This window comes from Nocardia blacklockiae (assembly GCF_015477355.1).
In the GTDB taxonomy this organism is placed as follows: domain Bacteria; phylum Actinomycetota; class Actinomycetes; order Mycobacteriales; family Mycobacteriaceae; genus Nocardia; species Nocardia blacklockiae.
In genome coordinates this window covers 1146855-1203532 of record NZ_JADLRJ010000001.1, presented here as the reverse complement: position 1 = coordinate 1203532, position 56678 = coordinate 1146855, and the positions used below count along the sequence as shown (strand labels likewise).

General features: G+C 71.1%; 53 protein-coding genes and 1 pseudogene (2 of these 54 cut by a window edge). 25 read left to right on the top strand and 29 right to left on the bottom strand.

The features are described from left to right. The 4 genes in view from IU476_RS05295 to IU476_RS05280 are tightly spaced (at most 51 nt apart) and all read left to right on the top strand, a layout consistent with a single transcriptional unit that may run on beyond the window. Positions 1-452, top strand: the final stretch of a protein-coding gene (locus tag IU476_RS05295; protein WP_195097041.1) for a methylmalonyl-CoA mutase family protein. The gene continues 1423 nt to the left of window position 1, outside the view; only the last 452 of its 1875 coding nucleotides appear in the window; its start codon lies beyond the left edge, outside the window; the stop codon is at positions 450-452. After that, positions 453-2732 (top strand): methylmalonyl-CoA mutase, encoded by a 2280-nt coding sequence (gene scpA / locus IU476_RS05290; protein WP_195097039.1) that lies wholly within the window; start codon positions 453-455, stop codon positions 2730-2732. It begins immediately after the preceding gene. Continuing rightward, positions 2729-3838 carry a methylmalonyl Co-A mutase-associated GTPase MeaB gene (gene meaB / locus IU476_RS05285; RefSeq protein ID WP_195097038.1) on the top strand — a complete coding sequence of 370 codons (1110 nt, stop codon included), beginning with the start codon at positions 2729-2731 and terminating at the stop codon, positions 3836-3838. The genes scpA and meaB overlap by 4 nt, the downstream gene beginning before the upstream one ends. 51 nt (positions 3839-3889) lie before the next feature. Next, complete coding sequence (locus tag IU476_RS05280; RefSeq protein ID WP_195097037.1) at positions 3890-5503, top strand: adenylate/guanylate cyclase domain-containing protein; 1614 nt, start codon at positions 3890-3892, stop codon at positions 5501-5503. On the opposite strand, the gene IU476_RS05275 is transcribed toward IU476_RS05280, so the two are convergent. From IU476_RS05275 to IU476_RS05265, 3 genes are read right to left on the bottom strand one after another with little or no spacing between them, the layout of a single operon-like run. After that, positions 5453-6340: an amidohydrolase family protein gene (locus tag IU476_RS05275; protein WP_195097036.1), complete on the bottom strand. Its 888-nt coding sequence runs from the start codon at positions 6338-6340 to the stop codon at positions 5453-5455. The genes IU476_RS05280 and IU476_RS05275 overlap by 51 nt on opposite strands. A 13-nt stretch (positions 6341-6353) precedes the next feature. Continuing rightward, complete coding sequence (locus tag IU476_RS05270) at positions 6354-7376, bottom strand: nucleoside hydrolase (RefSeq protein WP_195097542.1); 1023 nt, start codon at positions 7374-7376, stop codon at positions 6354-6356. A 57-nt stretch (positions 7377-7433) separates the two neighbouring features. After that, entirely contained in the window at positions 7434-8648 is a 1215-nt protein-coding gene (locus tag IU476_RS05265; protein WP_324193875.1) for an FAD-dependent monooxygenase, read from the bottom strand. Between the two features lie 103 nt (positions 8649-8751). Here IU476_RS05265 and IU476_RS05260 point away from each other — a divergent pair, with 103 nt between their 5' ends. Both IU476_RS05260 and IU476_RS05255 read left to right on the top strand, forming a co-directional pair. Beyond that, positions 8752-9324, top strand: coding sequence for a TetR family transcriptional regulator (locus tag IU476_RS05260; protein ID WP_195097034.1), 573 nt, complete (start codon positions 8752-8754; stop codon positions 9322-9324). A 60-nt stretch (positions 9325-9384) separates the two neighbouring features. Then, on the top strand, positions 9385-10221 hold the full coding sequence (locus IU476_RS05255; protein ID WP_195097033.1) for a thioesterase II family protein: 837 nt from the start codon (positions 9385-9387) through the stop codon (positions 10219-10221). A 4-nt stretch (positions 10222-10225) separates the two neighbouring features. On the opposite strand, the gene IU476_RS05250 is transcribed toward IU476_RS05255, so the two are convergent. From IU476_RS05250 to IU476_RS05240, 3 genes are all read right to left on the bottom strand, one after another. Beyond that, entirely contained in the window at positions 10226-10612 is a 387-nt protein-coding gene (locus IU476_RS05250; RefSeq protein ID WP_195097031.1) for a DUF2784 domain-containing protein, read from the bottom strand. A gap of 435 nt (positions 10613-11047) precedes the next feature. After that, positions 11048-12511, bottom strand: coding sequence for an SDR family NAD(P)-dependent oxidoreductase (locus IU476_RS05245; RefSeq protein ID WP_195097028.1), 1464 nt, complete (start codon positions 12509-12511; stop codon positions 11048-11050). 79 nt (positions 12512-12590) lie between these two features. After that, a complete protein-coding gene (locus IU476_RS05240) occupies positions 12591-13472 on the bottom strand; it encodes an alpha/beta fold hydrolase (protein WP_195097026.1) in 882 nt (293 codons plus the stop codon). 219 nt (positions 13473-13691) lie between these two features. Between IU476_RS05240 and IU476_RS05235 the strand changes: the two genes are divergently transcribed. From IU476_RS05235 to IU476_RS05225, 3 genes are all read left to right on the top strand, one after another. Next, a complete protein-coding gene (locus IU476_RS05235; protein WP_195097024.1) occupies positions 13692-14387 on the top strand; it encodes a TetR/AcrR family transcriptional regulator in 696 nt (231 codons plus the stop codon). A 99-nt stretch (positions 14388-14486) separates the two neighbouring features. After that, on the top strand, positions 14487-15632 hold the full coding sequence (locus tag IU476_RS05230; protein WP_195097022.1) for an acyl-CoA dehydrogenase family protein: 1146 nt from the start codon (positions 14487-14489) through the stop codon (positions 15630-15632). After that, positions 15616-16272 carry a TetR/AcrR family transcriptional regulator gene (locus IU476_RS05225; RefSeq protein WP_228823005.1) on the top strand — a complete coding sequence of 219 codons (657 nt, stop codon included), beginning with the start codon at positions 15616-15618 and terminating at the stop codon, positions 16270-16272. Before IU476_RS05230 ends, IU476_RS05225 begins: the two co-directional genes overlap by 17 nt. 3 nt (positions 16273-16275) lie before the next feature. On the opposite strand, the gene IU476_RS05220 is transcribed toward IU476_RS05225, so the two are convergent. The 5 genes from IU476_RS05220 to IU476_RS05200 form a co-directional block, all read right to left on the bottom strand. Further along, the gene (locus IU476_RS05220; RefSeq protein WP_195097020.1) at positions 16276-17331 is read right to left on the bottom strand and encodes a DNA polymerase domain-containing protein; all 1056 of its coding nucleotides are present in this window, start codon (positions 17329-17331) and stop codon (positions 16276-16278) included. Further along, on the bottom strand, positions 17328-18410 hold the full coding sequence (locus IU476_RS05215; RefSeq protein ID WP_195097018.1) for an ATP-dependent DNA ligase: 1083 nt from the start codon (positions 18408-18410) through the stop codon (positions 17328-17330). The genes IU476_RS05220 and IU476_RS05215 overlap by 4 nt, the downstream gene beginning before the upstream one ends. Before the next feature lie 96 nt (positions 18411-18506). Continuing rightward, positions 18507-18905, bottom strand: coding sequence for a cold-shock protein (locus IU476_RS05210; protein ID WP_324193874.1), 399 nt, complete (start codon positions 18903-18905; stop codon positions 18507-18509). Between the two features lie 40 nt (positions 18906-18945). Then, positions 18946-20046 (bottom strand): SPFH domain-containing protein, encoded by a 1101-nt coding sequence (locus IU476_RS05205; protein WP_195097015.1) that lies wholly within the window; start codon positions 20044-20046, stop codon positions 18946-18948. Between the two features lie 14 nt (positions 20047-20060). Further along, positions 20061-20300 (bottom strand): NfeD C-terminal domain-containing protein, encoded by a 240-nt coding sequence (locus IU476_RS05200; RefSeq protein ID WP_195097013.1) that lies wholly within the window; start codon positions 20298-20300, stop codon positions 20061-20063. A gap of 140 nt (positions 20301-20440) precedes the next feature. Between IU476_RS05200 and IU476_RS05195 the strand changes: the two genes are divergently transcribed. Beyond that, positions 20441-21979: a DHA2 family efflux MFS transporter permease subunit gene (locus IU476_RS05195; RefSeq protein WP_195097011.1), complete on the top strand. Its 1539-nt coding sequence runs from the start codon at positions 20441-20443 to the stop codon at positions 21977-21979. A 55-nt stretch (positions 21980-22034) separates the two neighbouring features. Here the strand turns inward: IU476_RS05195 and IU476_RS05190 are convergent, their stop codons facing one another. Next, positions 22035-23516 (bottom strand): MFS transporter, encoded by a 1482-nt coding sequence (locus tag IU476_RS05190; protein ID WP_324193873.1) that lies wholly within the window; start codon positions 23514-23516, stop codon positions 22035-22037. Positions 23517-23569: 53 nt separating this feature from the next. Here IU476_RS05190 and IU476_RS05185 point away from each other — a divergent pair, with 53 nt between their 5' ends. Beyond that, positions 23570-24301: a TetR/AcrR family transcriptional regulator C-terminal domain-containing protein gene (locus tag IU476_RS05185; RefSeq protein ID WP_195097009.1), complete on the top strand. Its 732-nt coding sequence runs from the start codon at positions 23570-23572 to the stop codon at positions 24299-24301. Between the two features lie 23 nt (positions 24302-24324). On the opposite strand, the gene IU476_RS05180 is transcribed toward IU476_RS05185, so the two are convergent. Next, positions 24325-24951, bottom strand: a complete 627-nt coding sequence (locus IU476_RS05180; protein WP_195097007.1) for a TetR/AcrR family transcriptional regulator — start codon at positions 24949-24951, stop codon at positions 24325-24327. A gap of 19 nt (positions 24952-24970) precedes the next feature. After that, on the bottom strand, positions 24971-26836 hold the full coding sequence (locus IU476_RS05175) for a Na+/H+ antiporter (RefSeq protein WP_195097005.1): 1866 nt from the start codon (positions 26834-26836) through the stop codon (positions 24971-24973). Positions 26837-27022: 186 nt separating this feature from the next. Between IU476_RS05175 and IU476_RS05170 the strand changes: the two genes are divergently transcribed. Continuing rightward, positions 27023-28495 (top strand): FtsW/RodA/SpoVE family cell cycle protein, encoded by a 1473-nt coding sequence (locus tag IU476_RS05170; RefSeq protein WP_195097533.1) that lies wholly within the window; start codon positions 27023-27025, stop codon positions 28493-28495. A 7-nt stretch (positions 28496-28502) separates the two neighbouring features. On the opposite strand, the gene IU476_RS05165 is transcribed toward IU476_RS05170, so the two are convergent. From IU476_RS05165 to IU476_RS05150, 4 genes are read right to left on the bottom strand one after another with little or no spacing between them, the layout of a single operon-like run. Further along, positions 28503-29837 (bottom strand): pyridoxal-phosphate dependent enzyme, encoded by a 1335-nt coding sequence (locus IU476_RS05165; protein WP_195097003.1) that lies wholly within the window; start codon positions 29835-29837, stop codon positions 28503-28505. After that, the gene (locus tag IU476_RS05160; protein ID WP_195097000.1) at positions 29837-31324 is read right to left on the bottom strand and encodes an alanine racemase; all 1488 of its coding nucleotides are present in this window, start codon (positions 31322-31324) and stop codon (positions 29837-29839) included. Before IU476_RS05160 ends, IU476_RS05165 begins: the two co-directional genes overlap by 1 nt. Further along, complete coding sequence (locus IU476_RS05155; RefSeq protein WP_195096998.1) at positions 31321-32598, bottom strand: heavy-metal-associated domain-containing protein; 1278 nt, start codon at positions 32596-32598, stop codon at positions 31321-31323. The genes IU476_RS05160 and IU476_RS05155 overlap by 4 nt, the downstream gene beginning before the upstream one ends. Further along, positions 32595-33872, bottom strand: coding sequence for an aminotransferase class V-fold PLP-dependent enzyme (locus IU476_RS05150; RefSeq protein WP_324193872.1), 1278 nt, complete (start codon positions 33870-33872; stop codon positions 32595-32597). Before IU476_RS05150 ends, IU476_RS05155 begins: the two co-directional genes overlap by 4 nt. Positions 33873-34037: 165 nt before the next feature. Between IU476_RS05150 and IU476_RS05145 the strand changes: the two genes are divergently transcribed. Beyond that, entirely contained in the window at positions 34038-34469 is a 432-nt protein-coding gene (locus IU476_RS05145; protein ID WP_195096997.1) for a pyridoxamine 5'-phosphate oxidase family protein, read from the top strand. Between the two features lie 4 nt (positions 34470-34473). Here the strand turns inward: IU476_RS05145 and IU476_RS05140 are convergent, their stop codons facing one another. Beyond that, a complete protein-coding gene (locus IU476_RS05140) occupies positions 34474-34992 on the bottom strand; it encodes a DUF2599 domain-containing protein (protein ID WP_324193871.1) in 519 nt (172 codons plus the stop codon). A 155-nt stretch (positions 34993-35147) separates the two neighbouring features. Here IU476_RS05140 and IU476_RS05135 point away from each other — a divergent pair, with 155 nt between their 5' ends. From IU476_RS05135 to IU476_RS05125, 3 genes are all read left to right on the top strand, one after another. Next, the gene (locus IU476_RS05135; protein ID WP_195096993.1) at positions 35148-36236 is read left to right on the top strand and encodes a TerD family protein; all 1089 of its coding nucleotides are present in this window, start codon (positions 35148-35150) and stop codon (positions 36234-36236) included. 35 nt (positions 36237-36271) lie between these two features. Further along, on the top strand, positions 36272-36751 hold the full coding sequence (locus tag IU476_RS05130) for an HAD-IIIC family phosphatase (RefSeq protein ID WP_228823004.1): 480 nt from the start codon (positions 36272-36274) through the stop codon (positions 36749-36751). A gap of 105 nt (positions 36752-36856) precedes the next feature. Next, positions 36857-37726: an AraC family transcriptional regulator gene (locus IU476_RS05125; RefSeq protein ID WP_195096991.1), complete on the top strand. Its 870-nt coding sequence runs from the start codon at positions 36857-36859 to the stop codon at positions 37724-37726. 17 nt (positions 37727-37743) lie between these two features. On the opposite strand, the gene IU476_RS05120 is transcribed toward IU476_RS05125, so the two are convergent. Next, positions 37744-38796: a helix-turn-helix domain-containing protein gene (locus IU476_RS05120; protein WP_195096989.1), complete on the bottom strand. Its 1053-nt coding sequence runs from the start codon at positions 38794-38796 to the stop codon at positions 37744-37746. Positions 38797-38837: 41 nt separating this feature from the next. On the opposite strand from IU476_RS05120, the gene IU476_RS05115 reads away from it, so the two are divergent. Beyond that, positions 38838-39785, top strand: a complete 948-nt coding sequence (locus IU476_RS05115; protein ID WP_228823003.1) for an alpha/beta hydrolase — start codon at positions 38838-38840, stop codon at positions 39783-39785. Between the two features lie 106 nt (positions 39786-39891). Here the strand turns inward: IU476_RS05115 and IU476_RS05110 are convergent, their stop codons facing one another. Continuing rightward, positions 39892-41607, bottom strand: coding sequence for a GMC oxidoreductase (locus IU476_RS05110; protein ID WP_195096987.1), 1716 nt, complete (start codon positions 41605-41607; stop codon positions 39892-39894). Positions 41608-41784: 177 nt separating this feature from the next. Between IU476_RS05110 and IU476_RS05105 the strand changes: the two genes are divergently transcribed. The 4 genes from IU476_RS05105 (at position 41785) to ligD (ending at position 46413) form a co-directional block, all read left to right on the top strand. Continuing rightward, positions 41785-42498, top strand: a complete 714-nt coding sequence (locus tag IU476_RS05105; RefSeq protein ID WP_195096985.1) for a TetR/AcrR family transcriptional regulator — start codon at positions 41785-41787, stop codon at positions 42496-42498. Positions 42499-43052: 554 nt separating this feature from the next. Then, positions 43053-44651, top strand: coding sequence for an LCP family protein (locus IU476_RS05100; RefSeq protein ID WP_438943977.1), 1599 nt, complete (start codon positions 43053-43055; stop codon positions 44649-44651). A gap of 26 nt (positions 44652-44677) precedes the next feature. Beyond that, positions 44678-45334, top strand: coding sequence for a transcriptional repressor LexA (gene lexA / locus IU476_RS05095; protein WP_195096981.1), 657 nt, complete (start codon positions 44678-44680; stop codon positions 45332-45334). Between the two features lie 137 nt (positions 45335-45471). Further along, entirely contained in the window at positions 45472-46413 is a 942-nt protein-coding gene (gene ligD / locus IU476_RS05090; RefSeq protein WP_228823001.1) for a non-homologous end-joining DNA ligase, read from the top strand. A gap of 47 nt (positions 46414-46460) precedes the next feature. On the opposite strand, the gene IU476_RS05085 is transcribed toward ligD, so the two are convergent. After that, positions 46461-47747, bottom strand: a complete 1287-nt coding sequence (locus tag IU476_RS05085) for an alpha/beta hydrolase (RefSeq protein ID WP_195096979.1) — start codon at positions 47745-47747, stop codon at positions 46461-46463. Between the two features lie 57 nt (positions 47748-47804). On the opposite strand from IU476_RS05085, the gene IU476_RS05080 reads away from it, so the two are divergent. Next, entirely contained in the window at positions 47805-48464 is a 660-nt protein-coding gene (locus IU476_RS05080; protein WP_195096977.1) for a helix-turn-helix domain-containing protein, read from the top strand. On the opposite strand, the gene IU476_RS05075 is transcribed toward IU476_RS05080, so the two are convergent. Further along, complete coding sequence (locus tag IU476_RS05075) at positions 48357-48950, bottom strand: TetR/AcrR family transcriptional regulator (RefSeq protein ID WP_195096975.1); 594 nt, start codon at positions 48948-48950, stop codon at positions 48357-48359. The genes IU476_RS05080 and IU476_RS05075 overlap by 108 nt on opposite strands. A 68-nt stretch (positions 48951-49018) precedes the next feature. On the opposite strand from IU476_RS05075, the gene IU476_RS05070 reads away from it, so the two are divergent. Together IU476_RS05070 and IU476_RS05065 are read left to right on the top strand one after the other, a co-directional pair. After that, the gene (locus IU476_RS05070; protein ID WP_195096973.1) at positions 49019-49858 is read left to right on the top strand and encodes an SDR family NAD(P)-dependent oxidoreductase; all 840 of its coding nucleotides are present in this window, start codon (positions 49019-49021) and stop codon (positions 49856-49858) included. A gap of 117 nt (positions 49859-49975) precedes the next feature. Then, positions 49976-50608 carry a hypothetical protein gene (locus IU476_RS05065; RefSeq protein ID WP_195096971.1) on the top strand — a complete coding sequence of 211 codons (633 nt, stop codon included), beginning with the start codon at positions 49976-49978 and terminating at the stop codon, positions 50606-50608. 15 nt (positions 50609-50623) lie between these two features. On the opposite strand, the gene IU476_RS05060 is transcribed toward IU476_RS05065, so the two are convergent. The 3 genes and pseudogenes from IU476_RS05060 to IU476_RS37365 form a co-directional block, all read right to left on the bottom strand. After that, positions 50624-51808 carry an NAD(P)/FAD-dependent oxidoreductase gene (locus IU476_RS05060; RefSeq protein WP_195096969.1) on the bottom strand — a complete coding sequence of 395 codons (1185 nt, stop codon included), beginning with the start codon at positions 51806-51808 and terminating at the stop codon, positions 50624-50626. Between the two features lie 78 nt (positions 51809-51886). Further along, a complete protein-coding gene (locus tag IU476_RS05055) occupies positions 51887-52741 on the bottom strand; it encodes a sigma factor-like helix-turn-helix DNA-binding protein (RefSeq protein WP_438943968.1) in 855 nt (284 codons plus the stop codon). A gap of 4 nt (positions 52742-52745) precedes the next feature. Continuing rightward, positions 52746-52832 (bottom strand): annotated as a pseudogene (locus IU476_RS37365) (hypothetical protein); the annotation flags it as partial. Between the two features lie 214 nt (positions 52833-53046). On the opposite strand from IU476_RS37365, the gene IU476_RS05050 reads away from it, so the two are divergent. Then, the gene (locus IU476_RS05050; RefSeq protein WP_195096968.1) at positions 53047-54072 is read left to right on the top strand and encodes an alpha/beta hydrolase; all 1026 of its coding nucleotides are present in this window, start codon (positions 53047-53049) and stop codon (positions 54070-54072) included. A 55-nt stretch (positions 54073-54127) separates the two neighbouring features. Here the strand turns inward: IU476_RS05050 and IU476_RS05045 are convergent, their stop codons facing one another. From IU476_RS05045 to IU476_RS05035, 3 genes are all read right to left on the bottom strand, one after another. Beyond that, positions 54128-55468, bottom strand: coding sequence for a family 1 glycosylhydrolase (locus IU476_RS05045; protein ID WP_195096967.1), 1341 nt, complete (start codon positions 55466-55468; stop codon positions 54128-54130). 63 nt (positions 55469-55531) lie between these two features. Beyond that, positions 55532-56401, bottom strand: a complete 870-nt coding sequence (locus IU476_RS05040; RefSeq protein ID WP_195096966.1) for a bile acid:sodium symporter family protein — start codon at positions 56399-56401, stop codon at positions 55532-55534. Positions 56402-56538: 137 nt separating this feature from the next. Continuing rightward, positions 56539-56678 carry the end of a hypothetical protein gene (locus IU476_RS05035; RefSeq protein WP_195096965.1) on the bottom strand. Its footprint extends 871 nt past the window's final position, so only the last 140 of its 1011 coding nucleotides appear in the window; its start codon lies off the right edge, out of view; the stop codon is at positions 56539-56541.

The following is a 56678-nucleotide window of genomic DNA, read 5'->3' as shown; positions in this document are numbered from 1 at the left end:
CGGTCGCGCGCTACGGCGCGGCGTTCGAGGAGCTGCGCAACCGATCCGACGCCTACCTCGCCGCGCACGGCGCCCGGCCGCGCGCGCTGCTGGTGCCGCTGGGCCCGGTGGCCGAGCACAACGTGCGGGTCACCTTCACCGCGAACCTGCTGGCCTCGGGCGGTATCGAGGCGATCGACCCCGGTACCCTGGACATTGCCGGAATCGGCGCGGCCGCAACGGAATCCGGCGCCACGGTCGCCGTGCTGTGCGGGACCGACGCCCGCTACGCCGCGGAGGCCGGCGCCGCGGTGGCGCAGCTGCGCAGCGCGGGCACGGCCACGGTGCTGCTGGCCGGTCCCGAGAAGGCAGTAGCCGAATTGTCCGGCACGGAGCGGCCGGACGGATTCCTGACGGCGCGCATCGACGCGGTGGCGGCCCTGTCCGGCCTGCTCGAGAAGCTGGGAGCGTAGATGACCACACGGGAGACCGAACACGTGATCGGTAGTTTCGCCGACGTGCCGCTCGACGACGCCGCCGCGGCCGACACCGCCGCGCGGGTCGGCGAGGAGCAGGTCGAGCAGTTCGTGCGAGCCGCGGCCGCCGCGAATCACCAAGCGCCCGAACAACTGGTGTGGTCGACGCCCGAGGGCATCGACGTGCCGCCGGTGTTCACCAAGGCCGACCGCGACCGCATCGTCGCCGAGGGTTATCCGCTGGACTCGGTGCCCGGCGTCGCGCCGTTCGTGCGCGGGCCGTACCCGACGATGTACGTGAACCAGCCGTGGACCATCCGCCAGTACGCGGGCTTCTCCACCGCGGCGGACTCCAACGCCTTCTATCGGCGCAACCTGGCCGCCGGCCAGAAGGGCCTGTCGGTGGCGTTCGACCTGGCCACCCACCGCGGCTACGACTCCGACCACCCGCGGGTGACCGGCGATGTCGGCATGGCGGGCGTGGCGATCGACTCCATCCTGGACATGCGCGAGCTGTTCGATCACATTCCGCTGGACCAGGTCTCGGTGTCGATGACCATGAACGGCGCGGTGCTGCCCATCCTGGCGCTGTACGTGGTGGCGGCGGAGGAGCAGGGCGTCAAACCCGAACAGCTGGCCGGAACCATTCAGAACGACATTCTGAAGGAGTTCATGGTCCGCAACACCTACATCTATCCGCCCAAGCCGTCGATGCGGATCATCTCCGACATCTTCGCCTACACCTCGGCACGGATGCCGAAGTTCAACTCCATCTCCATCTCCGGTTATCACATCCAAGAGGCCGGGGCCACAGCGGATTTGGAGCTGGCCTACACCCTCGCCGACGGTGTGGAGTACCTTCGCGCCGGGCTGGACGCGGGCATGGAGATCGACCAGTTCGCGCCGCGGCTGTCGTTCTTCTGGGCGATCGGCATGAACTTCTTCATGGAGGTCGCGAAACTGCGTGCGGGACGGCTGCTCTGGAGCGAGCTGGTCTCGAAGTTCGAGCCGAAGAGCCAGAAGTCGCTGTCGCTGCGCACCCACTCGCAGACCTCGGGCTGGTCGCTGACCGCGCAGGACGTGTTCAACAACGTGGCGCGGACCTGCGTGGAGGCGATGGCCGCGACCCAGGGCCACACCCAGTCGCTGCACACCAACGCCCTCGACGAGGCCCTGGCGCTGCCGACGGACTTCTCCGCCCGCATCGCCCGCAACACCCAGCTGCTGATCCAGCAGGAGTCCAACACCACCCGGCCGATCGACCCGTGGGGCGGCTCGTACTACGTGGAGTGGCTGACCCACCAGCTCGCCGAGCGCGCCCGCGCGCACATCGCCGAGGTGGAGGCGCACGGCGGGATGGCGCAGGCGATCTCCGAGGGCATCCCGAAGCTGCGCATCGAGGAGGCCGCCGCCCGCACCCAGGCCCGCATCGACACCGGGCAGCAGCCGGTCATCGGCGTGAACAAGTACCAGGTCGACGAGGACCAGCAGATCGAGGTCCTCAAGGTCGAGAACTCCCGGGTGCGCGCCGAGCAGGCGGAGAAGCTGCGCCGCCTGCGCGCCGAGCGCGACCAGGGCGAGGTGGAGCGCGCGCTGGCCGAATTGACCAGGGCCGCCGCGTCGTCGGAGGGCGGCATGGACAACAACCTGCTCGCCCTCGCCATCGACGCCGCCCGCGCCAAGGCCACCGTCGGCGAGATCTCCGACGCGCTGGAGCGGGTGTACGGGCGGCACCAGGCCGAAATCCGTACTCTCTCAGGCGTTTACCGCGAGGAGGCCGGAAAGGTGACCAACATCAGCAGGGCGATCGAACTGGTCGAGGAGTTCGCCGAGGCCGAGGGTCGCCGCCCGCGCATCCTGGTGGCCAAGATGGGCCAGGACGGGCACGACCGCGGTCAGAAGGTGATCGCCACCGCCTTCGCCGACCTCGGCTTCGACGTCGACGTGGGCCCGCTGTTCCAGACCCCGGAAGAGGTGGCGCGCCAGGCGGCCGACAACGACGTGCACGTGGTGGGCGTGTCGTCGCTGGCGGCCGGCCACCTCACGCTGGTGCCCGCCCTGCGGCAGGCGCTGGCGGACGTCGGGCGGCCCGACATCATGGTCATCGTCGGCGGCGTGATCCCGCCGGGCGACTTCGAGGAGCTGTACCGAGCGGGCGCGGCGGCCATCTTCCCGCCGGGCACCGTGATCGCCGACGCCGCGGTCGGGCTGTTGCACAAGCTCGCCGCGGAACTCGGCCACGAGATCGGCGGTGGCGCGGTTACCGGAGCCGAATGAGCGAGCGGACCCCCGAACCGGTGAACATCCCTGGGACACAGGCGTTGTCGACCGAACGCGGCCTGCCCCCGGCGGTGCGCGCGGACGCCCGCGCCGGGGGAGGCGGCGGGGGCCGTCGGCGCGAGGTCGACGTGGCACAACTGGCCCGGTCCGTGCGCGAGGGCGAGCGCGCGGGCCTGGCTCGCGCCATCACACTGGTCGAGTCCACCCGGGCCGACCACCGCGACGCCGCGCAGCGCCTGCTGCTGGAACTCACCCCCGACGTCGGCCGGATCGAATCGAACCGGGTGGGCATCACCGGCGTGCCTGGCGTCGGCAAGTCGACCTTCATCGACGCCCTCGGCATGTACCTGATCGGGCAGGGACACCGGGTCGCGGTGCTCGCCGTGGACCCGTCCTCGACGCGCACCGGCGGCTCGATCCTCGGCGACAAGACCCGCATGGCCCGGCTGGCGGTGCAGCGCGACGCCTACATCCGGCCCTCGCCGACCGCGGGGACGCTCGGGGGCGTGGCGAAGGCGACCCGCGAGACCATCGTGCTGCTGGAGGCCGCGGGCTACGACGTGATCCTGGTCGAGACCGTCGGCGTCGGCCAGTCGGAGGTCACGGTCGCCAATATGGTCGACGTGTTCTGCTTCCTCACTCTGGCCCGCACCGGAGATCAGTTGCAGGGCATCAAGAAGGGCGTGCTGGAGCTGGCCGACCTGGTCGCGGTCAACAAGGCCGACGGCCGCCACGAACTCGAGGCCAAGTCGGCGGCCCGCGAACTCCAGGGCGCCATGCGCCTCATCCATCCTCGCGAATCGCTCTGGCGCCCACCGGTTCTCACCATGAGCGGGCTGAACGGCAGCGGGCTGGACACGTTCTGGGACACCGTCCTGGAACACCGCAGGGTGCTCACCGAGGCGGGGGAGTTCGCCGAGAAGCGCCGCCGCCAGCAGGTCGACTGGACCTGGACCATGGTGCACGACCAGCTGCTGCGCCGCCTCGCCGACAATCCGGCCGTGAAATCGATTCGCGCCCAGGTGGAGAAGGGCGTGCGGGACGGTTCGCTCACCCCGGCCCTGGCCGCCGAGGAAGTCCTGCGCGCCTTCGACCAGCGCTGAACGCGGCAGGCTCCGCACCCGCCGCGCAAGATCTCCGCATACGCTGCATGCATGGTCGACAGTGAGCTGACGCCGGAGGCCCTCGGGCCCGCGCCCTGGGGGTCGCGGCTGCTGGGGTCCGCGGACGAGACGTCCGGGCTGCGCCGGCTGCGCGTGCAGGCGCTGCTCACGATCCCGCTGCTGGTGGCGAACCTGACCGGGATCGCCGTGGTGATCGCGCTGGTCGGCTTCGTGCTGCCGGGCCCGTCGATGTTCACCCGCCGGCTGATGCTGCAGAACTTCGTCGCGACGCCGCTGTACGCGGCGCTGGCGGTGGTGGTCGGCACGGTGTGGGGGACCGTGTGGGGCGTGCGCACCCTGCGCTGGGCGATCGACCCCGACCGGGTCCCCACCGCCGCCGAACAGGCCGCCGCCGCGCGGGTGCCGCGCCGGCTGGTGATGCAGCAGGCGGTGCTGTGGCTCGGCGGCGCGGCCGTGCTGACCCCGCTCTACGGCCTGGTGGACGCCGCCTTCGTGCCGAAAGTGCTGCTGGGCATGGGATTCACCGTGGTCGTGGTGTGCGCCAACAGCTATCTGATCGCCGAGTTCGCGCTGCGGCCGGTCACCGCGCGCGTGCTCGAGGCCGCCCCGGCGCGGCGGCTGCGCGGGTTCGGGGTGTTCGGCCGCTCGGTGCTGGTGTGGACGCTGGCCACCGGCGTGCCGGTGACGCTGGCGATGGTGCTGGCGGTGCTGTCGCTGTGCGGCATGGACTTCAGCGAGGCGCGGCTGGCGATCTGCGTGCTGTCGCTGGGCGGCGCCACCCTGGTCTTCGGGCTGTTGCTGATGACCCAGACCTTCGCGGCCACCGTCGCGCCGGTGCGCACCGTGCGCCGGGCGCTGCGCCGGGTGGAGAACGGCGAACTCGACGTGCACGTCACCGTCTTCGACGGCACCGAACTGGGCGAGTTGCAGAGCGGTTTCAACCGCATGGTGGACGGCCTGCGCGAGCGCGAGCGGATCCGGGACCTGTTCGGCCGCCACGTCGGCGACGAGGTGGCCGCCGCGGCCCTGGCCCGCAATACCGAACTCGGCGGCGAGGAGGTCGAGGCGGCGGCGCTGTTCATCGACATCATGGGCTCCACCACCATGGCGGCGACCCGGCCCGCCGGCGAGATCGTCGCGATCCTCAACGACTTCTTCGGCGTCGTGGTGGACGAGGTGGAGCGCTGCGGCGGGCTGATCAACAAGTTCGAGGGCGACGCCGCGCTGGCGGTGTTCGGCACGCCCGCTCCGCTCGCCGACTACGCGGGCGCGGCGCTGGCCGCGGCGCGCGGCATCCGTCTTCGATTGTCCAGTGGCGCAAGGGAATTCGACGCCGCGATCGGGGTCTCGTCGGGCCGGGTGGTGGCGGGCAACGTGGGCGCGTACCGCCGCTACGAGTTCACCGTGATCGGTGACGCCGTGAACGAGGCCGCCCGCCTGTGCGAGCTGGCCAAGCAGGACCCCGGCCGCGTTCTCGCCTCGGCGGCGACCGTGGCCGCGGCCGCCGAACCCGAACGCGGCCGGTGGCAGCCGGGGGAGGAAGTGGTGTTGCGCGGGCGGGTCGAGGCCACCCGGCTGGCGCGGCCGCAGCGCCTAGTCGAGGCCGAACATCCGGGCGGCGTTGTGGTGGCAGACGTTCCGTAGCCAGTCCGCGCCGAGGTCGAGGCGCTCGAGGGCGTGCAGCGCGTGACCGTAGGAGTACGGGATGTTGGGGAAGTCGCTGCCGAACAGGATGCGCTCGCCGAACGCGCGCAGGCGCCCGCGCTCGGCGGGCGGGAACGGGTCCTCGGCTTCGAAGAAGTCGGTGAAGTTCATGGTGGTGTCCAGGTGGACGCCGTCGAATCGTTCGGCGAGATCGAGGAATTCGGAGTACTCGGGCGCGCCCATGTGCGCGACGATCAGGCGCAGCCGCGGAAACCGTTGCAGCAGTGCGCGCATCGGCTCGGGTCCGGTGTATGTCCCTGCGGCGGGACCGGATCCGCAATGGGTGAGCACCGGGACCCCGGCGTCGGCGAGCATGCCCCACACCTCGTTCAGCAGCGGGTCGCAGGGGTGGAAGTCGCCGACCTGGATGTGCACCTTGAGGATTCGCGCACCCGCCTCGAGTGCCGCCTCCACATAACTGCTCGCGTGGTGTTCGGGATAGAACGTGGCGGTGTGCAGGCAGTAGGGGGTGCGGGCGGCGAAGTCGGCGGACCACTCGTTGAGCCAGGCCGCCATATCCGGCTTGTGCGGATACACCAGAGAGGTGAACGCGCGAACCCCGAAGCCGCGCAACGTCTTCAGCCGCACCTGCTCGTCGTCGCGGTAGGTGATCGGCCAGGGTCGCCCGGTCAGCGGCCCCGCGCCGTCGAAGTAGGCCCACACCTTGCGCAGCACCTGCTCGGGCATGAAGTGGGTGTGGATGTCCACCAGCCCCGGCAGGCCGAGCCGCTCGCGGAACCCGGCGACGAAAGCGACGTCGTCCTCGTCGGCACCCATCGGGTCTCCCGTCCTACGCGCTCGGATACGTCGCGCGGGCGAAATCCCCGACCCGCGCGATCAGTCGGTCGAAGAACACCGCCGGATCGGTGCCGATCACGATGTCCGCGTTGGGTTCCCGGCCCCACATCCCGGACCAGTCGGCCACGGTCGCGCCGCGGGTGAAAGTGCCGCTCAGCTCGACGTCGACCGTGGCGGGCCGGGTCCGCGCGAGGCCCGGCTCGAGCGCGACCGCGGCGGCGAACGGATCGTGCAGGTGCGCGAGGTAACCCTGGCCGCACTGGTGGTGGAACTCGAAGTAGAACCGCACCGCGTCGGTGACGAACCGCACGATCGCGTTGCCCGCCTTGGAGATCACGCCCGGCGCGTCGGATTCGGCGAGCGTCTCCACCGGCAGGCTGTGCGCCCGCTCGGCGAGCCGGACCAGATGCTCCGGGTACATCTCGATGGTCTCGGTGACGTCGAGGCCGCAGACCAGCGGCCGCCGGTCCGCCGGGGCGGCGGCGAACGCGGCGAAGACCTCCCGCCAGGCCTCGGGGTCGACGTGCACGTTCCACTCGGTGGTCGGCGTCGTGTTCCCGGGGTGGTTGAACGCCCCGCCCATCACGACCAGCCGCCGCAGCAACCGCGGCAGTTCGGGCTCCAGCCGCAGCGCGAGCGCCAGATTCGTGAGCGGGCCGGTGCACAGGCCGATGATCTCCCCGGGCCGCTCCCGCGCGACGTCGACCCAGAGCTGTGCCGCGTGGCGGTCCGACAGAGCGGCCGCCGCCGGCCCGAAGCTCGCGTACCCGATGCCCTGCGGACCGTGGGTGTCCTCGGTGGTGCGCAACGGGATCGACAGCGGTTCGGCCGCACCGACGGCGACCTCGATGCCGGGCGTGCGGCACAACTCCAACAGCGCCAGGTTGTTCGCCGCGACCTGGGCCGCGGGCACGTTGCCGGCCGTGGCGGCGATACCGACGATCTCGGCGTCCGGGCTGGCGAGCAGATACAGCAGCGCCAGCGCGTCGTCGATGCCGGTATCGACATCCATCATGATCTTCTGCCGCACGAATCGAGCCTAACGAGCGTCGCTGCCACACCGGCGGACAGGTCAGTACGACGGCAGTTCGTAGCTGTCGGTCTTGCCGAAGAACGCCTTCATCATGACCGGCCGCATCGGCCGCGACATCATCACGCGCATGGAGGTGCGGGCCAGCGCCATGCCGAACCGGCTCTGCGGCAACATCATCTTGATCCCGCCGCCGGGCATCTGCTTGGCCTCGGCGAGGAACGGCGTGACCTTCTCCTCGTACCGCGCCAGCGCGCCCGGCAGATCGGCCGGGGTAGCGGCGATCTCCCCGGCGAGGATGTACGCGCCGACCAGGGCCATCGCGGTGCCCATGCCGGTCATGGGCGAGCCGCAGTACCCGGCGTCTCCGGCCAGGGTCACCCGCCCCGCCGACAGGCTGGGCATGTCGATGCGCGCGAGGACGTCGAAGTAGAAGTCGGGCGTCGACCGCATCGCCTCGAGCACGGTCGGCGTGTGCCAGCCCGCCCCGGCCAGCATGTCGCGGATCAGCTGCTGCTGGGCCGCGACGTCGCGCCGCAGGGCGGGGTCGGCGTCGGTGCGCACGGTGATGATCGCCTTCGCGGTGCTCGGGTCGCCGTCGGGCCGGATGCCGAGCGCCGCACTCGGCACGGCGTGCAGGGCGAACCAGCCGGGCCGCACGTCCGGCGGGGTCGGAATGGTGAAGAACGCGCCGTACCCGCCCAGGTAGGTGGCGAACTGCTCCTCGGGGCCGAAGGCCAGGCGGCGCGTCGCCGAGTGCACGCCGTCCGCGCCGACGACCAGGTCGAAGCGTTCGGTGCGACCGGAGGCGAAGGTGACCGCCACGCCCGAATCGTCCTGGCGCAGCGCCTCGATCCACTCGCCGTAGCGGTAGTCCAGTGCACCGCCCGCGGCGGTGACCTCGTCGAGCAGCACCTGGTTCAGGTCGCCGCGGGTGATCTCGATCTCGGCGACCGGGCCCTTCCCGTCGAACATCTCCATGGGCAGGCTGGCGAATTCGTGCCCCTCGGCGTCGACGTAGCACATGCCCAGTTCGTGCAGCTGGTACTTGCGGATGCCCGGCATCAGGCCCATGCGCTCGGCGACCTCGCGGCTCGGCCCGCGCAGATCGACGGCCTGGCCGCCCGGCCGGGGCGTCGCGGCGCGCTCGACGACGGTGACCCGGATACCGGCCCGAAGCAGTTGCAGCGCAACGGCATTCCCGGCGATGCCGCCGCCGGAGACGAGGATGTGGGGGGTGGCTGCGGAGGTGTTCACGGCTTGTCCTGTTCTCTGGTTCGAACGTCTTAGACAAATGTCTAACACACCCGTGGCACGCATGTCTAGAACAAATGTCTAAGACGCTGGTAGGGTGGGGTGCATGGGAAACCGGGAAGATCTCTTGGCAGGTGCCCGCAAGGCGATCCTCGAGCGGGGACTCGCCAAGGTGACCGCGCGCGACATCGCGGCGGCCGCGAACGTCAGCCTGGCGGCCATCGGCTATCACTTCGGCTCGAAGGACCGGCTCGTCTCCGAGGCGATCACCGAATCGATCGGCAGCGAGATCGGCGACGGCATGGAGGCGGCGATGCGGGACGCGGGGGAGGGCCGCTCGCTGTCGGAGTCCGTCGGACCGACCTGGAACGGCATGCTCGACGTCGTGCAGCAGAACCGCGAACAGCTGCTACTGAGCCTCGAGAACGCGGTGCGCATCGCCCGCTCCGAGGAACTCCAGGCCTACCTGTCCGACGCCACCGAGAGGGCCTACGGCGACCTGTCCGCGCTGCTGCGCGAACTGCATCCCGAGCTGTCGGCGAAGGAGGCACGGGCCGTGGCCAAGCTGTACTTCGTCCTGTTCCAGGGCTACGCCATGCTCGCGCTGCTCGCGCCCGCCGGCGAACTGCTGAACGGCGACGACGTCGAACTCGCGGTGAAAGCGCTGCGCGGCGCGTAGCCCCGGCAAACACCGGCCGTGCACACCCTGCGGCGGTGCGCGGGGTGCCGACCGGCTGGCATGCTCGGTATCGGAGCCTCGGTGCTCGACGCCGAGCGCGCACCACGTCCGGAAGTCACCCAGCGCGGAGGAGGCGCCCTCGTGGCGGAGAACGGCAACGACACCACCTGGTTGCGGGAGTTCCGTACGGCGGCGCGGCCGCGGGCCGTGCTGGTGTGCTTCCCGCCGGGCGGCGGTTCGGCGAGCGCGTACCGCGACCTGGCGCGGGGGATAGGGGAGGGTGTCGAGGTCCTCGCCGTGCAGTATCCGGGCCGGCAGGACCGGCTGGGCGATCCGATGGTCGCCGATATCGGCGAGATGGCCGACCGGGTGGCGGCCGACGTGCTGGTGTCGGAGCCGAGCGCGCCGCTGGCACTGTTCGGGCACAGCATGGGCGCGACCGTGGCCTTCGAGACCGCCCGGCGGCTCGAAGCCGAGGGCCGTACCCCGGTGCGGCTGTTCGTCTCCGGCCGGATCGCGCCGTCGGCCCCCTATCCGGGCCGCCTGCACGACGCTCCCGACGCGGATCTCATCGCCGAGCTGGAGCGCCTGGCCAACGATCCCGCCGCGGTGGCCGTGCTGCGCACCGAACCGGGCCTGGCCGACCTCGTCCTCCCGGCGGTGCGCAACGACTACCGCGCGGTCGAGACCTACCGCTGCCAGCCGGGCGACTTACTGCGCTGCGACATCTCCGCGCTGCTGGGCGCGGACGACCCCACCGTGACCGCCGAGCAGGCGCGCGCGTGGCAGGACCACACCACCGGCGAATTCGAACTGGCGACCTTCCCGGGCCGCCACTTCTACCTCGACGAAAGACCTTCGGAGATAGCGGAGTTCGTCGCCGCCCGGCTGCCCTGACGAGCTACTGCGGCGACGGTGGAAGCTGCGCCAGACAGTCGCGCCGCCGCGTCTGCCACCACAGCCCGGCCCACGACAGCAGCACGACGATCACGACCAGCACACGGACCAGATCGAGCGCGTCGCGCGGATACAGCACGCCGGTGATGTAGTGGTCGATGAAACCGCCGGGCGGCAGCTCGGAGTCGCCGGCCCGCTGCCGCGCCCAGTTCTCCAGGCGCGTGAGCGGGCAGTCGACGGTGAACAGCACCGTGCTGAACCCCCAGCCCACCGCGGCGATGTGCGTCCAGATCGTCCGGTGCCACCGCCACGCGAGAAAGCCGCCCGTCACCAGATAGACGACGAACAGAAAATGCACACCCGCGGTGACGTCTGCCAGCAGCCGGTACATCTCACCAGCTTAGAAGGCCCGGACCCCAACGCGCACTTATCTTTCCGGAGTGCAGCGGCGCGGCGAGTTCGAAAATACCTATACACCGATATGCGCATCTGAGCATGTATATCCGAAACTACCAACGTCGGCCGGAGGAGCACGTCGACAAACCGCGCAGGGGAGGAGGAAGCCCCGAGGGACGGCAGAGAGCTACCGCAGGGGAGGAGGCGCAGCCGTGATGCGACGCGAAAATCCCGGTATCGCAACATCTTTCGACCCGGCACTGGGAGTGAGCCTGCCTCGGCCCGCTTGGAGAGAGAAAAAAATACCGCTATCACCCTATGCGCATCTATGCATGTAAAGCCACAAAAGCGCGTCGCCGAAACCCCAACCGACCTCACCAACCCAAAAAGACAGCAAAGAGGGCCAGGAGCCTCAATCACGCCCAGCCGCTTACCAATTGGACGGCTCGTAGTCCTTCAGGAAGCACCCGAACAGATCCACCCCGTCCTCACCCCGCACGATCGGGTCGTACACGCGGGCCGCGCCGTCGACGAGATCGAGGGGCGCGTGGAAGCCTTCCTCGGCGAGGCGGAGCTTGGTGTAGTGCGGGCGCTCGTCGGTGATCCAGCCGGTGTCGACGGCGGTCATGAGGATGCGGTCGGTTTCGAACATCTCGCGGGCGCTGGTGCGGGTCAGCATGTTCAGGGCCGCCTTGGCCATGTTGGTGTGGGGGTGGCCGGGGCCCTTGTAGCCGCGGCTGAAGACCCCCTCCATGGCAGAGACGTTGACGACGTACTTGCGGCGGGCCGGCGCGGCGGCCATGGCGGGGCGTAGTCGCGAGATGAGCAGGAACGGCGCGACCGAGTTGCACAGCTGCACCTCGAGCAGTTCGGTGGCGTCGACCTCGGCGACGGTCTGCACCCAGCTGTTGGTGTGCGCGAGGTCGGGGACCAGGCCGCCGGCATCGATGGCGACGCCGCGCGCGATGCGTTCGGGCGTGGCCGATCCGGCGACGAGCGCCAGGTCGGTGATGTCGGCGGCGGTGAGCGCGGGCGCCAGCGACGCGGTGAGCGCGGTGGGGTGGGCCTGCATGGTCTTGCCGAAACTGACGCTGTCGGGGAGTTCGCCCGCGGGCAGCGGGCCGTTCTCGGCCTCGGCGAGCGCGCTGTAGGCGCCGGGTGAGCGGCGGACGGTCTGCGCGGCGTTGTTGATCAGGATGTCGAGCGGGCCCTGCGCGGCGACGTCGTCGGCGAGGGCCACGACCTGGGCGGGGTCGCGCAGGTCGATGCCGACGACGCGGAGCCGGTGGAGCCAGTCGGCGCTGTCGGGCTGCGCTGTGAATCGGCGGATGGCGTCGTTGGGGAAGCGGGTGGTGATGGTGGTGTGCGCGCCGTCGCGCAGCAGTCGCAGCGCGATGTACATGCCGATCTTGGCGCGGCCGCCGGTGAGCAGGGCGCGGCGGCCGCGCAGGTCGGTGCGGGCGTCGCGCTTGGCGTGGCCGCGGGCCGCGCAGTCGGGGCAGAGCTGGTGGTAGAAGGCGTCGACGCGGGTGTAGCGCTGCTTGCAGATGTAGCAGGGGCGGGGGCGGACGAGGGTACCCGCGGTCGCGCCGGTCGTGCTGGCGGACAACGGGATTCCCGCGGTCTCGTCGTCGATGCGGTGCGGCGAGCCGGTCGCGGTGCCGGCGACGACGGCGCGGTCGGCGGCGGTCTTGGCGTCGCGGGCGGCCACGCGCCGGCGCTGCTTGAGCTTCTTGAACATGTGGCCGACGGCGCGTTGCACGGCGACCGAGTCGGGGTGCTCCTTGTCCAGGCGGGCGGCCTGGTCGAGGACGCGCAGGCAGGCGGCGAGGTCCGCGGGGTCGATGGCGGGTTCCGGCGATGCCGAGGTGGTCGTCGGGTCGTGGTCGGCCATCGTGCTGCGAGATCGTCCTTCGTGCGCTGGTGAGCTGGCGACTCATTGTCGCATCGCGCCGCGTGGGGCGAGCGCGGGGCTACCGGGGTGTGTATTCGATGGGTGCGTTGTCGGCGCGCAGGTCGTCGATGAAGTTGGCGATCGCCTCGACGACGAGCAGTGGTTCGGTGAGTGGTAGCCAGTGGTCGGCGGGCAGCTGGTAGCACCAGAGCCGGTCGACGCCGCGCCGGACGTGGTCGGCGGCGGTGGGCAGCGCGCGGGCGTCGGCGCGGTCGACGATCAGCTGGACGGGGACGGCGGTGTGGGTCACGCGCGGGTGACGCAGGTGGTGGGCGAGGTTGGCGCGCACGATGCGGGCGCCGGCGAGCAGGTCGCGGGGCCAGGTGACGGAGAGCAGCGGCGTGCCGTGGGCGAGGTGGGCGCGCACGCGCGGCCAGGGGAGGAGCCGGCGGCCGAGGACGAGCCAGCCGAGGCCGGGGAGTTTCCACCAGGGGGTGTCGGGCAGGCGGGGGCGGCGCAGGGCGAGGGCGAGGCGGCCGAGGTCGGGTGCGCACAGTGCGGTGCCGGAGGCGATGCGGGTGTTGGCGCGGGGGTCGGCGAGTGCGGCCCAGAGCTGGAAGGCGCCCCAGCCGTGCCCGGCGACGTGGGCGGGCCGGTCGGGGCTGACGGCGTCGAGTACGGCGTAGAGGTCGTCGGTCAGGTGGCTGAGCCGATAGTGCTGGGCCGCAGGGGGTTTGGTGCTGCGGCCGTGGCCGCGGACGTCGTAGGTGACGACGTGGAAGCCGTCGGCGAGCATGCGGGCGACCTCGTCCCAGACGCGGTGGGTGTCGGTGATGCCGTGGACGAGGACGAGGGTGTCGGCGGCCGGGTCCCCGTGTTCGTAGACGGCGAGGGCGAGGCCGTCGTGGCGCACGGTGCGGCGGCGCGACCGTGGGAAGGGGGTGTGTGGCGGGTGGGTCATCGTGTCTACCTCGCAGTGCCGGGCTGTCCCGCTGGATCGTACCGCCGGTACGTTCGACGATACTGACAGTACGGATGTTCTGTTCGCAAGGCCTCGGTGGCTGCGGGATCGTTGTGTTCTGTCACAGGTTTCGTGGTGAGGCCGGGAGGCGCGGAACCGGCGTACCGGCGGTACGTGTAGGGTCGCCGCAGGATTCCGTATCAGGGAAGTCGAGTAGTCGTGCCCCGTTCCAGCCGTCACAGTGCCGCGCCGCGGGTGGACCGCGACCAGATCGTGGACGCGGCGGTGCGGGTGATCGACCGGTCGGGCCCGCGGCCGAGTATGGACGCGATCGCGCGGGAGGCGGGGATCACCAAGCCGCGGTTGTATCGGCAGTTCGCGGACAAGGCGGATCTGTACACCGCGGTCGCCGAGCGCATGTCGCGCACGGCGTTCGCCGCGACCGGGGACGACATGACGTTGCTGTTGCAGCCGCCGCGGCCTGCGCTGCGGCGCGTGTTCGAGGCGTATGCGGAGGGGATTCTGCTGCATCCCAACGTTTTCCGGTTTCTGGCGCAGGCGCCGGTGCTGCCGTCGTCGGGTGGTGGGGACGGCGCGGTGCTGCAGTTCGATCTGGGGCGGGACGCCGCGCGGCGGTTCACCCGGCTGGCGCGGGCCATCGCGGAGGCGGTGCCGGTGGAGGTGGGCGGGATCGATTATCTGTCGCGCGCGGTGGTCGGGGTGGTGGTGGCGACGACGGATCTGTGGCTGGAGGGGTCGCCGGAGGCGGGTGCGGGGGAGTTCGTGGCGGAGGCGACGGAGTTGGTGTGGGGGTTGATCGATGGGTTCCTGCGGCGGCAGGGTGTGGCGGCGGATCCGGAGACGCCGATCTTCACCACGTTGGCGGAGGTCAATCAGGCGCACGAGGCGGGGTGAGGGCGGTATCGGGGGGTTGTTGACATTGCGCCAATAGTCGGCCACGCTGGTGCTCGGAGGGCCGGTGGGTGGCCGGGCACGAGACGAAGGGCAACAATGATGGCGCGCACCCCATGGAGCGACGACGAGGTCGAGGCCGTACGGGATCTGGCGAGGGAGTTCTTCGTCAAGGAGGTCGTCCCGCACGAGGAGAAGTTCGTCGCGCAGGGCCATCCCGATCGTGCGCTGTACCGCCGGGCCGGCGAGCTGGGTCTGTTGTGCGCCGCGATTCCGGCCGAATACGGCGGCGGCGGTGGCACTTTCGCGCACGAGGCCGCGATCATCGAGGAGCAGACGTTCCAGGGTGACGGCGCGCTGGGCATGCCGGTGCATTCGTCGATCATCGCGCCGTATCTGCACGAGTTCGGGTCCGAGGAGCTCAAGCGGCGGGTGCTGCCGAAGGCGGCCAGTGGTGAGATGGTGCTGTCGATCGGGATGACCGAGCCGGGCACGGGGTCGGATCTGCAGAACATCAAGACCCGTGCGGTGCGCGAGGGCGACGAGTACGTCATCACGGGGTCGAAGATCTTCATCTCCAACGGCTGGCTGTGCGACGGCATCATCATCGCGGCCAAGACCGATCCGACGAAGGGCGCGGCCGGGGTGTCGCTGATCTTCGCGGAGGTGGGCGACGACACGCCGGGTTTCACGCGGGGCCGGATCCTGTCGAAGATCGGCGGCAAGGGGCAGGACACGGCGGAGTTGTTCTTCGACGGCCTGCGGGTGCCGGCGGCGAATCTGCTGGGCGAGGCCGAGGGTCAGGGCTTCTATCAGATGATGCAGCTGCTGGCGCAGGAGCGGCTGGTCACCGCGATCATGGCGGTGGCGATGATGGAGAAGGCCGTGGAGCTGACGGTGGAGTACACCAAGGGCCGCGAGGCGTTCGGCAAGCCGCTGTTCGCGATGCAGAACACGAAATTCGAACTGGCCGAGTGCAAGACGCTGGCGCAGGTGGGCCGGACGTTCCTCGACGACGCGATCGTCAAGCATCTGCGTGGTGAGCTGGACATTCCGACCGCCGCCATGGCGAAATACTGGCTTACCGACCAGTTGGGTATTGTGGTGGACCGCTGTCTGCAACTGTTCGGTGGTTATGGATATATGACGGAGTACCCGATCTCCCAGCTGTATACGGGCGCACGGGTGTTGCGCATCCTGGCCGGCTCCAACGAGGTGATGAAGGATCTCATTGCCCGCTCACTCTGAGACCGAAGACGAAATCCGGCACGCCGCGGCGCCGTCGGCCCCGCGGCGCCGGCTCGAACCCGACGAACGGCGTGCGCAGATTCTCGAGTGCGCGATCCAGATGTTCGGTGAGCGCCCGTACGCGGCGGTGTCGACCGCGGAGCTGGCGCAGCGGGCGGGGGTGGCGCGCGGGCTGATCAATCACTACTTCGGCAACAAGCGCGATCTGTATCTGGCGGTGGTGCGCCGGATGGTGACCTTGCCGCGTCCCGATCACATGGTGGTGCCGACGGGGACGCCGCGTGAGCGGGTCGAGGCGAGTGTGGCGTGGTTGCTCGACACCATCGGTGAGCACGGCAGCACGTGGGTGAAGGTGACCGGGCACGAGGGCATCGGCGACGATCCGGAGGTGGAGCGCATCCTCGACGAGGCCGACGACGCGGCGGCCGACCGGTTGCTGGAGATGGTGGGGCTGGCGGAGTCCGAGCACAGCGGGGAGCTGCGGGCGCTGGTGCGCGCCTACGGCGGGCTGGTGAAAGCCGCTGGGCGGGAATGGATCACGCGCCGCAGTCTGTCGCGTGCGCAGGTGCACCATCTGCTGGCGGACATGTTGCTGACGTTGGTGACCCGGTCGTTCCCGCGGGTCGAGGGCGCGGGTTAGGGGTCAGTCCTTGCGGGCGCGGCTGGGCTGGACGCGCGGGGGTTCGTCGGGCATCTTCGGGTAGACCGGCGGCCAGGGTGCGTCCATGAGCCCGGCTTTCCGGTCGCGGGCGGACATCTCGAGCAGTGGTTCGATGGATTGCGGGGTGCGGTCGGCCCAGGGGTCGCCGCGTTCGGCGACGCGGGCGGGGACGGTGGCGAGGGTGAGGGCGTCGGGGTCGACGGTGTCGAGTTCGTCCCAGGACAGCGGGGTGGAGACCTGGCCGCCGACCTTGGGTCGCACGCACCAGGCGCCGAAGACGGTGCGGTGCGGGGCGTTCTGGTTGTAGTCGACGAAGATGCGGCGGCCGCGGTTCTCCTTCCACCACTGGGCGGTGATGAGGTCGCCGTGGCGGCGTTCGAGTTCGCGGGCCAGGGCGACGGCGGCCGCGCGCACCTGGTAGCCGTCCCAGCGGGGTTCGAGCAGGATGTAGAGGTGCAGGCCGCGGGAGCCGGAGGTCTTGACGCGGGCGTCGATGCCGAGTTCGGCGCACAGGTCGCGGGTCAGGGCGGCGGTTTCGCGCAGGTCGTCGAAGGTGGTGCCGGGGGAGGGGTCCAGGTCGACGCGCAGCTCGTCGGTGACGCCGGTGGGCGGCAGGGGCTGCCCGGCGGCGTCGAACACTTCGGGCGCGGCGGGGGTGGGGGCGGCGTCGGCGTGGGTGGGCCAGACGTGGAATCCCAAGCAGCCCAGGTTGACCGCCCACAGGATGTGGGCGAGGTCGGCGGCGACGAGGGCGTCGCTGGTGGTGCCGTTGGGGGTGGACACGACGGTGGTGCGCAGCCAGTCGGGCACGGATTTGGGGACGCGTTTCTGGAACCAGGATTTGCCGCCGGCGCCGTCGGGGTAGCGTTCGAGCAGGACTGGCCGGTCGCGGACGGTGCGCAGGAACGGTTCGGCGACGGCCTGGTAGTAGCGGACGAGGTCGAGTTTGGTTTCGCCGCGTTTGCTGAAGTAGATCTTGTCGGGGTTGCTGATCGAGACGGTTCTGCCGTCGGTCTCGATCTCGACGGCGGCGCTCATTTCTTGGCCTCGGCGAAGATGTCGGCGAGTTCGGCGGGGGCGACCTCGTCGAGTTGGGCGTAGGTGCAGGATTCGGGGGTGCGGTCGTCGCGGAAGCGGACGAGGCGGCCGCCGTGGCGTAGTCGGCCGGCCATGACGTGTTCGTAGCGGACCTCGGCGACGAGTTCGGGGCGCAATGCCTCCCAGGACAGGTCCTTGCCGCCGGTCCAGCGGCTGAGGCCGCCGGGCATCTTGCCGTCGGCCTTGGCCTGCGCAGCGGCGTCGGCCCAACTGCGCCACGGGTGGTGGTCGAGGGCGTTTTCGCGCAGGGGGGCGAGTTCGTCGACGAGTTCGGTGCGGCGTGCGGCGGTGAAGCTGCTGGCGACGCCGACGTGGTGCAGGTTGCCGTCGTCGTCGTAGAGGCCCAGCAGCAGCGAGCCGACGCCGCGGCCGTCTTTGTGCCAGCGGAATCCGGCGACCACGCAGTCGGCGGTGCGTTCGTGTTTGACCTTCACCATGACGCGTTTGTCCTGCAGGTAGGGGAGGTCTTTGGCCTTGACCATGACGCCGTCGAAGCCGGCGCCCTCGAAGCGGGTGAACCAGTCCCGGGCGAGCTGGGGGTCGGAGGTCAGCGGTGTGAGGTGCAGGCGTTCGTAGGTGCCGGCGACGAGGGTTTCGAGGATGCGGCGGCGTTCGGCGAAGGGGCGTTCGGTGAGGTCGTCGTCGCCGAGGGCGAGCAGGTCGAAGGCGACGAAGCTGGCGGGGGTCTCGGCGGCGAGTTTGTTGACGCGGGAGGCCGCGGGGTGCAGGCGTTGCTGCAGGGTGTCGAAGTCCAGGCCCTGTTCGGTGACGACGACGATCTCGCCGTCGACGACGCAGCGGTCGGGCAGCGCCTTGCCCAGCAATTCCACCAGTTCCGGGAAGTACCGGGTCAGCGGCCGGTCGTTGCGGGAGCCCAGTTCGACCTCGGGGCCGTCGCGGAACACGATGCACCGGAACCCGTCCCATTTGGGTTCGTAGTACAGGTCGGGGTCGCGGGGCAGGTCCGAGGCCGATTTGGCGAGCATCGGCTTGACGGGTGGCATGACGGGCAGGTCCACACGATCCTCCTGAAGGTCGGTCTCACCCATACCGACGGTGCGGGCGACGGGATCTCATCGCCCGCAACTGTTCAGCAAGATCGTATGCCCGATTCCTCAGTTCTCCAGCCAGCCGTGCTGGTCGGCGAAGGCGGTGAGCCGGTCGCGGATGGTGAGGATTTCCCCGGCGGTGAGCGCGGGGCTGGCGTCCAGCAGCAGTTCGGTGATCAGTCGCCGGTGTTCGGCGGCGGTGAGCTGGCCGGAGTTGCGTTCGCGGTTGCGGTGGCGCGGTGGCGCGGCCGGTGCCGGTTGGCCGCCGACCGCGGTGAGGTTGACCGCTTTGGGTCCGCGGTCGCCCTCGGTCACCTCGAATTCGAACACCCGTCCCTGTCGCAGCTCGTCCTCGTCGAGTCCGATGTCGTTGACGTGGACGAACACATCGGGGCCACCGTCTTCCGGGCGGATGAAGCCGAATCCCCGAGAACTATCGAAGGACACCAATTTCCCGATGGACACCTACACCCGCTCCTCGTCGCAGTCCCATGCTGGGGTCACTCTAACCGGCCTGCTGGTCGTTGTCGGAGGAAAGAGCTTTTTGCAGGGAGTTGAAGACGGTCAACCCCTGCCCGACCATGCCGTTGACCAGTTCGCCCACCCCGTCGGGTCCGTTGAGGACGGTGAGGTTGGCGTTGGACAGGCCTTGAGCTGCTTGTTTGACGATTTCGGGGAGTTGTTCGATGAGCAGTTGGTCCAGGGCGATGCGGTTGTTGGAGGCGGCGGCCTCGGCCTGGATGCGGGTGCGGTCGGCTTCGGCCTCGGCGAGGATGCGGACTCGTTCGGCTTCGGCGCGCGCGGGTTTGACGACCTCGGCCTGCAGTTGCTGTTCGCGCAGTTCGGCTTCCTTGCGGGCTTGTTCGGCGCGCGCGGTGAGCACTTCCTGCAGGGCGACGGCCTGGGCGAGGGGCCCGGACTGGGCGGCCTCGGCGTTGGCCTTGTCGATGTCGCGCTGGTATTGGGCGCGCAGCAGCGCGGTTTCGCGGGCGTATTCGGCTTGTTTGCGGGCGGATTCCTGTTCGGCCTCGGCGGCGGCCTGGGCGGCTTGGGCCTGGGCGATCTGGGCGTCGCGTTTGACCGCGGCGTTGTGCGGTGCGGACAGCGCGGAGATGTAGCCGAGGTTGCCGTCGTCGATGGACTGGATCTGGAAGGAGTCGACCCACAGGCCGATGTTGCTCATCTCCACCTTGGAGGCGACCAGGACCTCGTCGGCGAGTTTCTGGCGTTCGCGGATGATCTCCTCGACGGTCATCGAGCCGACGATCGAGCGCAGGTGCCCGGAGAAGATGCGGCCGGTGAGCACCGACATCTCGCGTTCCTGTTCGGACAGGAATCGTTGTGCCGCGTTGACGATCGAGGCGGTGTCGTTGGCGACCTTGAACGCGATGACCGCGCGCACGTCGAGCTGGATCGCCTGTTTGGTGACGCAGCGTTCGGAGATCTCGGCTTCGAACATGGCCAGCGACAGGTAGCTGACCTTGCGAAAGAACGGCACGACCCAATTGCCGCGGCCGATGACCACCCGGAACGGCGCGTTGTCGGCGGCGCGTCCGCCGCTGACCAGCATCGCCTCGTCGGGATCGGGCACGTGGTACCCCAGCACTGTTGTCTCCCTTGCTATTTCGTTGTAGCCCCACCCGGCCCGAGATCGAGCGGCACCCAGGGCACGACATCGACGATGCGGCCGGGGTTGACCTGCACGACGAGCACGGTGGTGCCGGCGTCGAGCGGTTCGGCGGCGCGCGCGATGTAGATTTCGGTTCCCCCTCGGATCGCGACCAGGACCTCCCCGAGCATGTCTGCGCCCCGGATCGGCGTTGTGAGCGTACCGGTCGAGCCCTGCACCGGGTCGGTCATCGGCGGGAACTCCTTGCCGGGCAACGGTGTACAACAGTGGTCGTTCAGCCTACCGTCGAGTGCGGGGGACCCATTGTGGTCGAACGTCCGGTTTCGGAATTACGCTGGTCATTCGATCCGGAGCCTGGCAGGCTGAAGCGGTGACTACTCCTCCGGATACTCCCGGGCCGCAGTCGGATCCGGCATCCGACAAGCTCGACGCCGCCGTGTTCAAGGTGGCCGGTGTGGTCGTGCTCGGCGCGATCATGTCCATTCTCGACATCACCGTCGTCACCGTCGCCATTCCGAAGTTCCAGACCGAATTCGACGCCAGCTACGCCATCGCCGCGTGGGCGATGACCGGCTACACCCTCGCGCTGGCCAGCGTCATCCCGGTGACGGGCTGGGCGGCCGACCGATTCGGTACCAAACGCCTCTACATGCTCGCGCTGGTGTTCTTCGTGCTCGGCTCGGTGCTGTGCGCGACCGCGTGGAACATGCCCTCGCTCATCGCCTTCCGCATCATCCAGGGTCTGGGCGGCGGCATGCTGATGCCGCTGGGCATCACGATCATGACCCACGCCGCCGGGCCCCAGCGGGTGGGCCGGGTGATGGCGGTGATGGGCGTGCCGATGCTGCTCGGCCCCATCCTGGGCCCGATCCTGGGCGGCTGGCTGATCGGGTTCCACTGGCAGTGGATCTTCCTGATCAACGTGCCGATCGGCGTGATCGCGCTGACCCTGGCGTTCGTGGTGCTCGAATCCGATCGGCCCGAGCCCTCGCAGTCCTTCGACTTCCTCGGCATGCTGCTGGCCTCGCCCGGTCTGGCGCTGTTCCTCTACGGCGTGTCCTCGATTCCCGAGGAGCACACCGTGGCGTCGGCCAAGGTGCTGATTCCCGCGGCGGCCGGGCTGGTGCTGCTGGTGTTGTTCGTGCTGCACGCGCTGCGCACCGAACACCCGCTGATCGACCTGCACCTGTTCCGCAACCGGGACCTCACCTTCGCGGTGCTGACGATGCTGCTGTTCGCGGTGGCGTTCTTCGGCTCGGGCCTGCTGCTGCCCAGCTACCTGCAGCAGGTGCGCGGCGAGAGCGCGCTGCACGCCGGATTGCTGCTGGCCCCACAGGGTCTGGGCGCGATGCTGACGATGCCGATCGCCGGGCGGCTGGTCGACAAGATCGGGCCCGGCAAGATCGTGATGACCGGTATCGCGGTGATCGCGGTGGGCATGGTGTTCTTCACCCAGCTCGAGGCCGACACCTCCTACTGGGCGATGGGCGCGGCGCTGTTCGTGACCGGTCTGGGCATGGGCTGCACCATGATGCCGACGATGACCGCGGCCATCCAGACCCTCACCCACCAGCAGGTGGCGCGCGGGTCGACGCTGATGAACATCGTGAACCAGACCTCGGCGTCGATCGGCACCGCCACGATGTCGGTGGTGCTGACCAACCTGCTCAACGACAAGCAGTTCGCCCAGGTCGCCATCGCCTCGAACTTCGACGCCTCGATCGCGGCGAAGCTGCCGCCGGGCGCGGTGGGCGAGGGCCTGTCGCAGGCCGCGAGCGCCTTCGCCCACACCTACGTCGTCGCGGTGGTGCTGGTGGTGGCCACGCTGGTCCCGGCGGCGTTCCTGTCGCGCCGGAAACCGGCGAATCCCGAGGCGGTCGCCGACGCCCCGGTGATGATGGGGCACTGAGTATTTCGCGTCCGCGCCCGCTTCCGCCGCGACGGCGGAGGCGGGCGCGGTGCGTTCAGGCGACCGGGGTCGTCTCCGGCCGCGCGTCCTGGAGCGGCTTGCGGGTGCGCAGCAGGATCAGCCCGAGGGCCGCCGCGGCCACGGCGAATCCGGCGCTGATCCACGACCCGTAGTGCATGGCGGTGGTGAACGCCGCCTTCGCGGGATCGGTGAACCCGAGTTGCAGTGCGGCGCCGATGTTGTCGCGCGCCGCGGCCGGCAGGTCGGCGGGCATGTGCGAGGTGAACACCCCGGCCAGCACGCTGCCCAGCACCGCGATGCTCAGCGCCTGGCCGACCTGCTGGAGCGTGTCGTTCATGGCCGAGCCGACCCCGGCGTGCTCGAGCGGGATGGCGCTCATGATCGAGGCGTAGGCCGACGGGCCGGCCAGGCCGCCGCCCACGCCCATCACCAGCATCGACACCAGCACCCACGGGTAGCTCTCGGCGGTGGCCAGCACCGCGAACGCCGCGCCCATCACCAGCAGGCCCGACACGATGAGCGTCTTGTTGCTCAGCGTCTTGCCCAGGGTGGCGCCCAGCCCGTTGCAGACCGCCGCGGCCACCGCGTAGGGCAGCAGCGCGAATCCGGCCTTCATCGGGGTGTAGCCGAGCACGAACTGCAGATACTGGGTGAGCATCAGCAGGACGGCGCCCATGCCGAACACCATCAGCAGCAGGGTCAGGCAGGTGCCGGTGAAGTCGCGGTTGCGGAATACGCCCAGCGGCAGCATCGGATGCGGGGAACGGTGCTCCCAGTAGGCGAATCCGGCGGCGGCCACGGCGGCCAGCGCGATGACCGCAACATTCCACTCCCGCTCGATGATGACGTACACCGTCGCGGTGAGCGCCACCACCGACAGGCCCACCCCGATCAGGTCCACCGGGCGCTGCTCGCCGAAGGATTCGGGCATCAGCACCACCGCGGCCGCGATCGCCACGAGCGCGACCGGGATGTTGAGCAGGAACACCGATCCCCACCAGAAGTGCTGCAGCAGAAAGCCGCCCAGCGTCGGGCCGAGCACGATGCCGACCATCGACACCGTCGACCAGCCGGCCATGGCCTTGCGGCGCTCGTCCTCGGCGAAGGTGGTCATCAGGATCGACAGCGTCGAGGGCATGAGCAGTGAGCCGCCGACGCCCATGGCCGCGCGTGCGGCGATCACCTGCCACGGTTCGCTCGACAGCACCGCCACCGCCGACGCCACGCCGAACACCGCGAGCCCGGTGATCAGCATTCGGCGCCGCCCGAACCGGTCGGACAGCGCGCCCGCGGTCAGCAGCAGGCCCGCGAACACCAGGATGTAGGCGTCGAGGATCCACTGGATGTCGGAGGGGCTCGCGCCGAGCTCGCGGATCAGCGAGGGGATGGCGAGATTGAGGACGGTGCCGTCGATCATCAGCACCAGCAGCGACAGGCACAGGACCGCCAGGATCCACCAGCGGCGCGGATCGCGGGCGGGTGCGCCCGCCGGATCTCGTACAGTGTTCGATTCCACTCGCACACCGTACGATAAACTCGAACGGTGTGCCAGTGATTTAGGGTGAGCAGGTGGCCAAGAAGTTCTCGTCGGTGTGGACCCGCCCGCCGCGCCCGTCCCGCAGCGCCGGGCTGAGCCGGGACCAGATCGTGGCCGCGGCCCTGGAACTGCTCGACGCCGAGGGGCTCGAGGCGCTGAGCATGCGCAAACTCGGCGCCCGGCTCAACGCCGGGGCCACCAGCCTGTACTGGCACGTCGCGAACAAGGACGACCTGCTGGAACTGGCCCTCGACGAGTTCTGGGGCTGGGTGCGGATCCCCGAACCCGAGCACGCGCCGTGGCGCGAGGTGATCACCACCTTCGTCTACAGCCTGCGCGCCACCATGCTCGAGCACCCGTGGGTGGCCGGGCTCATCGGGCAGATGCCGATGGTGGGGCCCAAGGCCTTCGAACTCAGCGACCGGCTGCGCCGCGCCTTCGTGCAGGCCGGATTCACCGGCCTCGACATCTATCTCGCCTCGGGCATGGTGATGAGTTTCGTGCTGGGGCAGGTGGTTCCCGAGATCAGCCTCAAACGCGCCGCGCCCGGCGAGGACTGGGACTACGACGACGCCATGGCCACCCTCGAACAGGTGGCGCCCGACTACCCGGAGATGCTCGCGGACTACCGCGACCTCATGCCCACCGATCCCAACACCGCGCGCATGGTCGCCTACGACTTCGGCCTGCTGTGCGTGCTCGACGGCCTCGAGGCCCGCCTGCGCGCCGCCGCCACCCAGGAGCCCGCCCGCAAGCCCCGCTGAAACCGGTTGCGCCGCAGAACGATTCAGTCGCGGTACAGCGACCGGTAGGCGGTGATCACCGCCACCAGATGCTCCACCACCTGCTCGCGCGTCACCTTCAGCGACCCGTTGAGCCACGCCGAGAACATGCCCGCGTTGCCCGAGGCCATCGTCACCGCCGCCATCCGCCGCCGCACCGGATCCTCGATGTGGCGGAACAGGTGGTCCTGGATCAGCCGCGTGAACGAGGGCATCACCGCGATCGTGGTCTGCCCCAGCCCCGTGCTCGAGTACGGCTCCACCAGGAACAGCCGCGACTTGCGCGGATCCTCGAGCACCTTGTCCACCAGCACCGTCGCCAGCTCCCGGTCGCGCGCGGGGCTGTCGGCGGCGGCGAAGGCGGTCATCGGCTCCAGGAACTCCTCGGCCACCTGCCGGTAGAGCACGTCGAGCAGATCGTCACGGCTGCTGAAACTCTCGTAGAAGTAGCGGTCGGTGAGAGTGGCGGTGCGGCACACCGCGCGCATCGTCACCGCGCCCGCGCCCGCCTCGCCGATCAGATCCAGCGCGGCCTCGAGCAGCGCGGCCCGGCGGGCCTCGCGGCGTTCGGTGAGCGTGGTCCCGCCCCAGAGGCGCGGTTCGGCGTCGGCGGAGTCCTGACCTGTGTGCACGCGCCCACCCTAACGGCCCTCAGCCGAGCAGTTCGTCGACATAGCACCAGCGCCACTTCTCGCCCGGCTCCACGCTGCGCATCACCGGATGCGCGGTCGCGCGGAAGTGGCCGCTGGCGTGATTGCCCGGCGAGGAGTCGCAGCAGGCGACATGCCCGCAGGTCAGGCACATGCGCAGATGCACCCACGTCATGCCCTCGGCGACGCATTCGGCGCAGCAGTCGGGGGTGTCGGGCGCGGCGGTGTGCGGCGCCTCGCGCAGATGCTCGCAGTCCCCGGCGCCGGCAGCCCGCAACGGGCCCGAGGGCTCGTCGTCGACCTCCACCACCCGGTCGATCGTCGACTCCTCCATGTCCAGCGCCGCCAGCACGTGCGCGAGCACCTCGTGATCCACCGCGCCCGCGTCGCGCACCTCGAGCACGGTCGCGCGCTCGGCGCGCAGCATCGCCAGCCGCAGCCGCCGGTACTCGCCGCTGGGGGTGATCCGCACCGACTCCGCGCGCCCCAGCTGCTCCCACGCCGCGAACACCCGCCGCGACACCCGATCGCGCAGCGCCGCCACCACCTCCGGCGGCGTCTCCGCCACCACCTGCGCCTCCAGTTCCGCCAGGCCCGCGGCGGTGGCCTGCTGCAGCAGATTCGCCTCCGCCAGCGCGTCCTCGGCGCGGCTGGGCCCGCGCACCCGCAGCACCCGCACCAGCATCGGCAGCGAAACACCTTGCACCAGCAGCGTTCCGCCGACCACCACCAGCGCGAGCAGCTTCAGCGTCGCCAGTTCCGGGGTGTCCTCGGGCAGCAGCAGCGCCGCGGCGAGGGTCACCACCCCGCGCATCCCCGACCACGACACCACCGCCGGGCCCGTCCACGCCGGGCGCGGATAGCCGCGTCGCCGCGACTCGACGAACCACGCGAAGTAGGTGGCCGGGAACACCCACACCGGCCGCGCCACCACCACCGTGCACAGCACCGCGACGCAGGTGCCCACGATCGTGCCGTGGTCCAGGCCGCTGTTCCAGGCGTCCTCGACGATGTGGCGCACCTGCAACCCGATCAGCAGGAAAACCGCGCTCTCCAACAGGAATTGGATGGTGTGCCAGTTGGTGCGCTCGGCGATGCGCGAGGCCGCGGTCTGCCACACCGGCGCGCCCTGCCCCAGGATCAGCCCGCACACCACCACCGACATCACTCCAGACGCGTGCGCCGCCTCGGCCGGCAGGTACGCCGCGAACGGGGCCAGCAGCGACAGGCTGGTGTCGAGCACCGGATCGGTGATGCGCCGGCGCAGCACCGCCAGCACCGCGGCCGCGAGGACCCCGATCAGCGCGCCGCCGCCCGCGGCGTAGAAGAAGTCGCCGCCGGCCTGCCACACGCTGAAACTGCCCGCCATCGCCGCGATCGCGGTGCGCAGCGACACCAGCGCGGTCGCGTCGTTGAACAGCGACTCGCCCTCGAGCAGCGTCACGATCCGCCGCGGCATCCCGACCCGGCGCGCCACCGCGATCGCGGCCACCGCGTCCGGCGGCGCGACCACCGCGCCGATCGCCACCGCCGCCGCGAACGGCACGCCCAGCAGCCGCCACACCACCGCGGCCACCGCGAACGTCGTGAACAGCACCAGACCCACCGACAGCAGCGCGATCGACAGCTTCTTCGGCCGGAACTCGATCAGCGAGGTGTTGATCGCCGCAGTGTAGAGCAGCGGCGGCAGCAGACCCAGCAGCACCAGTTCCGGGTTGATGTCGACCTGCGGGATGAACGGCAGATAGGAGGCGACGACCCCGGCCACGGTCAGCAGCAGCGGCTCGGCCATGCCCAGCCGGCGCGCCAGCGCCGCCAGCGCGACCGCCACGGCGACCAGGATCACCAATCCGACAGCGATATGCACCCGACCATCGTGCCAGCACCCGCCGCGACCAGCGCGATCGGTTCGCCCCGAGCCGAATTCGCCCGCCTCGCCGACCGGTCGGAACCACCGCCGCGGGGGCTCGACAGTGGACTGTCGCCGACCTCGAGGAGGGGCTCGGCGCGGTCCTCGACCGTGGCCGGCCGCCGCGCCGCGGCACGCATACTGGTGGGCGTGAGCGCGTTTCGGGACAGGCCGCCGTCGGGACCGATCGCGGCGGTGTCCGGGCCGATCGGCCGCCGCCACCCGCGCCGCGCCGAACTGGTGCTGTGCGCGGCGGCCATCGCCTTGGTCGCGGTGGCCGCGCTGGGAGTGTCCTCGGCCGCGGGCGGCGAGGGCCGCGGGTCGCTGCAGTGGGCGCTGGCCGTGTTCGCGGGACTGGTGCTGCTGGCGCATCTGGCGGTGCGGCGGCTGGCGCCCAAGGCCGACCCGGTGCTGCTGCCCTGCGTCACCGTGCTCAACGGGCTCGGGCTGGTGTTCATCGACCGGCTCGACCGCGCCGAGACCGCCACCGCCGCCGCCCTGGGCAAGGCCGCGCCCTCGCCCGACGCCCCGCACCAGCTGGTCTGGACCGCCGGCGGGATCGCGCTGTTCACCCTGCTGCTCGCGGTGGTGCGCGAGCACGGGCAACCCGCCCGCTACGCCTACACCTGCGGGCTCGCCGGTCTGGTGCTGTTGCTGATCCCGGCGGTGCTGCCGGCGCGGTTCAGCGAGGTCAACGGCGGCAAGAGCTGGATCATGCTGTCGGGCTTCTCGATTCAGCCCGGCGAGTTCGCGAAGGTGCTGCTGCTGGTGTTCGTCGCCGGATACCTGGTCGCCCACCGCGACCTTTTCACCGCCGCCGGCACTCGCCTGCTCGGGTTCACCGTGCCGCGGCTGCGCGATCTCGGGCCACTGCTGCTGGTGACGTTCGTGTCGGTGCTGGTGCTGGTGTACGAGAAGAACCTGGGTTTCTCGCTGCTGGTGTTCGGCACCGTGCTGGCCATGCTCTACATCGCGACCGGGCGCGCGTCGTGGCTGCTGATCGGGATCGCCATGTTCGCCGTCGGCGCGGTCATCGCCTACCACCTGTTCGGGCACGTGCGGGTGCGGGTGCGGGTGTGGCAGGACCCGATGGCCACCTATTACACCAACGGCTACCAGATCGCCCAGGCCCTGTTCGGGCTCGGCACCGGCGGCCTGTCGGGCACCGGGCTCGGCGGCGGGCGCCCGCAGGAGGTGCCCTTCGCCAAGACCGACTTCATCGTCTCCACCCTCGGCGAGGAACTGGGCCTGATCGGGCTCACCGCGATCCTGCTGCTGTTCACCGTCCTGACCGTGCGCGGGTTCACCGCCGCGCTGGCCACCCGCGACGCGTTCGGCAAACTGCTCGGCGGCGGGCTGGCGTTCTCGCTGGGCTGGCAGCTGTTCGTGGTGGTCGGCGGCGTCACCAAACTGATCCCGCTCACCGGGCTCACCACCCCGTTCATGTCCTACGGCGGCTCGTCGCTGCTGGCCAACTACGTGATCGTGGCGCTGCTGATGCGGATCTCGCACGACGCGCGCACCGCCGCCGCGCCCGCCGCGCCGCCGCCCGCGCCGATCGCCGAGGCGATGACCGAGCACATCCGTCAGCACCACCTGCCCCGCCGCGACCGGTGAACCGCGCTCAGCGCGGCGCGGACTCCATCGGCAGGCCCGCGTCGCGCCAGGCCACGATGCCGCCGGCCAGGCTCGCCGCGTCGTAGCCCGCGCGCCGCGCCAGCGCCGCGAACCGTGCCGACACCTCACCCACCGGGCACACGAACACCACCGGCCGCGACCGCGAGAACGGCACCCCGTGGGCGAGCATGTCGTCGAGCTGGTCGTCGCGGATGTTCAGCGCGCCGGGCACGTGCCCGATCCGGTAGGCCATCGCGCCGCGGGTGTCGACGATCGTCGGGCGTGCGGTCGCGTCGAGCTCGGCCAGCGCGTCCGGCGACAGCGCCGGCACCGCCGCCAGCTCCTGCGCCGTCGGCGGCGCGGCACGGGAACCGGTGCGGCCGAACAGATCCGGGCGGCGCTTGCGGATGTAGGACAGATACGGTTCGAGGCGGTCGCAGACGATGAACACCGCCACCACGGGCGTATCGGTGGCGATCGTCGAATAGTCCAGCGAGCGCAGGAAATCCAGGGTCGCGGCGTAGGTGGCGCCGCTGGTCGGGCCCGCCAGCACGCCGTAGCCGGTGGCCAGCTCCAGGGTGGCCTCGATGGCGCGCGCGGAGTCCACGGTCAGGACGCGGTCGTAGAAGTCGGGCCGGAACAGGCCCACCTCCCACATCTCGGTCTCCGAGCGGATGCCGGGAATGAAATCCGAGCGTTCCGACACCACCGCCAGCGCCCGCAGTTCCGGATTGTGCTTGCGCAGATAGGTGGCGGTGCCGCGGGTGGAGCCGGTGGTGCCCAGGCCGCCGGCGAGATAGTCGACGCGGTGCACGCCGTCGCGGGCGAGGTCCTCGTGGATCTCGCGGCCGGTGCCGTGATAGTGCGCCTCGATGTTCTTCTCGTTGGTGTACTGCGACGGATGATGGTAGGCGCCGGGGCTTTTCGCCATCGTCGACTCGATCACCGAGTACACGTCGTTGGGGGTGGTGGGATCCGGGCACTCCGACAGCCCCGGCAGCTCCTCGATCTCGGTGCCGAACAGCTCCAGCAGCTCGCGCACCTCGGCGACCTTGATGCGGTTGGTGACCGCGCGCAACCCGACCCCGTGCAGCGCGCCCAGGATGCGCAGCGCCTTGGCGGTGTTGCCGCTGGACGCCTCGATCAGCGTCTGGCCGCGCGCGCTGATCTCGGCCAGGTCGTCGCGGATCATGCCCCACGCGACGCGGTCCTTCACCGACCCGAACGGGTTGTGCGACTCCAGCTTCGCGTAGAGCCGCACATTGTGCAGGCCGTGCACCGCGGGGTCCAGGCGCAGCAACGGGGTGTTGCCGATGAGTTCGGTGATGTGGTCGTAGGCCATCACGCCGTCCCGGAACCGGGCTGCCCGGCGGCGGTCGCGTACCCGGTGACCGGGGCGGGCTCGTAGTCGCGGTCGCGGCACACCTCGAACGCGCCGGACCGGTGCGCCACCGCCAGTTTCGGCGGCAGCGGATGCATCGATGCGGCCGCTGCCGACAGATCCGAGTGGTAGGCGGCGGTATTGGGGAACACCACCAGGTCCCCGGGCCGCGGCTGCCGCGCCGGCCACACCTTGTGATTGGTGATCAGGTCGCGTTCCAGGCACAGTCGGCCCGCGAAGAACACCCCCACCGGGCCCGGCTCGGCGCCGCGCGCCGGCAGGTCGCGGTGCGCGCGGCTGGGCACGATGATCGGATCCACCATCACCTCCTGGTCGGCCGGGGTGACGGTGTCGCGGCTGAGGTCGAGATTGACCAGCACGCTGCCGTCGGCGGCGCGTTTGACGAATTCGACGCGGGACACGGTGATCCCGGCGTGGTCGACCAGCGCCTTGCCCGGCTCGAGCCACAGCTCCAGCAGGTTCTCGGTGGCGACCTGCGCGACGGTGCGGCCGCCGTGCGCGTCGAGCGGGGCGGCGAGCAGATCGTCGAGCATGCGGGTCGCGGGCACGGTGTTGGCGTACTTGTGGAACACCGGGATCCCGTGCAGGCCCGCGTCGTCGAGATGGAACCCGAAGGTGTTGCCGCCCCACGTCATCGGCTCGCCGCGGCCCAGCAGCGCCTCCCGCAGCGCCGCGACGTAGGCGTCGAAACGGTCGGGGTCGGCGGTGAACACCTGCCGGAAACCGCCGCCGATGTCGAGCACGCTCGGCGCCAGCCCGCGGGAGTAGGCGCGTTCGATCAGCTCCAGGCACGCCTCCACCGCCCGCACCCGCTCTGCGGGCTCCCCGGAATCGAGGTGGAACGCGAAGCCGCGCAACACGATCCGCTCGCCGTGCGCGGCGAGCAGCCGCAGCGCCTGCTCGGCGTCGTCGAGCGCGATCCCGAACCGGCTCACCGCGGTGGCCCGGAAACCCGACATGCGCAGCAGCACCGGCACCCGCGCCCGCTCCCCAGCCAGCTCGCCCAGCCGCCGCAGCTCCCACAGGTTGTCCACGTTCACCGTGACCGCGGCGTCGACCAGTTCGCGCAGGAACGTCTCGCCCTTGGGTCCGGTGACCTCGATGCGTGCCGGACCGAACCCGGCGTCGACCGCGGCGGCCAGTTCCTGCGCCGAGGCCACGTCCACCGCGATCCCGGCGTGCTCGGCGGTGCGCAGGAACGCCCGCGACCGATTCACCTTGTGCGCGTAGCAGATTCGGTGCGCGGGCAGCCGCCGGTCGAGCACCGCGCGCAGCCGGGCCAGGTTCTCCGCGTACACCTGCGGGAACACCAGATGCGCGGGTGAGCCGAAACGGGTCACCGCGTCCTCGGCGGCGCCGGGGGAGTCGAGGAACGCGCGCACCAGCGGATGCAGTTTCGCCGGCAGCGCGGGAACGGGGGCGCTCATACCGCGGTTTCCGTGCCGCGGCGCGCGGCGGGCTGCACCGCGGGCCGCGTCGGCACCGGGTTGTAGCCGCCGTCGCGCAGCGCCTCGAAGGCGCGATGGCGGTTGCGGGGACTGCGGAACTCCGCCACCACCCGCTTGCCCAGCAGATCCACCTCGTGCACGCGGATCTGCATCGACTCCAGCACCCCGGTGATGGTGCGCACGCAATGCTTGCAGTTCATGTCGGGCACGTAGAAGATCTGGTCCTCGGCCGCGAGGTCGCCGCCCTCGGGCTCGGCCGCCCCGGGCACCTCGACCACGGTGAGCGCGGCGACCGCGGCGGCGAACGACTCGACGAAGGTGTCGACCACGCCCGGCAGCACGCTGTAGTGCTCGCCGTCGACCTGGTGGGCCGTGGCGGCCAGGCACGCCGGGCGGGTGCCCGGCGCCAGCAGCGCGTACTGGCGCGAGATGAGATCGAGTTCGTCGTGGTACTTCTCGATCGCCGCGGGCACCGACAGGCCCTCGGTGGTAGTGGCGCGGCGCATCACCGCGTGCGCGTCGGTGATGGTGGCGTCCTTCATCGCCCGCAGGGTCGCCACCGTGTCGGCGGTGTAGCGCACGGTGCCGTCGGGCTGGCGGGCGAAGGCCGCCGGGATCATGCCGCGCCGGTAGGTGGAGGCCTGCAACTCCCAGAACCAGCGGGTCGCGACCGCGGCGAAAATACCCGAATCGCGCATGCCGTAAGCGAATTCGACCGGCGTGCGATACGGCGTCCAGCGCGCCAGCAGCGCGTGCTGGGCCAGCACCCGCCCGCACGCCTCGATGCCCACGCGGAAGATGTCGAGCGGGTCGTGGTCGGTGGTGGTGCCCGCGAGCACCTCCCGGTCGCGGCGCGAGATTCCCGCGATGCGTTGCGCGAGTGCGGAATCGGCTTCCAGGGCGTGCCACATGCCCAGCACGGCCTCGCGCATCGCGATCGGCACGATCGGGCCCAGCCCCCCGGCGTGGAAGTGGCCGGTGTTGGGGACGCCGTCGGAGTCGGTCCACTCGATGCGGTGGGTGGCGCTGGTGACCTGGTCGGGGCGGCACGGCCGCATGAACCGCTCCAGATACATCCGCTGCGACAGCGTGAGGTGACTGTTGGGCTCCGAACGCACCGGCGCACAGAGGTATTCGATCCGCGCCGGCGCGGGGGCGGGCGGATCGGCGAACAGGCCCGGCCGGGCCAGCCCGGCCAGCACCCGGGAGGCCGCGCGCCGGTCGTAGCGCGGATGCGCCTGGTCGGTTGTCATCGGACCTCCGTGGCTATGGCGGTGACACACCGCACGAACCGGTCGATCTCCTCGGCGGTGGTGTACAGGTGCGTGCTCACCCGTACCGAATCATCATCGGCGGCGCCGCCGCCGGGCGTGCCGCCGGTCGCGGGAACACAGTGCGCGCCGGTGCGCACGAGGAACCCCGACTCGGCGAGCACGAACCCCAGATCGGTGGAGCCGATCCCGGCGAGGGTGAAAGACACTGTGCCGTAACCGGTTTCGCACGGCGCGTAGCCCGGGCCGGGCAGGAACTCCAGGCCCGGGGCCGCGCGCAGGCCCTCGATCAGCCGCGTGGTCAGCGCCCGGTTGTGCGCGGCGACCGCGTCCAGGCCCACGGAGTCCAGGAACTCCAGCGCCGCGCCCAGAGCGAGCAGGCCCGGCAGATTGGGGGTGCCGCCCTCCATCCGCTCGGGCATCGCCGCCGGCGCCAGCCCCCATTCCGTCACCGCCACAGCGGAATTGCCGCCCGGCAGGAACGCGGTGAGCTGGTCGTGCACGCGCCGCGCGCAGTACAGCACGCCGGTGCCGGGCGCGCCGAACATCTTGTGCGCCGACAGCACCGCGAAATCCGCGCCCAGCTCCCGCACGTCGACCGGCAGGTGCCCGGCGCTCTGGCTGCAGTCGAAACACAGCAGCACCCGCTCGTCGAGGCGGCCGCGCAACTCCTCGAGAGTGGTGCGCGCGCCGAACACGTGATGCAGGTGGGCCACGGTGAGCAGCCGGGTGCGGGGGCCGAGTTTGGCGGCGATGTCGTCGATGTCGGCCTCGCCGAGCGCGGTCACCCGGTAGGGCACCAACCGGATGCGGCGCCCGAACCGCGCCAGCGTGGCCTGCAGCTGCCGCCACGGATACACGTTGGAGGCGTGATCGCGTGGGCTGTACAGGATTTCGTCGCCGTCCTCGAGCGCGCCGAGCCCCCACGCCAGCGCGACGGCGTTGAGGCCCGCGGTGGCGCCCGCGGTGAAGACGATCTCCTCCGGTGAGGCGTTGAGGAATCGCGCGGTGCGGGCGCGGACGTCGGCGACGGCGCGGGTGAGGGTGGTCGCCCACGGATAGCTGCCGCGCCCGGCGTTGGCGGTGCGGGAACTGTGGTAGCGGTGCACGGCCTCGATCACCGGACGCGGCTTCTGCGTGGTGGAGGCGCTGTCGAGATACACCTCGGCGGTCTCGGCCAGGGCGGGGAACAGCTCGCGCAGCGCCTGCGGGGAGAACGCGGGATCGGGGGCAGTCCGAGACGTAGCTGACCGCACCGCGACGCTCCCTTCGGGTCGTGACGCTCCGACCTCACCAACGATCCGACCTTCTCAACGATACGCACATTTCGCGAGGTGTTCGAACGCGGTCGCGGCCAACGGGTTTCACCCGGCGCACGCGTCGTGCCGGGCGAGCGGCGGATCGGGCGGTACCGTGAGGGCATGGCATTGACCGCGCGCGATCGTGAACAGTTCCTGTCCGAGCCGCACATCGGCGCGCTGGCGGTCGCCGCCGCGCCCGGCCGCGGGCCGCTGACCGTGCCGATCTGGTACGACTACGTGCCCGGCGGCGAGCTGTGGGTGCTGACCGGCCCCACCTCCAAGAAGCTCGAACTCATCGAGGCCGCGGGCCGTTTCAGCCTGATGGTCGACCGCGTGGAGCCGACCGTCCGATACGTGACCGTCGAGGGCCCGGTCACCCGCGTCGTCCCCGCCGCCGACGCGGTGCACGAGGCGATGGTGCGCCGCTACCTGCCGCCCGACAAGGTCGCGGGCTACCTGAAATTCGCCGAGACGCTCGGCCCGCAGTCCGCGGTGTACATGCGCCCGCGGCACTGGCTGTCGGCCGACATGGGCGACCTCGACGACTTCTGATCCCTCAGTTGCCGACCGGATCCGGGCCGCCGGGATTGCAGCGCGCGCTCACCGTGCCCTGATATCCCAGCGCCGGACGCCACGGCTCGAGATTCCAGCTCGGCTTGTCCGGCGCGACCAGACGCGCCCACTCCCAATGACATTTGAACTGGTCGTACATGCCGGGGGAGTCGGCGTCGGGCACGGCGGCGACCACCTCGGCCCAGGCGCGGTCCAGCGCGGCGGGGAAGGTGTCGGCGCGCCCGGCCGCGCTGGGATACACGCGCAGGCGGCGGCCGTCGGGATCCTCGCTCCACTCGCTGCCCTCGATCAGCGCGCTGCCGGCGTACGGGTCCACCGTCGGCGGCCCGGCGGCGGTGGGCGGCGCGCTCGGCGCGGCCGGGGCCGGGGCGGTGGTGAGTGCCGGCGTGGTCGCCGGAACCGGTGCCGGGTCCGGATTCTCGTCGCCGGACCCGCACCCGGCGGCGGCGAGCGCGGCCGCCAGCACGCTCGCGCCGAGGACCGCCTGGACGCTGTGCCGCACCACCGCACTCCTGTCTGCTCGTGCCCGCCTCGCGCCCGACACCGTACCGCGCGGGCCGCGCCGCCCGGCAATTCGCTTGCTGCCGAGCCGGTTGCGGACCCGGCCGCGGCGCGCGGATCACCCGGAAGCGCCGCCGGGCAACGTACAGTGGACGGGTGGCCGCACAGCTGACCAAGGGACAAGTCGACCGCCTGGCCGTCGACGACATCGTGGTGTCGGTTCGTCACAGCGAGCCGATCGACATCTCGGCGCTGCTGCTCAACGCCGCCGGACAGGTGCGCAACGAGAGCGATCTGGTCTTCTACAACAACCCCGCCGGCCCCGGCACCCGCCTGAGCAACGAGCAGCCGAGCCTGTCGATCGCGCTGGCGCAGCTGCCCCCCGAGGTCGAGCACGTCCGGGTCACCCTGTCCCTCGAGGACGCCCAGGCCCGCTTCGGCGACTTCGCGCCCCCGCAGCTGCGCATCGACGACGCCGCGGGAAACCTGCTGTACGAGTACGTGATCGACGGCCTGGCCCAGGAATCCGCCGTCATCGCCTTCGACCTGGACCGCGCCGCCGGCGGCTGGCAGGTCCGCGTGCTCGGCCACGGCTACCCCGCCGGATTCGCCGCGCTGGTCACCGCGCACGGCGTGCCCATCGGCGGCGGCGAGGCCGAGAACTTCTACCGCGGACCGGCCGTGCTCGACCCCGGGCAGGAGGTGGCGCTCAACGAGATCCGCAAAGGCGACCTGTCGCTGGTGAAGATGGCCGTGGGCTGGGACCCGGTGAAGGTGCACGGCCCGCGCGGGCTGCGCGAACTCGAGATCGACCTGGACGCCTCGGCGCTGCTGTTCGTGGGCCAGAGCCTGGTGGACGTCGCCTTCTACCAGCAGCTCGCCTCCCGCGACGGCGCGGTGCGCCACTCGGGGGACAACCTCACCGGTGAGGGCAAGGGCGACGACGAGGTGATCACCGTGGACCTGGCCCGGCTGCCCCCGCAGATCACCGCGATGGTCTTCGTGGTCACCTCCTACGCCGGGCACACCTTCGAACGCATCCGCAACGGCTACTGGCGCATGGTCGACGGGTCCAGCAACGCCGAACTCGTGCGCGGCAACCTGCGCGGCGGCGGCCCGCACACCGCCATGGTGGTCGCCAAGGTCTACCGCGAGGGGGGCAGCTGGCGGCTGGCCTCGATCGGCGCGCCCATCGAGGCCGGGCACCCGGTGGAGGCCGTGCAACTGGTGTCGCCGTATCTGTAGACGCTGTGCCGGGAACACGAGAGCGTAGGGGCGAGATGACATCACCGGCTGTGAAATGCCTTGTGTGGGAACTGGACAACACGCTGTGGGACGGCGTGGTGTGCGACTCCACGAGCGGGACGCTGCGGCCCGACGCGGTGCGCGCGCTGCGCACCCTGGCCCGCCGCGGTGTGCTGCACGCGGTCGCCAGCCGCGGCGAATGGGCGTGGACCAGTGAGAAACTGCACCGGCACGGCCTGCACTCGGCGTTCGCCTCGGTCGAGGTCGGCTGGGGCCGCAAATCCGCCGCCATCGCCCGCATCGCCGACCGCCTGCACCTTGACCTCACCGCCGTCGGCTACCTCGACGCCGAACCCCTCGAACGCAGCGAGGTCGGCCACGCCCTGCCGCAGGTGCGCTGCTACGCCGCCCGCCACGTCGACGTCCTGCCCGCCCTGCAGGAATTCCGCGCCCCCGTCTCCACCACCCCGCCACCCACCTCCCCCATGGGTTTCGCGCACATCTCCGCGCACTGAGTCACGGGCCTGCCGCCCGCGCCGCAACCGATGATCGAATCGGACCGTAACGGTCGGGTGCGGGCGGGGTGTCCTCGGCCAGGGTGGACAGGGAAGGGAGGCCCGATGATCTCGGCACTCAACCGGCTCGTCGATCTGATCGAAGAGCACCTCACCGAGGAGTTCGATGTCGCCGCGGCGGCCAGGACGCTCGGCACGACCGAATACCATCTGCGGCGGATGTTCTCGTCGCTGGCGGGCATGCCGCTGTCGGAGTACATCCGGCGGCGTCGCATGACGGTCGCCGCCGCCGACCTGGTCCGCGACCGGGACGATCTGCTGAGCATCGCCGTGCGGCACGGATACGGCTCGACCGAGGCCTTCGGCCGGGCGTTCCGCGCCGTGCACGGCGCCCGTCCCAGCGACGTCCGCCGCGACGGCGGCCCCCTTCGCAGCCAACCGCAACTCAGGTTCCGCCTGACCGTCGAAGGGAACACCCCCATGGACACCCGCATCGCCGACCGCCCCGCCTTCCGGCTCGTCGGCCACGCCACCCGCGTCCCGCTCATCCACAGCGGCATCAACCCCCACATCCAGCAGCACATCGCCGCCCTGCCCCAGGAGGAACACCTGCGGCTGAAATCGTTGTCCGACACCGAGCCCGCCGGGCTGCTGCAGGTCTGCGACGACCTCGACCCCGACGCCACCGAGGGGAGCGAACTGACCTACCTGCACGGCGTCGCGGTCACCGGCGACACCCCGGTCCCCGACGGCCTCGACGCCATCGACGTCCCGGCGGGCCGCTGGGCGGTCTTCCGCACCGCCGGTCCTTACCCGCAGACCCTGCAGGACGCCTGGGCCGCCACCGCCACCGAATGGTTCCCCGCCAACCCCTGGCGGCTGCGCCCGGGTCCCTCGCTCGTCGCGGTCCTCGACCACACGGCCGAATTCACCACCGCCACTTGCGAACTGTGGCTGCCCATCGAACCGGCGTGACCCGCCCGCGCCGCGATTCAGCCGAGCCCCTGCGGCACGTCCGCCAGCAACCGCCACGCCGTGAGCGCGAGGCGGGCGCGCAGCAGGCCGGTAGGGGAGGTGAGGTCGATGGCCAGGGCCTTGCCCAGCTGATCGAGGCGGCGGGCGACGCTGCTGTGGTGCAGGTGCAGCAGCTCGGCGGCGCGGCGCAGTGAACCGGTGTCGCAGTAGGCGTCGAGGGTGTCCAGATCCTCTGCGCCGCACGACAATCGGGCCACGGCGGCGACATCGGGGTTGTCGCGCAAAGCCTCCGGGTCGAGCCGGGCGAGCAGGGCCAGACCGCCCAGCTCGGCGTGGGCGACGACGGGGCGGCGCGCGGTGGCGAAGCGCAGCGCGGTGCGGGCCTCGCGCCAGGACCGGTCGGGACTGCCGGGCGCGCCCAGTCCCGCGCGCACTCCCGCCGGGAACGCGGCCGGATCCACGGTCGTGGCCAGCACGACCCCCACGCCGCCGACCGGCGCGGCCTTCACCGGCCGCGCCGGGCAGATCAGCGCGCCGATCCGGTCCAGCGGCAGCGCCGACCGCACCGCGGCCACCCGCACCGGCAGGTCGGCGGCGAAACCGAGCAGCCGCAACGCCCGCGCCCGCGCCGCGTCGTCCCCGTCGGCGCTGATCACCAACTCGACCAGCGCCGGATCGGCCATCGTGGTGCGGGCCGGGCCGTAGCGCTCCACGACCGCCGCCACCGCCAGCGCGAACCGTTCCAGCAGCAACTCGTCGAGTCCGCGCGGCGCACCGGGACGCTCCAGCCACACCGTCCCGATCTCCTCGTCGTCGAGGGTGACCGCCACCGCCGACGACTCCCGCGCCGCGTCGCCGGCCGCGGCCCGGCCGTCGGGTCCCGCCCGCAGCACCCGGCCCGTGCCGTGCAGCCGCAGTCCCGCAACACATTCGGCCAGCCCCGCCGACGCGCGCGCCAGGCCGGCCAGATCCACCCGCCGCCGCATCAGCGTGTCGTAGAACTGCACGACCCGCAGCGCGCCCCCGGCTTGCGCGTCCAACTGCGACAGCCGCTCTACCAACGCCTCCATACCGGCACCCTATGCGCCGGACGGCGCGTGAACCAGGCCCGATGAGCGACGAATGGCGGATGACCGCGACGGGCGGCGCTGTGAGGATGATCGTCATGGATCCCGAACTCGAAGCCTTCCTCGCCCTGTTCCCCAAGGCCGAACTCACCGACCCGGTCGTCGCCCGCGCGAACTTCGCCGCCCTCGGCGCGGCCATCCCGGTACCCGACGTGCCCGGCCTCGAAGTCGAAAACCACACCGTCCCAGCAGATCCCGCCGTCCCGGTGCGCGTCTACCGCCCCCAGCACGCCCAGGGCGCGATCATCTGGCTGCACGGCGGCGGCTTCGTGATGGGCGACCTGGACACCGAGCACCCGTGGGCCACCCGCATCGCCGAGGCCGCCGGCGCGGTCGTGATCTCCGTGGATTACCGCCTCGCCCCGGAACATCCGTTCCCCGCCGCCTTCGACGACGTCTACGCGGTCCTCACCTGGGCCGCCGACCACGCCGCCGAACTCGGCTTCGACCCCGCCCGCCTCGCCGTCGGCGGGCACAGCGCCGGCGCGGGACTCGCCACCGGCGTAGCGCTGCGCGCCCGCGACGAAGGCGGCCCCGCCCTGTGCTTCCAACTGCTCAACCAGCCCTGCCTCGACGACGCTCAGCGGTCCTGGTCGGCCCGAACGTTCACCGACACCCCGTGGATGAACCGCGCCAAGGTCACCGCGCTGTGGGGCCACTACCTCGGCGGCGCGCCCGCCACCGCCTACGCCGCACCGGCGCGCGCCACCGACCTGTCCGGACTGCCGCCCGCCTACATCGCCAGCGCCGAATTCGACCCCAACCGCGACGAGAACATCGACTACGCGGTGCGCCTGCTGCACGCCGGTGTGCCGGTCGAACTACACCAGTGGCCCGGCACCTTCCACGGCTCCCAGGCGATCCTGTCCGCCGAGATCTCGCAGCGCCAGATCGGCGAACTCGCCGCCGTGCTGCGCCGCGCGCTGGCGTGATCGAGCCGTAAAGCGTTGCCGCCGAACAGCATCCGATGCGGTATTGCAGTCGATGCAAAATGGCGCGGTGGCCAGTCGCGGGCGCGATCTCGCCCGCGGCAGCGGCTCACGCGGTGTCGCGGCGGATCTCCACGATCGGCAGCACCAGCGCCGCCGGTGCCCCGGCGGGCACGACCGGATGGTGCGGGGCCACCGGCGCGACCCGCTCGTAGGGGCTGCCCTGCGGCGGCCGGGTGTCGTTCTCGCCCTTGTTCGGCCACAACGCGGCCGCCCGCTCGGCCTGCGCGGTGATGGTCAGCGACGGATTGACACCCAGATTCGCCGACACCGCCGCACCGTCCACCACGCTGAGCGTCGGATACCCGTGCACCCGGTGATACGGGTCGATCACGCCGTGCTCGGCGTCGGCGCCGATCACCGCGCCGCCGAGGAAGTGCGCGGTCAGCGGAATGTTGAACACCTCGCCCCAGGTGCCCCCGGCGATGCCGCCGATCTTCTCCGCCACCCGCCGGGTCACGTCGTTGCCGGCGGGAATCCAGGTCGGATTGGGTTGGCCGTGGCCCTGTTTCGAGGTCAGCTTGCGCCCGAACAGCCCGCGCTTGGTGTAGGTGGTGATCGAATTGTCCAGGTGCTGCATCACCAGGGAGATGACGGTGCGCTCGCTCCAGTTCTTCACCCGCAGCATCGACAGCAGCAACAGCGGATGGCGCAGCACCTCGAGCAGGAACCGCAGCCAGCGCGGCACCCGCCCGCCGCCGTCGACCATCAGCGTCTGCAGCAACCCCATCGCGTTGGAGCCCTTGCCGTAGCGCACCGGCTCGATGTGGGTGTCGGGGGTGGGATGGATCGAGGAGGTGATCGCCACGCCGCGGGTGAAGTCGCGCTCGGGATCGACCGTGCGGGTCGCGGCGCCGACGATCGACTCGGAATTGGTGCGGGTCAGCTCGCCCAGCCGCGGCGACAGCCCGGGCAGAATGCCCTTGTCGCGCATGGCGAACAGCAGCTGCTGGGTGCCGCGGGTGCCGGCGGCGAGCACCACGTGCCCGGCGGTGAACGAGCGCGGCGACTTGCGCCACCAGGCGCCGGTGCGCTCGGTGTCGACCTGCCACGACCCGCCCGCCAGCGGCCGCACCGCTGTCACCGTGGTCAGCGGAATCACCTGCGCCCCGGCCTGTTCGGCCAGATACAGGTAGTTCTTCACCAGCGTGTTCTTCGCGCCGTGCCGGCAGCCGGTCATGCACTCGCCGCATTCGAGGCAGCCGGTGCGGTCCGGGCCGACACCGCCGAAATACGGGTCGGCCACGCGCTTGCCGGGCTCGTCGAAGAACACCCCGACCGGGGTCTGCACGAACGTGTCGCCCACGCCCATGTCCTCGGCCACCTGCCGGAACACCTCGTCGGCCGGGGTGATGTGCGGATTGCGCACCACGCCGAGCATCTTGGTGGCCTGCTCGTAGTAGGGCGTGAGTTCCGCGCGCCAGTCGGTGATGTCGCGCCACTGCGCGTCGCGGAAGAACGGCTCCGGCGGCACGTAGAGGGTGTTGGCGTAGTTGAGCGACCCGCCGCCCACGCCCGCGCCGCCCAGGATCAGCACATCGCGCAGCAGGTGGATGCGCTGGATGCCGTAGCAGCCCAGTTTCGGCGCCCACAGGAATTTGCGGAGGTCCCAGCTGGTCTCGGGCAACTCCTCGTCGGCGAAGCGCCGCCCGGCCTCCAGCACACCGACCCGGTAGCCCTTCTCCACCAGTCGCAGCGCGGTGACGCTGCCGCCGAAACCGGAGCCCACGATGAGCACGTCGAAATCGGTGTCGGGCTGGGCCATCTGAAGCTCCTTGCTCGGTGTCGCCTGTGACGTTCCTAACGTTACTACCGAGTACATTACATGTGTCGCGCGGTATCTCTTAACTGCCCGAAGCGCTCACCAGCGCAATCGCCTTCCTGTAGTCGAGATCGGTGATCTCGTGTGTATGCACTGCTCTCGATATGGCATGGTGGACCCATGGCCGCCACGACCCCCCGGGCGCGGGCTCGCGCCCGCACCATGGAAGACATCGTCCGCATCGGGCGCGAACACCTGGCCGTGCACGGCGCGGCCGCGCTGTCGCTGCGCGCGGTGGCCCGCGATCTCGGCGTCGTCTCCTCGGCGGTCTACCGCTACGTCCGCAGCCGCGACGAACTGCTGACCCTGCTCGTCGTCGACGGCTACACCGAACTGGCCGACGCCGTCGACGCCGCGCTCGCCGAGGCGCCCGACGACCCGGCCGAGCGGCTGCGGGTGATCGGGCGCGCGGTGCGCGAGTGGGCGCTGGCCGAACCGGCCGGCTACGGACTGCTGTTCGGCACCCCCGTGCCCGGCTACCACGCGCCCGCCGAACAGACCGTCGCCCCGGGCGTGCGCGTCGTCGGCGCCCTGCTGACCGTACTCGAAAACGCCCACCGCGCAGGGCTTCTCACCGAGCCCGCCGCCGCGACGCCCGTATCACCCGTGCTGGCAGCCGATCTGACCCGCATTCGCGCGGAATTCGGCCTGACACTGCCGGATCGGGTGCTGGTGCGCGGCATGTCGCTGTGGACCGGGCTGTTCGGCGCGGTCAGCTTCGAGGTGTTCGACATGTACGGCGCCGACACCTTCTCCGACCGGGCCGAGGTGTTCGAACGCCAGCTCGACAGCTTGTGCGCGCTGGTGGGATTGGGCGACCCCGCCGCCGGGTAGCCGCCCGGTGATTGTGCATTACGGTCGCCGGTCGGGCAGGATGTCACCACCGACGAAGCGCTTTCTCAGCGTATCCACAGCACGATGGTGTGAAACTGTACGGCGAGATGAACGACGAAACCGAACCGATCCCGGTGGTGCCGGACCCGCGAACCGGTGGTCGCCACGCACGACCCGAGCAGCCGGCCGCACCCGATCGGTCCGGACGGGCCAGCGCCCCCGCACGCCGCGAGCCCGACAGCCCCCGCCGCCGTGCTGACTCCCCGCCGTCGAGCAGCGCTCGCGCCGCGCGCGCCGACGCCGCGCCGGGCGGTGGCCGCGACGCCCGCGCGGACTCGGTAAACCGCAGTGCCGCACGAGAACCCGGCCGCGCCACGGGGTCGCGAGCGCGTCGCGGGCGCAGCGAGGAACGAGGCTCGCGCAGCGAGGAGCGAGAACGCCCGGCAGGCACCGCGGCCACGCGCAGGGCCGCCGGGCGCGGCGGGAAAGGCGGCGCGAGCGCGGCAGCCGCGACCACCCGGCGCAGCCAGGCCGACGAGGTCGACCTGGCGAACCTGCCCACCGAGCAGTACGCCCCCGCCACCCCCAGCCGCCGATCCCGCAGAGCCCAGCGCCGTCCCAGCAAGGCCCAGCGCGCCGGGCAGATCGCCGGCCGGCTCCTCGCCGCCGCCACCGCCGTCATCGTGGTCTCGGGCACCGGTTTCGCCTATTACACCGAACGCAGCCTCGACCAGGGTTTCACCCGCTCCAACGTGATCAGCGCCGAGGACGCCGCCGCCCTCGACGGCGACCTGAACATCCTGCTGATCGGCCTGGACACCCGCAAGGACCAGAACGGCAACGACCTGCCCAAGAACATCCTCGACCAGCTGCACGCCGGCGACGGCACCGAGGGCGGCTACAACGCCAATTCCCTGATCCTGGTGCACATTCCGAAGGATCTGAAGAAGGTCACCGCCTTCTCCATCCCGCGCGACGACTACGTCGCCGTCAGCGGCATCCCCGGCTACGACCACGCCAAGATCAAGGAGGCGTACGGCCTGAAGAAGGCCTACGCCGAACAGAAACTCGAGAACCAGGGCGTCAAGGACAAGATCGAACTCGAGCACAAGGGCCGCGAGGCGGGCCGCGAATCCATCGTGCAGACCGTCAAGCAGCTCACCGGCGTGCCGATCAACCGGTTCGCCGAGGTCTCGCTCGTCGGGTTCTACGACATCGCCACCATCCTCGGCGGCGTCGACGTGTGCCTCAACGCGCCGGTCAACGACGAGTACTACTCCGGCGCGGTGTTCCCCGCCGGCCCCCAGCACCTCGACGCCGCCAACGCCCTGTCGTTCGTGCGCCAGCGCCACGAACTGCAGAACGGCGACCTCGACCGCACCCACCGCCAGCAGGCGTTCCTCACCTCGGTGGCCAAGCAGCTCAAGGACTCCGGCACCCTGACCAACGTCGGCAAGCTCCAGCAGCTGGTCAGCGCGGCCCAGGAGGACATCGTGCTCTCCGAGGGCTGGAACCTGCTGGACTTCGCGCAGACCCTCGGCAAGGCCGGCTCCATCCCGATCGAATTCCAGACCCTGCCGGTCAAGGCGTACCAGACCATCGACGGCCAAGAGGTCAACATCGTCGACCCCGCCGCCATCAAGAAGACCGTGCGCGCCGCGTTCGGCGTGCAGGCGCCCCAGCCCACCACTCCCGCGACCACGCCGACGAGCACCGTCGACGTCGTCAACTCCGGCGGCGCGACCGGCATGGCGGGCAAGGTCTCCACGGCGCTGGCCGCCAAGGGCTTCACCAAGGGCGAGGTCGGCAACGCCGCCGCCTACACCGACGGCTCCAGCTCGGTCGTCTACTACGGCACCGGCGCCGACACCGACGCCACCCAGGCCGCGGACCTGCTCGGCGGTCTGCCCGCCGCCCCCTCCAAGAACGTGCAGCCCGGCCACGTCAAGATCGTCGTCGGCGCCGATTTCGCCATGCCCGAGGAATTGACCGGCGGCACAACGCCTTCCGGCACCAGCGGCACGGGCAGCTCCGGTTCGACCGCGACCTCGGGCCTCTCCGCCGCGGGCGCCACCGGCACCGGCGAACCGTCCCCGGACTCCGGCAAACCGCTCACCACGAGCATCGGCTCCGACATCCCCTGCGTCAACTGAGCGCGGCGGTCTCCTACTATTTGCCGGTGACCGGATACGACGACGCGTTCGAGCACCTCGACACCTCGACCCTGCCGCCGCGCCAGCAGCGGATCCTCGCCACCATCCGCGACTGGGTGGTGCGCCACGGGTACCCGCCGAGCAGCCGCGAGATCGGCGAGGCGGTCGGGCTGCGCTCCACCTCGTCGGTGTCCAAACACCTGAAAGCGTTGGAGGACAGGGGTTTCCTGCGGCGCAGCGACAGCATGTCGCGCCCGATCGACGTGCGGCTGTTCCTGCGGGCCGCCGCGCCGCCCGAGCGCGACGAGGAGTCGGTCGCGGTCCCGGTCGTCGGCGACATCGCCGCGGGGACGCCCATCCTCGCCGCAGAGCACACCGACGACGTGCTGACCCTCTCGCGTCAACTCGTCGGCCGCGGAACGGTTTTCGGCCTGCGCGTGCGCGGCGACTCGATGATCGAGGCCGCCATCTGCGACGGCGACATCGTGGTCGTGCGCCGCCAGCAGGAGGCGCACACCGGCGACATCGTGGCCGCCATGATCGACGAGGAGGCCACGGTGAAGGTCTACCGCCGCCGCGACGGCCACGTCTACCTCGAACCCCGCAATCCCGCCTACGACGTCATCGACGGCGACCGCGCCGTCGTCCTGGGCAAGGTGGTCTCGGTCATGCGCCGCGTCTGACCCCCGCCCGCCAGCCGCCGAACACGCGCCGCGACCGGACCTGCCCGATGACAGGCGAACCGGTCGGTATCGTCCGTTGCGTTGTCGACCAGCGACGTTCGGGTTCGGGAAGGACCGGCGATGGCGGCGAGGCGGGCATGACGAGGCTGCCGCACTACGCGGCGATGCTGGCGACGGCGGGCGTGCTGCCCGCCGACGGCGCCCGCTGGAACTACGAGGTCAAATTCGACGGCATCCGCGCCCTCGGCTACGTCGGCCGCGAACTGCGGCTGCAGTCGCGCAACGACAAGGACATCACCCCCGCCTGGCCCGAATTGGCCGGTCTCGCACCGGGAGACCCGCCGTTCGTCGTCGACGGCGAGATCGTCGCGTTCGACTCCGGCGGCCGCACCTCCTTCGAAGCGCTGCAACCGCGCATGCACCAGCGCAACGCCGGCGCCATCCGCGCCCTCGCCCAGTCGGTCCCCGCCACCTACATGATCTTCGACCTGCTCCACATCGGCGACCGCTCCCTGATCGAACTGCCCTACCAGCAGCGCCGCGCACTGCTCGAACAACTCGAACTGCGCGGCCCGAGCTGGCAGGTGCCCCCGCGCCTGCACGGCGACCCCGCCCGCATCCTCGCCGAATCCGACCGCCTCGGACTCGAGGGCATCGTGTGCAAACGCCTCGACAGCCCCTACCTCCCCGGCCGCCGCAGCCCGCTGTGGACCAAGGTCAAGAACGCCCGCGACCAGGAAGTGGTGATCGTCGGCTGGCGGCCCGGCGCCGGCCGACGTGCCGGCCACATCGGTTCGCTGCTGATGGCCGCCCACGACGCCACCGGCACCCTCACCTACATCGGCAACGTCGGCACCGGCTTCACCCGGGCCATGCTCACCGACCTCCGCGACCGCCTGCGCCCCCTGCGCCGCCCCACGCCCACCGTCCGCGCCGACGTCCCCGACGCCGTCTGGGTCGAACCCGAACTGGTCGGCGAGGTCTCGTTCACCGAATGGACCAGCGACACCCGCCTGCGCCACCCCTCCTGGCGCGGCCTGCGCCCCGACAAGTCCCCGGATGAGGTCACCCTGCCTTGATCAGCGGGAACGACATCGGCGGCCACCTGCCGACCCTGCTGCGAACCTCACCGACGCCGCCCGGCCCACCACCACTTTCGCACGACACCCCGGCTCAGCCACGTCGCGAGGGCGTCGACCGCGGCCGGGTCGACGTGGTGCGGCGCTTGGTAATCCGCCGGACTGGAGGGCCCGCTGCCCGGGAAGAACAGGTGGTCGTCGGCCGGGAGGACCCGGATGGTCACCCCGGGCCTACCGGCCAGCCCCGCCCGCCACGCGGGCAGGTCGTCGGCCTCGGTGACCTGATAGTCGCGGCCGCCCTGCAATACCAGGATCGGCCGATCCAGCGCCGCCGCGGCGCTCACCTGGTCGAACTCGCGCAGGTCCAGCCAATAGGAGGCGGGCCAGCCGAAAAGCAGCTCGCTGCCCGGGGTTTCGGGGGAGAGGGCCGGATCCTCGGTCCGGGCGATCGTCTCGGCGGCAGCCGTCAGGTTCGCCGCCGCGTCCGGATCCAGACCGGCCAGATACCCGAAGGTGCGCTCCGCGGCGCGTGGCAGCGGCACCGTGTCCACCGCCAGCAGCGCCACACCCGCGATCGACGCGTCGGCCGCGGCGGCGCGGAGCGCGGCCTTGCCCCCGCCGCTGTGCCCGGCGAGGAAGACCCGGTCGGGGTCGACACCGGGCTGTCGGCGCAGCAACCGCACGGCGGCAAGCACATTCGGCAGATACTCCTCGACCATGGTGAAGCCGGGCCGGTGCTCCAGGTCGGTGTGCACGTGGGTCACCTTGTCGAACCGCAGCACCGCGACACCGCGGCTCGCCAGTCCCCACGCGAGGTCCTTGAACGGCTTGTTCGGCCCCACCGTCACGTCCCGGTCGCCGGCGCCGGAGGCGATCAGCACCACCCCGGGCACACCGCGGGCCCGCCGCGGCAGGGTCACAGTGCCCGGGACGCTGAGAGATTCGCAGTCCAGCGTGATCTCCCGCTCGGTGAACCGGCGCGGCACGGCGTAACCCGGTGGCTCCCAACCCGGTCCGGCCGGCGCGAGCCGCAGCCCGTGCAACCGGCCCGCGTCGTCGACCGAGACCCGGACCTCGAACCCGCCGCGCTCGCCGTGCACCGGCACGACCGCCCGGGTGCGGGCCTCGTCGAGCCGTTCGACGGCCACCGCGCCCACCGAGCGGATCGCACCGGCCTTCGCGCTCTCCCCGGCCCACCCGACCCGCACGGTGTCGGCGGACACGGCCGCCGCCAGCGCGGGCGCGAACAGCTCCGCGAGTTCGTCGAAACGCCCCGCGCGCAGCAGTTCCACCACGGTCGTCGCCACCGTCGCCGGATCGGCCTGTGTCGTCATCGCCCACAACCTTTCTCGTAATATGAGAAAGGTAGCAGGATATGAGAACATAGAGAAGTGGATGCCTTGGAGCTGGTCGCCCACCCGGCGCGGATGCGGATCGTGCACGCCTTGCGCGGGGGCCGCACCCTCACCACGGCCGAGCTGTGCACGCGGCTGCCCGGCGTGTCGAAGGCGATGGTGTACCGGCATGTGGAGGCCCTGGCCGCGGCGGGCATCCTGGAGGTCGCGCGGGAGCGGCGCGTGCGCGGCGCGGTCGAACGCCACTACCGGCTGCGCGCGGACCGGGCGGCGATCGGCGCGGAAGCGGCCGCGACGGCCACGACCGAGGACCATCGCCGGATCTTCGTCACCGCGATGACCGTCCTCATCGCGGAGTTCGGCTCCTACCTCGACCGCGAGAACGCCGATCCCGCAGCGGATCTCGTCGGCTACCGGCAGCACGCACTGTGGCTCGACCGCGCGGAACTCGAGCAACTCATCGTCGACCTGCGCCGCGTGATCGTGCCCCGCATGGCCCACGAACCCGCCCCCGGCCGCGGCCGATACCTGCTCAGCCCCATCCTCTTCCCGGTCGAGCAGCCGCCCCGCGCCGAACAGGACGCGCGCTCAGGCGCGCAGGACGGGGGAGAGAATGTCGACGAGGTGGTCGGCGTAGGCGGGGTCGAGGTGAGCGCCGCTGACCAGGAGCCGGTAGTAGAGGGCGCCGTAGAGTAGGTCGATCACGAGGGCGGGGTCGAGGTCGGGGCGGAACTCGCCCTCGGCGATGCCGGTGGCGAGCAGGTGCTCGACACCCGCTCGGCGGGGCTCGAGGAAGCGTTCGCGCAGGGCGGCGGCGAGTTCCGGATCGTGCTGGGCCGCGGCGACCAAGGCGACGAACGGGCGGCGGGCCTCGGGAGTGTTCATCAGTTCGGCGACGCGGCGGGCCTGGACGCGCAGGCGGGTGCGGGCGTCGCCCTCCTCGGGTGCTTCCATGCGCCCGGCGTAGGCTTCGGTGAACGCGTCCATCAGCACCGCGCCCTTGGTCGGCCACCAGCGGTAGATGGTGTTCTTGCCGACACCCGCGCGCGCCGCGATCTCGTCGACACTCAAACCCGGCAGGCCGCGGTCGCTCAGCAGTTCCAGGGCCGCGGTGAGCACCGCGCGGCGGGATCGTTCACTGCGCGGGCGCCCGGGTCCGCGGGCATCGTTCGGCTCGGCCATGGCACGAGTCTACACATTACGATACGATACGCTCCGTATCAGAAATAAACGCAGGTGAGGAGCTTGTCATGGACAACGATCAGGTATGGCTGGTGACCGGTGCGGCGTCGGGCCTCGGCCTCGCGATCAGCCGCGCGGTGGCCGCGGCCGGCGGCCGGGTGGCGGCCACCGCCCGCCGCCCCGAGCAGGCGCACTCCCTGCGAGACCTGGCGGCCGCGCACCCCGGCCGCGTCCTCGTGCTGCCGCTGGATGTCACCGAGGCCGACCAGGCCGCCGCCGCGGTGGCCCGGGCGGTCGCGGAGTTCGACCGGCTCGATGTCGTAGTGAACAACGCCGGATACGGAATCTTCGGCGCGCTCGAGGAGATCCCCGACGGTGCGGTGCGAAAAGTGTTCGAGACCAACGTATTCGGCTCGCTGAACGTCGTGCGCGCCGCGCTGCCGGTGCTGCGCGCCCAGCGCCGCGGGCACCTCGTGCAGATCTCCTCGGTCGCGGGCGTCGCCGCGCCGTCGCCGGGCCTGGGCCTCTACGCCGCCACCAAGTTCACGGTCGAGGGCATGTGCGAAGGCCTGGCCAAGGAGGTCGCGCACCTGGGCATCGGCGTCACCATCGTGGAGCCGGGCATGTTCGGCACCAATTTCGTTGCCGCACTGGACATCACCCCGGTACAGCACGCCGACTACGCCGACAGCGTGGCCGCGGCGCACGACCGCCTGGCCCGGCTCGACCCCGGCGCCTACGGCGACCCCGACGAGGCGGCCCGCCGGATCCTCGCCGCCCTCGACTCGCCCGCCCCGCCGCTGCGCCTGCCTCTCGGCGACGACGCCGTCACGGCCATCCGCGCCACCCTGACGAGCCGCCTCGCCGCCCTCGACACCCGGACCCCCGCGCCCGTGACGGCCGGCTGACCCGGGACCTCCGATACTTCTCGGCGAGACCGAATCGCGGGACGCGGTGCGACCGCACGACGCGGCGCGCGGCGGTTCTTAAGCGTCTTGCAAGGCCGCTCGACTACACATCCAGCCATGTCGTATCCGCACCACCAGCAGGGGCCCCACCCGCAGATGCCGCCCGGCGGGCACCCGCAGTATCCCGGTTACCCGCCGCCGCAAGGCTATCCGCCGCACGGCTATGCCCCCCCGCCGCCCGGCTACCCGCCGCCGCCCGGCTATCCGCCCGCACCGCAAGGCTATTCGTCCCCGGCCGGTGGAGCCCCCGCGCTGGCGGCGGGTGTGCTGTTCGGGCTGTGCGCGCTGCTGTGCTTCGTGTTCGCCGTCCCCGGATTCGACGGGGTGAAACCGAAAACCGCGACCCGCCTGGCCGCGCTGATCGGCCAGGCGTTCTCCGAACACACCACGCGCAACATCGATTTCGGGGTGTCGGCGACCATGACCGTCGGCTGCACGACCGCCCTGCTGGCGATCCTGCTCGCGTGCCGGTTCGGATTCGCTCGCTGGATCATGGTCGCCGTGGGCACGATCGTCGTCTTCTACTACGTCTACGCGCTGGTGAAGATGATGCGGCTCGACGCACCACCCAAGTTCTACGTCTGGATCGTGGTCGCGCTGCTGCTGTGGACCCTGGCCGTGGCCGTCGCCCTGCTCCCGATGACCGGCCGCGCCATGCGCGGCTACCGCCCGCCCACGGCCTGGGGCTGAACCGGCCCGGCGGGGTCACCGCACGGCCGGCTGCTCCGCGGCACCGACCGGCACGAGGCGGCGGCGTCGGCTCGGCAGCATCATGGTCGGGTGGGACACGCTCCACGCCGCGCTCGCGCAGATCAGTTCCTTCACGCGCGCGCCGAACCGGCCGGTGAACACGGTGGAGGTGGGCTGGTCGGCGTGGGTCACCCGCTGCACCACGGCGTCGCGGCGGCCCAGGCTGACGCACTGGAAGGCGTAGCCGATCGGCTTCTCCCGCACCGGGCCGCCGGTGAGCCGCGCGGCCAGCGCGTCGGCCGCCTGCCAGGCCATGGGAGTCGCTGTGGCACAACCCATTCGCAGAATCGCGCCGTCCGGCCCGGGCGCGTGGGCGGCATCGCCGACGGCGTACACGTCGGGATGCGAGACCGACCGCAGGGTGCCGTCCACGACGACGCGTCCGCTCTCCGACACCGCCAGGGTGCTCGCGGCCGCGATCGGATGCACGGCGAAACCCGCGGCCCACACCGTCAGTGCGGCCGGGATCGAACCGGTCGCGGTAACCACGCGGTCGGGCTCGACGCGACGGACGTCGGTGTGCTCGCGCACGGTGACGCCGAGCCGGTCGAAGGCGCGGCGCAGATGCCGCTGGGCCTTGTCGCCGAGCCAGTCGCCGACCCCGCCGCGCGCGGCGATCGTAACCGCCAGGTCCGGGCGCGCCTCGGCGATCTCGGCCGCGGTCTCGATGCCGGTCAGGCCGCCGCCCACGACCACCACGGCCGCGCCGGAAGCCAAGCGGCCCAACTCTTCCCGCACTCGCAGCGCGGCCTGCTTGCCGGCGACGTGGCGGGCGTACTCGGCGACACCGGGCACGCCGTGGTCGGCGACCGTGCTGCCCAGCGCGTAGACCAGGGTGTCGTAGGTCAGCGTCTCGGGACCCTGCTCGGCGTCGAGGGCGACCGTGCGACGGTCCACGTCGATCGCGGTCACCCGCGCGATACGCAACCGCACCCCGGTACCCGCGAAGGCGTCGCGCAGCGGCCGCTCGGGCAGGTCCTGCCCGCTCGCGAGCTGGTGCATCCGCACCCGCTCGACGAACTCGGCGTGGGCGTCGACCGCGACGATCTCGACGTCGTCGCGGTGCAGGCGGCGGGCGAGGCGTCCGGCGGTGATGGCTCCGGCGTATCCGGCCCCGAGGACGACGATGCGGTGGTTCATGGCTGGCTCCTTCTGTTGGGCTCACCTCCTGAACCGGACAGCCCCGCGAAGCCTGACAGAACCGCACTGTGAAGTGGGTCACCAGACCGCGTCGAGCGGACGATGCGGCCCCGACGCCGCCCACCGGCGCGTGATCCGGGCCAGCTTGTCCGGATTGACCTGGATGCGCAGCGCCGCCACGCCCGCGGCCGACGCGTCCAGGCACAGCAGCCCGTAGACCCGGCCGTCCACCTCGATCAGCACCGCGGGATCACCGTTGGCCTCGACCGCGTGGAAGGCGACCGCGCCGGCGACATAGGCGCGGCGCTGCTCGGTCGGCCGGAACAGCCCGCGCACGTACCGCGCGACGGCGAGCGCGCCCGCCACCGGAGTCTTGCGCGCCGGAATCCGGCCCCCGCCGTCGGCCACGCCGACCGCGTCGCGCGCGAGCAACCGGACCAGCGGCTCGGTGTCGCCGCTCAGCGCCGCGGCGAGGAATTCCTCGACGAGCTCGCGCGCGGCGACCGCGTCGACCTCGGTGCGCCGCCGCCCGCCCGCGACATGCTGCCCCGCGCGCCGATAGAGCTGCTGACAGTTCGCCTCGGTCAGGTCGAGCATCTCCGCGATCTCGCGGTGGGTGTACCCGAACGCCTCGCGCAGTACATACACCACCCGCTCGTTCGGCGACAGCCGCTCCATCAGCGTCAGCATCGCGAGCGACACCGATTCGCGCTGCTCGACGGTGTCGACCGGGCCGAGCATCCGGTCCCCGGCCAGCACCGGCTCCGGGAGCCACTGCCCCACATAGGTTTCGCGCCGGGCCCGTGCCGAGGTGAGCTGATTGAGGCAGATGTTGGTGAGCACCTTGGTCAGCCACGCCTCGGGCGTCTCGATGCGGTCCCCGGTCGGCGGCGTGCCAGCGCAGATAGGTGTCCTGCACCGCGTCCTCGGCATCGCCGGCCGAACCCAGCAGCCGGTAGGCGATCGCCTCCAGGCGGCCCCGGGCGCGCTCGAACAGATCGGCCTCGTGCGTACTGAGTGACATCACGCCATGGTCGATCATGCGCCCAGGTCACGTCCACTCCCGGGACCGTGCGGGGTCGACGGCCCGGACTTCGGTCCGACGCACCGTCGTAGTGATCGCCAATTGATAGCTGCTGAACTACAGTCCCTTCGGTACGGAAGTTGTCCGGATGCGGTAATCGGCTACGGAGGCGCACGTGGCGGTAGCGAATCGAATCGGAACAGCCCTGGCCGCAATGGCTCTCGCGGCTCTGTCGACCGCGGTGAGCGCGGGCCCGGCGACGGCGGACACCGGCGACCCGGTGATCTCCTCGCGCAGCCTGCTGGCCGACCCCCGGGCCGCCGACGGCTCCTACATCACCAAGGCCACCGTCCAGGACGACCGCAATATCCGCCTCTACGTGTACTCCGCGGCCATGGACGACACCTTCCCCGTCGACGTGCAGCGCCCCGCCGACGCCTCGGTGCCGCGGCCGGTGCTGTACCTGCTCAACGGCGCCGGCGGCGGCGAGGACGCGGCCACCTGGGACCAGCGCGCCCCCGACGCGCTGCGGTTCCTCGCCGACAAGGACGTCAACGTGGTGCAGCCCATCGGCGGGGCGTGGAGCTACTACACCGATTGGCGCGCACCCGATCCGGTGCTAGGGGTGAACAAGTGGAAGACCTTCTTCACCGAGGAGCTGCCGCCCCTGATCGACGCCGCCCTGGGCACCAACGGGCTCAACGCCATCGCGGGCCTGTCCACCTCGGGCACCTCGGTGCTGCAACTGCCCATCGCCAAGCCCGGGCTGTACAAGTCGGTCGCGGCCTACAGCGGGTGCGCGCAGATCTCCGATCCCACCGGCTACACCTTCGTCAATCTCGCGGTGAACGTGTGGGGCGGCGGCAACACCGACAACATGTACGGCCCGCAGCACGACCCGATGTGGGCCGACAACGACCCGTACGTGCACGCCGACCAGCTGCGCGGGCTGAACCTGTTCATCTCCAGCGGTTCCGGGCTGCCCGGCCAGTGGGACGGGATCGACGGCCCCTACACCCTGCCCGGCGTCGGCGGCTGGGCCAATCAGCTCATCGTCGGCGGCGTCATCGAGGCCGCGGTCAACTACTGCAGCCATAACCTGCAGGGCAAGCTCGACGCCCTCGGCATCCCCGCCACCTACGACTTCCCGCCCACCGGCACCCACTCCTGGGGCTACTGGCACGACGCGCTGATCAAGTCGTGGCCGGTGCTGGCCAAGGGCCTGGAACTGCCCGCCTGAGGCAGCGATACGACGAAGCTCGGGGCCGCGAGGGTGCCCCGAGCTTCGTCGTGTGTCAGGCGCCCGCGGGTTCGGGGTCCACGGTGACCGGCTCGTCGCAACTGGCGGGCGGGTCGACCTGGGAGCACTCCACCGGCGGGCGGGTCGGGCGGTAGCCGGCCGGGACACCGCCGGAGCGGGTGAGCGCGGCGTAGGCCTCGACGGCGTCGGTGGGGTGGCGGGTCAGCGTCGGGTCGTGCTCGGCGTTGACGGTGTAGAGGCCGAAACGCGGTGCGTAACTGCCCCATTCGTAGTTGTCGGTGAGACTCCAGTAGTTGTAGCCGCGCACATCGATCCCGTCGGCCCGGGCGCGCTGCAACCAGTACACGGTGTCGCGCAGATGGTCGACGCGGGTGTAACCGTCGGGACGGGGCTTGCCGTTGTCGGTGGGCATGCCGCTCTCCACCACGTACAGGGGCTTGTCGGGAAACAGCCGGGCGTAGTGGCGCAGCGCGTAATAGATGCCCTCGGTCTGCAGCGGCAGCTCCCACATCTCGGGGGTGCCCGCGGAGGTCTCGCCGTCGGCGCTGTGCCGGTCGGGGCCGAAATAGTAGTCGACGCCGAGGAAGTCGAGTTTGTCGGCGACCAGGTCCACGAACGGCTGATTCACCTCGGTCTCCACCCCGGGCACGTACCCGAGATTGCTGGTGACCTGCGCGCCGGGCTGGTTGTGGTGGATGGTCTCGTAGATCTCGTTGTGCGCCTGGGCCAGTCGCTCCCGCATGAGCGGCTCCTCGCCCGGTCGCAGCGCGCCGATGCGCAGCTCGGTGGTGATGTAGGCGGCCGGTTCGTTGATCGTCACCCAGATCGGTTTGCGAGAAGCGAAGCGGTTCACCACCTTCCGGGCGTTGGTGAGCCAGTCCTCGACCATGCCCGGGTTGCGCCAGCCGCCGCGATCGGCCGCCCAGCCCGGATACACCCAGTGATCGAGGGTGATCATCGGCCGCATGCCGTAGGCGATGATCTTGTCGACCATCCGGTCGTACACCTGGAAGGCGTGCTCGTCCCAGCCGTCCGGGGTCGGCTGCACGCGCGCCCACTCCACGCTCATCCGGAACACCTTCACCCCGAGCCGGGCGGCGTGGTCGATGTCGTCGGTGTAGAAGTCCAGGAACCGCACCGAGTCGTGGTAGTCCTCGACCGCGCCCGAATCGATGTAGCGGCTCCAATTGCTGTCCGGCACAGCGCCTTCGGATTGGAAGCCGGACGCGGCGACGCCCCAGAGGAAGTCGTTGCCCAGCGGTGGCAGCGCACCGGCCTGCGCGGCCGGCGCCATCCAGGTCAATCCCGGCACCAGCATGGCCGCGACGGCGGCGGCAGACGCCGCCAGGGCGTGGCGGCGATTCGACTGTCGCATTCCAGAAATCGTAGCTGCGCGATTGCTGAAACCCCGTCGGCCGGTCGGCGTGTCGGCGGGAGGTCAGGCGGGGACGGGTGCGCGGCGGGCGCGCCGGGCGAACAGGGCCGCGGCCACCCCGGCGGGCACGTTCATCAGCACCCCGTACACCGCCGCGGGCACGGCCATCGCGGAATCGTGCAGCACCGAGGTCGCCACGGCGATGGCCAGCGCGCCGTTGTGGATGCCGATCTCCATCGCCGCCGCCACGGCCTGATCGTCCTCGACCCCGAACAGTCGCGCCGCGAAGTAGCCGATCAGCAGCCCGAAGGTGGCCAGCAGCAGGCACACCGCCGCCAGCGCGCCGACATTGTCGGTGAGGGTGTCGAAGTCGCGGGCCACCGCCGCGACCACCACGAACGCCAGCACCGCGATCGAGAGCACCTTCACGCCGCCGCGGCGCCGGCGCGACCACTCCGGGAACCGGTGGTGCACCCACATGCCGAGCGCCACGGGAATCAGCACGATCGCGAACACCTGCGCGAATTTGTCCGGCCGCAGCCCGATCCCGGCGTCACCGTCGCGGTAGAGCGCGTAGGACAGACCCACCACCAGCGGCAGGGTGAACACCGCCAGCACCGAGTTGACCGCGGTCAGGGTGATGTTGAGCGCCACGTTGCCGCCCGCGAGGTGGCTGAACAGGTTCGCCGACGGGCCGCCCGGCGACGCCGCGAGCAGCAGCATCCCCGCCGCCACGGCCCCCTCCAGCCCGAACAACCGGATGAGTCCCACGCACACGACGGGCAGCAGCACCATCTGGCACACCAGCGCGACCGCGACCGCCCGCGGATACCGCAGCACCCGCGTGAAGTCGCCGAGGGTCAGGGTGAGCCCGAGCCCGAACATCACCAGCGCCAACGCGAGCGGCAGGAACACCGCGAACAACGAACCCACGCCTACTCCTCGTCTGCACACACCGGTCGCGCCCGGTCGGACCGACCCCCGACCCTAGTGATCGGCGACCGGTGCGGCGAGCGGAAAGCCGCAGGGGTGGTGAAGATCTCGCGGCGAGCGCGCCCGCGAGCCGGCCCTCACCGCGCGGCGAACACGGCCGCCGCGGGCAGCACCGTGACCCAGCCCGTGAGCGCCACCATGTAGACGAACTGCTTGGCCCGCGGCCGCACCACGGCCATCGCCTCGTCCAGGGGTTTGCCGAGCACCCCGGCGAGGG

Coding starts and splice junctions, on each gene's coding strand:
- scpA (WP_195097039.1), top strand. CDS start 453: ATGACCACACGGGAGACCGAACACGTGATCGGTAGTTTCGCCGACGTG.
- meaB (WP_195097038.1), top strand. CDS start 2,729: ATGAGCGAGCGGACCCCCGAACCGGTGAACATCCCTGGGACACAGGCG.
- IU476_RS05280 (WP_195097037.1), top strand. CDS start 3,890: ATGGTCGACAGTGAGCTGACGCCGGAGGCCCTCGGGCCCGCGCCCTGG.
- IU476_RS05275 (WP_195097036.1), bottom strand. CDS start 6,340: ATGGGTGCCGACGAGGACGACGTCGCTTTCGTCGCCGGGTTCCGCGAG.
- IU476_RS05270 (WP_195097542.1), bottom strand. CDS start 7,376: ATGATGGATGTCGATACCGGCATCGACGACGCGCTGGCGCTGCTGTAT.
- IU476_RS05260 (WP_195097034.1), top strand. CDS start 8,752: ATGGGAAACCGGGAAGATCTCTTGGCAGGTGCCCGCAAGGCGATCCTC.
- IU476_RS05255 (WP_195097033.1), top strand. CDS start 9,385: ATGCTCGGTATCGGAGCCTCGGTGCTCGACGCCGAGCGCGCACCACGT.
- IU476_RS05250 (WP_195097031.1), bottom strand. CDS start 10,612: ATGTACCGGCTGCTGGCAGACGTCACCGCGGGTGTGCATTTTCTGTTC.
- IU476_RS05245 (WP_195097028.1), bottom strand. CDS start 12,511: ATGGCCGACCACGACCCGACGACCACCTCGGCATCGCCGGAACCCGCC.
- IU476_RS05240 (WP_195097026.1), bottom strand. CDS start 13,472: ATGACCCACCCGCCACACACCCCCTTCCCACGGTCGCGCCGCCGCACC.
- IU476_RS05230 (WP_195097022.1), top strand. CDS start 14,487: ATGGCGCGCACCCCATGGAGCGACGACGAGGTCGAGGCCGTACGGGAT.
- IU476_RS05220 (WP_195097020.1), bottom strand. CDS start 17,331: ATGAGCGCCGCCGTCGAGATCGAGACCGACGGCAGAACCGTCTCGATC.
- IU476_RS05200 (WP_195097013.1), bottom strand. CDS start 20,300: ATGACCGACCCGGTGCAGGGCTCGACCGGTACGCTCACAACGCCGATC.
- IU476_RS05165 (WP_195097003.1), bottom strand. CDS start 29,837: ATGGCCTACGACCACATCACCGAACTCATCGGCAACACCCCGTTGCTG.
- IU476_RS05160 (WP_195097000.1), bottom strand. CDS start 31,324: ATGAGCGCCCCCGTTCCCGCGCTGCCGGCGAAACTGCATCCGCTGGTG.
- IU476_RS05155 (WP_195096998.1), bottom strand. CDS start 32,598: ATGACAACCGACCAGGCGCATCCGCGCTACGACCGGCGCGCGGCCTCC.
- IU476_RS05145 (WP_195096997.1), top strand. CDS start 34,038: ATGGCATTGACCGCGCGCGATCGTGAACAGTTCCTGTCCGAGCCGCAC.
- IU476_RS05130 (WP_228823004.1), top strand. CDS start 36,272: ATGACATCACCGGCTGTGAAATGCCTTGTGTGGGAACTGGACAACACG.
- IU476_RS05125 (WP_195096991.1), top strand. CDS start 36,857: ATGATCTCGGCACTCAACCGGCTCGTCGATCTGATCGAAGAGCACCTC.
- IU476_RS05120 (WP_195096989.1), bottom strand. CDS start 38,796: ATGGAGGCGTTGGTAGAGCGGCTGTCGCAGTTGGACGCGCAAGCCGGG.
- IU476_RS05115 (WP_228823003.1), top strand. CDS start 38,838: ATGAGCGACGAATGGCGGATGACCGCGACGGGCGGCGCTGTGAGGATG.
- IU476_RS05110 (WP_195096987.1), bottom strand. CDS start 41,607: ATGGCCCAGCCCGACACCGATTTCGACGTGCTCATCGTGGGCTCCGGT.
- IU476_RS05105 (WP_195096985.1), top strand. CDS start 41,785: ATGGCCGCCACGACCCCCCGGGCGCGGGCTCGCGCCCGCACCATGGAA.
- ligD (WP_228823001.1), top strand. CDS start 45,472: ATGACGAGGCTGCCGCACTACGCGGCGATGCTGGCGACGGCGGGCGTG.
- IU476_RS05085 (WP_195096979.1), bottom strand. CDS start 47,747: ATGACGACACAGGCCGATCCGGCGACGGTGGCGACGACCGTGGTGGAA.
- IU476_RS05075 (WP_195096975.1), bottom strand. CDS start 48,950: ATGGCCGAGCCGAACGATGCCCGCGGACCCGGGCGCCCGCGCAGTGAA.
- IU476_RS05070 (WP_195096973.1), top strand. CDS start 49,019: ATGGACAACGATCAGGTATGGCTGGTGACCGGTGCGGCGTCGGGCCTC.
- IU476_RS05065 (WP_195096971.1), top strand. CDS start 49,976: ATGTCGTATCCGCACCACCAGCAGGGGCCCCACCCGCAGATGCCGCCC.
- IU476_RS05060 (WP_195096969.1), bottom strand. CDS start 51,808: ATGAACCACCGCATCGTCGTCCTCGGGGCCGGATACGCCGGAGCCATC.
- IU476_RS05055 (WP_438943968.1), bottom strand. CDS start 52,741: ATGCCGAGGACGCGGTGCAGGACACCTATCTGCGCTGGCACGCCGCCG.
- IU476_RS05050 (WP_195096968.1), top strand. CDS start 53,047: ATGGCTCTCGCGGCTCTGTCGACCGCGGTGAGCGCGGGCCCGGCGACG.
- IU476_RS05045 (WP_195096967.1), bottom strand. CDS start 55,468: ATGCGACAGTCGAATCGCCGCCACGCCCTGGCGGCGTCTGCCGCCGCC.